This window comes from Amycolatopsis coloradensis (assembly GCF_001953865.1).
GTDB lineage: Bacteria > Actinomycetota > Actinomycetes > Mycobacteriales > Pseudonocardiaceae > Amycolatopsis > Amycolatopsis coloradensis.
Genome location: NZ_MQUQ01000021.1, coordinates 1 through 55,339 on the forward strand (window position 1 = coordinate 1; position 55,339 = coordinate 55,339).

Genomic DNA, 55,339 nt, shown 5'->3' on the forward strand with positions numbered 1-55,339 from the left:
GCCATCCCGGGTGTCGCGAAAGCCACTTTCGGGACGTCTGATGTCCTGAAAGTGGCTTTCGCGACACCCGGCCACCAGGCAGTCGCGAGGAGACCTTCACGGACCCAACCTGCGATCAAACGCACCGGGAATCCAGTAGGTGCCTAAGGCACCGTTGGCTCTAACCCGAATCGCCCCTCGCGATCCCCACGACCTGACGAGAGCCGCTGTTCCCAATGGCGCATTGGAGGCACTGGCCGCGGGGCATTTTCCGTATCCTGGGAGCTGGCGTGACGTCCGTCCCAAAGTCACCAAGGAACCACCGCGGCGGGTGTGAAGGACCCTTTCACTACCTTCAGGGTTGGCAGGAGGCCTTCACGGCCAAGTGAACGCGTGCACAGGGCGGCCCCTCGCTCAGTTCACACACGACGTCCTGAGTAGGTGAAGGCCCCCTTCACCGCGCTAGGCGCAATGAAGGGGGCCTTCATGTACTTGATGCGTGAGTGTCCGGGTCCTCAGCGCGACCTGGAACAGTCACGGCTCAGCCTCAGGCGGGGGTGTCGCCCCACCACTGGCTGCGGCCACCGGCGATGAAGCTCCACAGCTGGAGCCGCGTGCCGTTGGAGGCCGAGTTGCCCTCGGCGGTCAGGTACCGGCCGCTGCTCGGGTTCTGGAACCGGACGTAGCCCTCGGGGTTGACGGTGCCGCCCCACCACTGGTTCTTGGCACCGGCGATGAAGTCCCACAGCTGGACGATGGTGCCGTTCTTGTTAATGGTGTTGAGGTCCGCGTCCAGGTAGCGGCCGCTGGCCACGTTCTGGAAACGGGAGTAACCCTCGGGGTTGTCGGTGATGTAGAACGCCTGGTGGTCCGCGTCCAGGTTGCAGTCCCAAAGCTGCATCCTGGTGCCGTTGCGGTTGATGCTGTTGAGGTCCGCGTCCCAGCACTTGTTCGCGTCCAGCCCGGACGGGATCAGGTACATGTCCGCGTCGGCCACGCCGGCGGCCTGCGTGCGCGCGCCGGTCGAGGTGCGCTTGACCGGGATGAGCTTGATGCCGTGCACGGAGACCGTCTTGAACCCGTCGCCGGTGGGCTGCGGGGCCGCGGTGGCGGCGGGTGCGGTGACCAGGGTCAGCACACCGGCCGCGGCGGCGATGATTCCCGCCAGACGCTTCATTTTAGTCATTTCTTCCCCTTTTATGGAAAGCGTTTTCTCCCAGTGAGGTGAGGGAGAACGGCAGGAATCGTCAGACCACGACGAAGCGCGGCCCTTTGGGTCCTGCCGGTGAATCCCCCTCGTGGAAGGCTCCGCGTAAACCCCCGAGAAGCGGACCTTCTTCGAACATCATTCAGGTCTGAACCACGGCCGTCGAGGAGATTTCCGGGAGCGGCAATGAGGCAGCTCAGCCATGTAACGGAACGGCGTGGCTCGCGATCACACGGCGAAGACTCCGATCAAGGCGAGGACATCCGTGCGCATCGAGCTGACGTTGCAGGACCTGACGCGCGTCCGGCTCGCGCCCGAAGCCGATCCCTTGGCCGAGCTGGTTTCCAGCTTGCAGATCCTGCAACGGCGCGACGCGGGCTCGGCGTTGTTCAACCGGTGGCGGCACCGGGTCCGGCTGGGACTGACAGAGTCGGCCTCGGTGCTGCTGTGGCTGTGCCGCCCGTACACACCGATCCCGGCGTTTCTCGTGCCGGACGTCGACGAAAGCGGTTTGGAGGCGGGGCTCGCGGAGATCGCCCGGACCGACTCGGTGTGCTTGAAGGCGGCGTTGCGGGACGCCCCGGTCAACCGGGAACTGCCCGGTTGGGCGGCGGGACTGCCGGATGGGGACACCGCCGGGCTCCCGAGGCTCGTCCAGGCGATGCAGGACTACTTCGAACTGTCGTTGGCGCCGGGATGGGAACCGGCGCGGGCGCAGGTCGACGCGGATCGCGGGATGCGGGCGCAGCTTCTCCTGCACGACGGAGTGGGCGCGGTCCTGACGAGTCTGCGGCCGCTGGTGCGCTGGTCGTCTCCGGTGCTGGAGATCGCCGGTGGGATGATCGGTTCCCGCGGCGCGGGCGGGACCGGGCTCGTGCTCTCGCCGACCTACTTCGCGGTGTGCCCGGTAGTCGTCCCGGCGGCGGGTGAGGCGCCGGTCCGGCTGCTGTATCCGTCGGTGCGGCAAGCGGCCCCGTCGACCGGGTACGGCCGTGACGTGCGGAGGTCGCCGGACAACGCTCTGGCCGACCTGCTGGGACCGACGCGGGCGGCGGCGCTGGCGGTCCTCGCCGTCGGGTGCAGCACGTCCGAGCTGGCCGCCAGGCTGGGAGTGACGCCGTCGGCGATCAGCAAGCACACCACCGTGCTGCGGCGCGCGGGGCTGATCACCACCGAACGCGACCGCAACGCCGTGCTGCACTCGCTGACGCCGTTGGGCAGCGCCCTCCTGGGTGCTTAGGGCGTGTTTCATGAGCCTGTTCGATGGGCTTCGTGATCCTGCTGGGCGCGAAGACCACGAACTTGGCTTGTGAAACGCGCCCTAGTTCCGGTAGATGGTCAGCGCACTGGGCCGCGACCGGAAGCGGAAGTCGTTGCCGAGCGGCCCGACCTCGCCGTCGGTGGCGACGCGGCGGTTGCCGTTGAGTAGCCGGACATGCAGTTCCGGGACGTCGAGTTCCTGGTAGACGTGGCTCGCGTTGAGGCTGTTCGTGATCGTGGCCAGGATGAACCGCGCCCGGGAGTAGGGAAGGTCGGCTCGCAGGTAGCGGACGTCGAGGAGGCCGGTGTCGAGCGCCGGGCGGTGCGAGGGCGCGAACCCCTTCGGCGCGTAGGTGCCGTTGCCGACGAACAGCAGCCAGATGCTGGTCGTCTTCCCGTTGAGGGTCACTTCCAGCGGCTTGGCGCGCCGGAGCGCGCGGGCGAGCGCGATCGCCGCGGACGGCCATTTCGGGTGCCGCTTCTGCAGCCTTTCCCGCACCCGCACCATTTCCGGGTAGCCGCCGAGGCTGGCGGTGTTGACGAAGTAGCGGTGGTCATCGGCGTCGTTGATCTCGACCTCGCCGAGGTCGACGCCCACGGCGTTGCCCGCCTCGGTGGCGGCGTCCGCGTCGGGCATGGAGCGCATGCCGACGTCGCGGGCGAAGTGGTTGAGGGTGCCGGCCGGGATGAGCGCGAGCGGCAGGTCGTGGTCGGCCGCGACGGAGGCCACCGCGGCGACCGTCCCGTCCCCGCCGGCGACGCCGAGCGCACGCACGGTGCCGTCACGGGAGGTGATCTCGTCGACGAGCTGTTCGTGCAGGTTCCGCTTCGAGTCCGGGTACAGGATGGTCGCCTTGGGCCACGCGAAGCGGGCCTCCTCGGTCGGGTCCTGCCCGTCGATTCCGGAGCGCGGGTTGACCAGGACGAGCATGTCCTCGCCGTCGCGCATCTCGGGTGCTTCCGCGGTGTGCGCGGTGCGGCCGGGGATATCGGGGTTCAGCGGCCACCAGTGCCTGGTGAGCAGGCCGGCGCCGATGCCGATGCTGATCCCGACGCCGACGTCACTCGGCCAGTGGACGCCGGTGTGGACCCGGGAGTAGGCCACGGCGGCGGCCAGCGGCACGAGGGCCGCGCCTGCCCTTGGCGATTCCATCGCGACGGCCGTGACGAAGGCGGCCGCGGACGCCGAGTGCCCGGAGGGGAACGACGACGAGGTCGGACGCCGGACGAGGCGCCGGTGCATCGGCACCTCCTCGGCCGCGGGACGGCGGCGGGGGAACAGCGGTTTGCCGATGAGGTTCGCCGCGGCGCTCGCTCCGGCGATGGCCGCCACACCGCGGAGCGCGCCCCGGCGTGTCGGGCCCTTCTTCGCCGCGAGCAGGACCGCGACACACCACCAGAGCTTGGATTTGTCCGCACTTTTGGAGAGCGAGGTGATCACGTCGTCGGCCCGGGTCCTCGGCAGCGCCGCACTTCGTGCCATCAGCCGCCTGTCGGTCCGCCCGACCTTGCGGAAAGGGCGCTTGAGCTGCTTCAACACGGTTCCACCGCTTCCGGGTCGGGATGTCATGCGCGTGATACCCGATCGGGCCTTCCCGCACACCTTTCACCGAATGCAACGTACCGACCGCGTGTCGCCGCCCGAACGGCGCACCGTCAGTGGGTCCTCACCGCCTACTCTGGTGGGATGCAGCGGCGGATCTTTGGCATCGAGACCGAGTTCGGGGTCACGTGCACCTTTCACGGGCAACGCAGGCTCTCCCCGGACGAAGTGGCGCGTTACCTGTTTCGGCGTGTCGTGTCGTGGGGGCGTTCATCGAACGTCTTCCTGTCCAACGGCTCGCGGCTCTACCTCGACGTGGGCTCCCACCCGGAATACGCCACGGCCGAATGCGACGACCTCGTCCAGCTCGTCACGCACGACAAGGCGGGGGAGCGGATCCTCGAGGATCTGCTGGTCGACGCCGAGCGCCGGCTGGCGGACGAGGGCATCGGCGGCGACATCTTCCTGTTCAAGAACAACACCGACTCGGCGGGCAACTCCTACGGCTGTCACGAGAACTACCTGGTGACCCGAGCCGGTGAGTTCTCCCGGATCGCCGACGTGCTGCTGCCGTTCCTGGTGACCCGGCAGCTGATCTGCGGCGCGGGGAAGGTCCTGCAGACGCCGCGTGGCGCGGTGTACTGCCTGTCCCAGCGAGCGGAACACATCTGGGAAGGCGTCTCCAGCGCCACCACCCGTTCGCGGCCGATCATCAACACCCGCGACGAACCGCACGCCGACGCCGAGCGGTACCGGCGCCTGCACGTGATCGTCGGCGACTCGAACATGGCCGAACCGACCACGATGCTCAAGGTGGGGTCGGCGAACCTGGTGCTGGAGATGATCGAAGCGGGTGTCCAGTTCCGCGACTTCACCCTGGACAATCCGATAAGGGCGATCCGCGAGATCAGCCACGACCTCACCGGCCGCCGCCAGGTGCGGCTCGCCGGCGGCCGCGAGGCGTCCGCGCTGGACATCCAGCGCGAATACCACGCCCGCGCCGTCCAGCATGTCAAGGAGACCGGTTCGTCGCCGCAGTCCGAGCGCGTCGTCGAGCTGTGGGGCCGGGCGCTGGAGGCGGTGGAGCAGCAGGACTTCAGCAAGATCGACACCGAGATCGACTGGGCGATCAAGCACCGGCTGGTCGAGCGCTACCGCGCCAAGCACGACCTCGATCTGTCGAGCCCGCGGATCGCGCAGCTCGACCTCGCCTACCACGACATCCGGCGTGGCCGCGGCATCTTCGACTTGCTCCAGCGCAAGGGGCTCGTGCGCCGGGTCACCGACGACGGCGAGATCGAACTCGCCAAGGACACCCCGCCGCAAACCACGCGGGCGAAACTGCGCGGTGACTTCATCGCCGCCGCGCAAGCCGCCGGACGTGACTTCACCGTGGACTGGGTGCACCTGAAGCTGAACGACCAGGCGCAGCGGACCGTGCTGTGCAAGGACCCGTTCCGCTCGGTGGACGAACGCGTCGAGAGGCTGATCAGCTCACTTTGATTGGTCCGTGAAGGCCACCTTAGGGGACTCTGGGTCCCCTAAGGTGGCCTTCACGGTTCCTCGACCGAGAAGGGTGCGCCCATGCGTGCGTTGCTGGTCCTGCTGGGAGCGGTCGTCCCGCTGGCGTTCACCGGCGTCGCGCACGCCGCGCCGGAACGCCCCGATCCCGCGTGGACGGAGACCCCGACCGGCACGAGCGCGCAGTTGCGCGGGCTGTCCGCGGTGGACGCGAGGACGGCGTGGGTCAGCGGTAGCGGGGGCACCATCCTGCGTACCACCGACCGCGGCCGCACCTGGAAGCCCGTCGCCCCTCCCGAGACGGCGGCGCTCGACTTCCGTGACATCGAGGCCTTCGACGCCGACCACGCCGTCGCCCTGTCCATCGGACCCGGCGACGCGTCGCGGATCTACCGCACCGACAACGGCGGCAGGAGCTGGCGACTGTCCTTCCGGAACAGTGACCCGGCCGCCTTCTACGACTGCATCGCGTTCTTCGACGAGCGGCGGGGCCTCGCGATGAGCGATCCGGTGGACGGCAAGTTCCGATTGCGGTCCACTTCGGACGGCGGCCGCACCTGGAAACCCGTGCCCGCCGAAGGCATGGTGCCCGCGCTGGACGGCGAGTTCGGGTTCGCCGCCAGTGGCCAGTGCCTCACCACGTCGGGCCCGCGCGACGCCTGGATCGCCACCGGTGGCGGTGCCCGCGCCCGCGTCCTGCACTCCGGTGACGGCGGACGGACGTGGGAGGCCGCCGACACCCCGTTGCCCAGCGCCGCCTCGGCCGGGGTCTTCTCGGTGACGTTCCGGGACCCGCGGCACGGCGTGGCCATCGGCGGTGACTACGCGGCCCCGAACGCGCCCGGCCCCGCCGTCGCGTTGAGCGCCGACAAGGGGCGAACCTGGCGGACGCCGTCGGAGGCACCCGTCGGCTACCGATCCGGCCTGGCGTGGCTGGGGAACACGGTCATCGCCGTCGGCCCCGGCGGAAGCGATCTGAGTCCGGACGGCGGTCGGCATTGGAAGTCGTTCGACACCGGTTCGCTGGACTCCGTCGACTGCGCCCGCGGCGCGTGCTGGGCGAGCGGGGCGAAGGGGCGAGCCGCCCGGCTCGGCGGGGTTTAAGCTCGAAGGACCATGACCGCACACGCCGAACCCGTCCAGGACACCGCCGAGCACCTGGTCGAGGTGCTCAAGGCACTCGCCAACCCGGTCCGGCTCCAGGTGCTGGGGTGGCTGCGCGAGCCGGACCGGCATTTCCCGCCGGAGAAGGCGATAGCCGACCAGCACGAGGTCGGCGTCTGCGTGAGCCATCTCCAGGAGAAGCTGGGGCTGGCGCAATCCACGGTGTCGGCGTACATGGCGCTGCTGCAACGAGCCGGGCTCGTGAAGTCCACGCGCGTGGGGAAGTGGACCCACTACCGCCGTGACGAGCGGCGGATCGCACAGCTCGTCGACCTGCTCGGACGGTCCATCTGAACCTCGCCGGGAATAACATATCGAGAATCTGCGATAATTCGATATGTTAGGGACTCGAGCTGAGGAGAGACAGATGGAACTGGGGCGTTTCGGGATCTGGACGTTCGACTTCGAGGATCAACCCGCGAGCATGCTGCGGGATTCGGTGCGGGAACTGGACGAACTCGGCTGGCCCGCGATCTGGATCCCGGAACGGGACGGCCGTGAGGCGCTGACCCACGCCGGATTTCTGCTCTCGGCCAGTGAACGGATCGCCGTGGTCAACGGGATCGCGCGGATCGGATCCCGCGGGGCGCGCTGGGCCCACGGTGCGGCACTTCTGCTGGCCGACGCCTATCCGGGCAGGCACGTACTGGGGCTCGGCTTCGGCGGCGCGCGTCCCGGGGCCAAGCCGCTGGAGGCGATGAGCGAGTACCTCGACGAACTCGACACCGTCACCAGCGCGAACCCGCTGCCCGCGGCGCCGATCCGGCGACTGCTCGCCGCGTACGGGCCGAAGATGCTCGGGCTCGCCCGCGACCGGTCCGAGGGCGCGCACACCTATCACGTGACGGTGCCGCATACCGCCGAGGCGAGGGAAGTGCTGGGGGACAAGGTTTTTCTCGGCGTCGAGCACGCGGTCCTGTTCGAGACTGACCCCGGCAAGGCCCGTGAGATCGCCCGCGAGCACCTCCACCCGTATCTCACATCGGAGTACAACGTCGCCAAGTTCCTTCGGCTCGGCTACACCGAAGCCGACATCGACGGTGGCCGCGGCAGCGACAGGCTCGTCGACGACCTCGTGTTCTGGGGCGACCTCGACACCGTCGTCGCGAAGCTGCACGGACATCTCGACGCCGGTGCCGACCACGTCGGGATCCAGGTCATCGGTGCCGAACCCGGCGAATCGGCGATGCCGCACTGGCGGCGGCTGGCCGAGGCGCTGCTGCCGCGCTAGCGGACCTGGCCGGTCGGGCGCACCACGATCTCGTTGACGTCGACCGAGGGCGGCTGCTCCAGCGCGTAGAGCACCGCCCTCGCGATGTCGTCGGGTTCCAGTTTCGGCTTGGACTTCGAATCCTCGGGGATCATGGCGGTGTCGACCAGTCCGGGTTGCACCACGGTGACCCGGACGCCGGTGCCGACGGCCTCCTCGCGGATGGACCCGGCGAGCCCGGTCACCGCCCATTTCGTCGCCGAATAGAGGTTGCCGGGCCGGTGATAGCGGCCGGCGACCGAGCCGGTGAGTACGAGATGTCCCTTCGAATCCGCCAGCGACGGGAGGGTCGCCCGTGCCGTGAGGGCCGTTCCGTAGACATTGGTCAGCACCATGTCCCGCCATTGCTCGGGTTCGGCGCCGCCGTCACCGAAGAAGGAGACGACGACGCTCTGGCCCGCGTTGGCGAACACCGCGTCCAGTCGGCCGAAGGTCTTCTTCACCGTCTCCACGGCGGAGGACAGCGAGGTCCAGTCGGTGACGTCCACCGCGAGCGCGAGGGCGCGATCCTCGCCGAACTCGGCGACGAGGGGGAGCAGGGCCTCGCGGTCGCGGGAGAGCAGCGCCAGGCGGAACCCGGCCGCCGCGGCCCGGCGTGCGGTGGCCTCGCCGAGGCCGCGGGAGGCGCCGGTGATCAGCAGTACTCGATCGTTCATACGTCCAAACTAGGCGGCGTGTAGGTGTCCCACTCGGGCACCGGTTCGCCGACGAGCGAGGCGCCGAGCCGGTCGAGATAGAAGTGCCAGCCCTTGGCGATGTCGGAGGTGTCCCACTCGGGCTTGGGCATCCGGTGCACGAACTCGAGCACCGTTCCCGTGCCGTGCGAGGTCAACGTCAGCTCCACCCGCCAGGTCGGCTCCTCGGTGTTGTGCAGATCCACCACCAGCCGTTTCGGCGGATCGCATTCGCGGATGACGGCAGGCCCCGGTTCGGACCCCTCCTCCGCGGTCATCAGCAGCATGATCGTGTTGCCGACCCCGGCCTCGCCCGTCCAGGTGCCGATCCAGCGGGCCGTGCGCTCGGATTCCGTGAGTGCCGACCAGACGTCTTCGATCGTGTCCGGGTACTCGCGCCGGAGTTCGAGCCGGGTTTCATCCTTGTCCATGACGCGAAGATAACCATAGGCTTAATTAAGCGTCAACTTATTCGTTGGTCGGAATCCGTCGGCCGGGGAGTCCGCCCGGCAAGGCGCTCGTGCGCCGGCGCGGCGCCGTCCGCGCGGATCCAGACGTGCTCGACCTTGACGCCACGCGAGAGAATCGGCGCCACTCCGGCCGCGGTCGGTCACTGCGTCGAGGACCTCGAGTCCGAACAGGGCCGCGTCGACGCCACCGCGGATCTCCGTCCGCACACGGTCGGCCAGGAAGTCTCCACGAGGCACGAAAACCTCCGCCTCCGCGTGCGTGCCGGGCGCGGTCGCGGGCCGATCCCGCAAGCCGATCACGGCGCCGACCGGGTGACCCCGGCCGCCGCCACCTTCACCCGCACCTGGCCGGTTCCCGGGACGGGCACCGGGATCTCGGCGAACGTATGGGGAGTTACTCTCCATCGGGAAGTACGCACTTCGAGGTGCCCAACCCACGCGGAGGTACGCGAACCGTGGTCACGCGCACGGCACAGGAACGCCGGAACGAGGAGAAGCGGGCCTATGACGCCTACCTCGCGGCCTGCCCGGCCCGGAAGCTGCTCGACGAGGTCTCGGGCAAATGGGTCAGTCTCGTCCTCGTCGCCCTCGGCGACGGGCCCGAGCGCTACAGCGATCTCTCCCGCCGGATCGCCGGCGTCAGCCAGAAGATGCTCACGCAGACACTGCGGACCTTGGAGCGGGACGGCCTGCTGACCCGCACCGTCACGCCGTGCGTGCCGGTCCGCGTGGACTACGAACTGACCGAACTCGGCCGGAGCCTGCTGCGGCTGGTGGCCGGGCTCAAGGACTGGGCGGAGACACGGTTCGACGAGGTCGAGTCCGCCAGGGATCGTTACGACGCGCGATCGGCGGCTGTCACCATCGGGTCGGACGGCGCGGGCTAGGGTAGCCGGGTGTCCACCGCACGCGCCGAACGATTGGTCAACCTGGTTCTGGCCCTCCTGTCCACCCGGCAGTACCTCACCGCCGAGCGGATCCGGGGCATCGTGCCCGGGTACGCCGACGCGGCCAGCGACGAGGCCTACTTCCGCATGTTCGAGCGCGACAAGACGGAACTGCGTGAACTCGGCATCCCGCTGGAGACCGGCCGCAACTCCGCGTTCGACGCGATCGACGGCTACCGCATCGCGCGCCGCGACTACGAACTCGGCGAAATCGACCTCGCGCCCGACGAGGCGACCGCGGTGGGTCTCGCCGTCCGGCTGTGGGACTCGCCGGAACTGACCGGAGAAGCGCAGGGCGCGCTGGTGAAACTCCGCGCCGCCGGGGTCGAGGTCGACGACCACGCACCCACCGTCGTCGAACCCCGCGTCCGCGCGGAGCCCGCGTTCGGCCCGCTGCTCGCCGCCGTCCAGGCCGGGCAGGCGGTGCGCTTCGAGTACCGGCGCAGCGGTTCGGCCGAACGCAGGATCCGCACCCTCGAACCGTGGGGCGTGGTGTCCTGGCGAGGCCGCTGGTACGTCGTCGGACATGACAGGGACCGTGGCGCGTCCCGGTGTTTCCGGCTCTCCCGCGTGACCGGGAAGGTCGACGCCTTCGGGGAATTCGGCGTCGTCGAACGCCCGGAAGGGGTCAACCTGCTGCGGATGGTCTCGGCCAGCAGCAGCGAGGACCCGTCCGCGCCGACCACCGCCAGCGTGTGGGTCGCCGACGGCCGGGCCGCCGGTGTCCGCCGTCGTGGCCGGGTCGTCGGCCGCAGCGACGCCGGGGGAGAAGAAGGCGACCTCGTGGAGATCGAGCTGTACTACCCCGAATCCGCCGCCGACTGGCTCACCGCCCACGGCCCGGACGTCCTGGTCCTCGAACCCGAGGTGCTCGCGAAGTCGGTCTTCAGCCGCCTCGAAGCCATCGCTCACGCCGGTGGTGCCCGATGAGCACCACCGGACGGATGCCGCGCCTGCTCGCGCTCGTGCCGTATCTGCTCGCCCGGCCGGGTATCAAGATCACCGACGCCGCCCACGATTTCGACGTCACGCCCAAGCAGCTGCGCAAGGACCTCGAACTGCTCTGGATGTGCGGGCTGCCCGGCTACGGCCCCGGCGACCTGATCGACCTCTCCTTCGAGGGCGACACGATCGTCGTCACCCACGACGCCGGCATGAACCGCCCGCTGCGGCTCACCGGCGGCGAGGCGACCGCCATGCTCGTCGCGTTGCGGGCGCTGGCCGAGACGCCCGGCGTGCTCGACGCCGACGCCGTCCGCCGCGCCATCGCGAAGATCGAAGCCGCCGCGGGCCAGGCCCAGCCGTCGGGAATCGTCGTCGGTGGGGGAGTCCGCGAAGGCAAGAAGACCGCTAGTACCCGCGAAGCCGTCCGGGCCGCGCTCACCGCGAAGCGCGCGTTGCGGATCCGGTACTACACCGCGTCCAAGGATCAGATCACCGAACGCACCGTCGACCCGATGCGGCTGCTCATCGTCCAGGCGGTCGGCTACCTCGAAGCGTGGTGCCGCCGCGCGGAGGACGTCCGGCTGTTCCGGCTCGACCGCATCGACGAACTCACCGTGCTCGACGAACCCGCCGTCCCGCCAGCGCACGCGCGGCCGACCGACATCTCCGACGGAGTTTTCCGCCCTCGTCCCGATCAGCAGGAAGCCGTCATCCTCCTCGATCCCGACGCACGCTGGGTAGCCGAGTACTACCCTTGCGACGAACTCGACGAGCTCGACGGTGGACGCCTGCGGATCCGGATGCGGTACGCCGACGAGTCGTGGATGGTCCGGCTGATCCTCGGCTTGGGCGGAGACGCGCAGGTCGAGAGCCCGGTCACGCTCGGAGAGGCAGTTCGTCAGCGGGCGGCCGACGCGCTGGCGCGGGCTTGTCACCTTGCGTCAACCTACGAGCAGTAGGGTGACGCCGTGTCGTACCTGCCGAGCATCGCGCTCGCCGTCGCCGGGCTGCTCGCTCTCTTTGTTCTGCTCATCAAAGTACGCAGAGTCTTGCGCGTGCTCACCCATACGATGAGCATGGTGGCTACGAACACCCAAAAACGGACAGGGCTCCTTCGCGCCCGGTCGGCCGCGCTCCGCGTGGCGATCGCGCAACGACGTGGGCCCGAAGACCGGTAACATCTCACTCAGAGACTCGAGAAGGAGGCCGCAAACGATGAACGCGCTGCAGCCGTGGCACATCATCATCCTGGTGCTCGTCGTTGTTCTGCTGTTCGGCGCCAAGAGGCTTCCGGACGCCGCGCGGTCCATCGGCAAGTCCATGAAGATCTTCAAGGCCGAGACCAAGGACATGGCCGGAGACAAGGACAAGGCCGCCGAGACCGAAGAGGTCGAAACCAAGCAGCTACCGCAGGCCACCACGCCCGCGCCCGCCGCCTCGGCCGCGCAGGACAAGCAGGTCGCCGACCTCCAGCGCCAGCTCGACGAACTCAAGAAGCAGCAGGCCACCGCGCCCGCTCCGGCCGAGCAGGCGCAGAAGAACGTCAGCTGAGCGGTCTGGCAAGCAGCTTCTAACCAGCTCAGCGGAGCCTGTTCGCGGATGAGCGCGCCGAAGCCACGGCGCGCTCACGGTGGACCCTGACTAGAACGGACTGTCCAGTGGCGGATTCCGCCTCCGGTGAGGAACGTCGCGGGTCGAAGCGGCGTAAGCGCAGCCGTCGGACCAATCCCGACGGCACGATGACGCTCATCGAGCACATCTACGAATTCCGGCGCCGTCTGGGCTTCGCGCTGCTCGCCATCCTGGCGGGCGGGATCATCGGCTTCCTCTGGTTCCAGACCAGGGTGGGGGCGCTCCCGTCGTTGGGCGACATCATGACCGGCCCGTACTGCGGCATCCCGTGGGAGCGCAGGCTCGGAGCCAAACCGGACGGCCCCTGTCAGCTGCTCCAGACGGTCCCGTTCGAAGCCTTCATGATCCAGCTGAAAGTCGGTATCGCCGCGGGCGCGGTGCTGCTGGCGCCGCTGTGGCTCTACCAGGTCTGGGCGTTCATCGCGCCCGGTCTCTACTCGAAGGAGCGCAAGTACGCGCTCACCTTCGTCTTCTTCGCGTCGATCCTCTTCGCCACCGGCGCCGTGCTCGCGTACCTGCTCATCCCGCACGCTCTCGAACTGCTGATGAACTTCGGTGGCGACCAGTTCATCACCGCCCTCACCGGTGACAAGTACATCTCGTTCATCCTGTCACTGCTGCTGATCTTCGGCGTCAGCTTCGAACTCCCGCTGTTCGTGGTGATGCTGAACCGCGTCGGCGTCCTGAAGTACCAGACGCTGAAGAAGTGGCGCCGCGGCCTGATCATGGTCGTGTTTGTCTTCGCCGCGTTCGCCACACCCGGCTCCGACCCGTTCTCGATGATCGCGCTGGCCGGCGCACTCGTGGTGCTCCTGGAGCTGTCCATCCAGATCGCGCGCTTCCACGATCGCAAGCTCGACAAGGACCGCGGCACCGAGGGCTGGGACAAGCTCGACGACGACGAGGCCGCGCCGTTCGACTACACGCCGAGCACGATCGACGACGAGCCCTCGGCCACCACCGGTGGCAAGCGGACCAGCACCGACGACGTCACCTGAGCCCGGGATGCACGCGGCACTGGCCGTCCACCCCGCGTCCGGTAACGGGGCCGCGGGACGGCTGATGGAGTCGGTCGCGGCGCGGCTGCGGCCCGTCGTGGACCGGCTCGACGTCCTCGCCGCCAACACGGTCGAGGAATCCCGAGCACTGATGACCGACTCGCGCGCGGCCGGGCTGGACGTCCTCGTCGTCCTCGGCGGTGACGGCGCGGCACACCAAGGCGTCCAGTTCTGCGCCGAATCGGGGGTCGCCCTCGGCCTCGTCCCGGCGGGCACCGGCAACGACTTCGCCAGGGCTCTCGGCATTCCGGAGAGCCCGCACGCGGCCGTCGACCTCGTCGCCAGGCAGCTCGCGAAGGGGAAAAGGCGGAGGATCGACCTCGGCCGGGCCGGTGGCGAATGGTTCGCCACCGTTCTGTGCTCCGGCTTCGACGCCCTGGTCACCGAACGCGCCAACCGGCTGACTTGGCCTCGCGGACCGCGCCGCTACGACGTCGCGATCCTGGCCGAACTCGCCGCTTTCCGGCCCCGGCCGGTGGTGCTTCGCACCGACGTCGAGACGCTCGAACTCGACGCCACCATGATCGCCGTGGGCAACACCCCGTGCTACGGCGGCGGCATGCGGATCTGCCCGGGAGCCGACCCGGAAGACGGTTTGTTCGACGTCACCGTCGTGGGGAACGCGACCCGGCGTGACCTCCTCCGGATGCTGCCCGGCGTCCGCTCCGGCGGTCACCTCGCGCATCCGGCGGTGCGGACCCTCAAAGCCGCCCGGATCCACCTCGCGGGCAGCGACCTGCCCGTCTACGCCGACGGCGAACCGCTGGGCAGGCCGCCGGTCGACATCACCTGCGTCCCCGGAGCGCTCACCGTCCTCGGCTGAGCCCGGCGTAGCCGCCCGCGCGCCATACCTGGCCCCGGAACGTCGCGGCCGCCATCAAAGCGCCGCGCGGAAAGAAAGTGCCGTCGCGGCGATGACAGAACCAGCCCTGCCGCCAGTACGCGAGCGCGTCCGGGATGCCGCGGCGGATCCTGGCGTTGCGCCGCAACCGGAGCACGAACAACACGGCGAAGAGCGCGACCAGCGCGAACGCGCCGAACGGGAAGATCGCCGCCTCGGCGCACCCGCCCGCGGTCACCGACACGCCGCGATGCGCCGTCACGGCGTAGACCACGCCGTCACCCGCGGGGACGGCCGTCATCGACCGTTCCCGGGATCGTCACACCGAGTGCGAACTGTCGGTGGGGTATGGAACCCTGACGAAGTGGTCAACAGCCCTTCTCAGACCCCGGCCGAGGCGTACGCAGCCTCCCAGCGCCGCGCTCGCTACCCCCAGCTGACCCGGTTCGCCGCGGAATCGTCGTTCGAGTTCGACGACTTCCAGATCCGCGGCTGCGAGGCGCTCGAAGACGGCCACGGTGTGCTCGTCTGCGCGCCCACCGGCGCCGGGAAGACCGTGGTCGGCGAGTTCGCGGTGCACCTCGCCCTCGCCGAGGGCCGCAAATGCTTCTACACGACACCCATCAAGGCGCTGTCGAACCAGAAGTACGCAGACCTCGTCGCCCGCCACGGCGCCGACGCCGTCGGCCTGCTGACCGGTGACACCTCGATCAACGGCAACGCGCAGGTCGTGGTCATGACCACCGAGGTCCTGCGCAACATGCTCTACGCCGGGTCCTCGACCATCGGCGAGCTCGCGTACGTGGTGATGGACGAGGTCCATTACCTCGCCGACCGGTTCCGCGGCGCCGTCTGGGAAGAGGTCATCCTCCATCTGCCGGAGCACGTCCGGGTCGTCGGCCTGTCGGCCACGGTGAGCAACGCCGAGGAGTTCGGTGAATGGCTGGTCGAGGTCCGCGGCGACACCACCGTCGTCGTCGACGAGCACCGTCCCGTCCCGCTGTGGCAGCACATGCTCGTCGGCAACCGGTTGCTGGATCTGTTCGCCGGCCAGGAGGAGCACGCGCCAGGCGCCGAACTGCGGATCAACCCCGGCCTGCTGCGCCGCACCGAGGAGATCGGCGGACGTTTCGCCCCGGCCGGATTGCGCGGGCCGAGAGGACGGCGGGGGGTGCCCTCGCGGATGCCGAGGTACCGGCCGCCGTCCCGCACCGACACCGTCGAGCGGCTGGACAGCGCCGGTCTGCTCCCGGCCATCGTGTTCATCTTCTCCCGCGCCGGCTGCGACGCCGCCGTCGGTCAGTGTGTCCGGTCCGGCCTGCGGCTCAACGGCCCCGAAGAGGTCGAGAAGGTCCGGCGCATCGTCGCCGAGCGCACCAAGGACCTGCCCGAAGGCGACCTCGGCGTCCTCGGTTACTGGGAATGGCGTGAGGCGCTCGAACGCGGGATCGCCGGGCACCACGCCGGGTTGCTCCCGGCGTTCAAGGAGACCGTCGAGGAATTGTTCGTCCAGGGCCTGGTGAAGGTCGTCTTCGCCACCGAGACGCTCGCGCTGGGCATCAACATGCCCGCGCGCACCGTCGTCCTGGAACGGCTGGTGAAGTACAACGGCGAGGCACACGTCGACCTGACACCGGGGGAGTACACGCAGCTCACCGGGCGGGCCGGGCGGCGCGGGATCGACGTCGAAGGTCACGCCGTCGTCGCCTGGCAGCCGGGGATCGATCCGAAGCAGGTCGGCGGTCTCGCCTCGACCCGGACGTACCCGCTGCGGTCGTCGTTCCGGCCCGGCTACAACATGGCGGTGAACCTGGTTGCCCAGGTCGGCGCCGAGGCGGCCCGCGATCTGCTGGAGCAGTCCTTCGCCCAGTTCCAGGCCGACCGGTCGGTGGTCGGGACGGCGCGGCGGATCGAGCGGAACAAGGAGGCCCTGCGGGGTTACACCGCCGCCATCACCGGCGAGTTCGACGAGATGCTCGAGTACGTCGAGCTGCGCGCGAAGATCTCGGCCAGGGAGAAGGCGCTCTCGCGGCAGAACACCTCCGCGCGCCGGGCGGGCACGGCCGAGTCGCTGGAGAAGCTCCGCAAGGGCGACGTCATCGCCGTGCCCGCGGGCAGGCGCGCGGGGCTCGCGGTCGTCGTCGACCCGGGCCTCGACCCGATCCGCGAACCGCGCCCCGTCGTGGTCACCGAGGACCGCTGGTCCGGCCCGCTCTCGGTCTCCGACTTCCCGGCGCCGGTGGAGGCGCTGGGGAACATCAAGCTGCCGAAGCACATCGAGTTGCGTTCACCCAAGACTCGTCGTGACATCGCGTCGAGCCTGCGCAACGCGGGAATCTCCTTGCCTGGCAGGCAAAAACGCCGCGCCGGGGCGAATGAGGACGGTGAACTGGCCGCACTGCGGCGAGCCTTGCGAGCGCACCCTTGCCACGGGCTCGCCGAGCGCGAGGCGAACCTGCGCTGGGTCGAGCGGCACCAGCGTCTCTCGGCGGAGACCGAGCAACTGGAACGCAAGGTCGCCGCGACCACGCATTCGCTCGCGCGTGCCTTCGACCGCATCCTGCGGCTGCTCGGCGAGCGCGGCTACCTGGGCCCCGAGTCCAAAGGCGACGGTGAGGACCGCGTCACCGAACACGGCCAGCGCCTCACCCGCCTCTACAGCGAGTCCGACCTGCTCGCCGCCGAATGCATCCGGCACGACGTCTGGAAGGGCCTGGCCCCCGCCGAACTCGCGGCCGTCGTCTCGACGCTGGTCTTCGAGGCACGCCGCGACACCGCGGGCGAGCCGCGCCTGCCCGCGGGCAAGGTGCCGGACGCCTGGCAGGCGACCACACGTCTGTGGATGGAACTCACCGAAGACGAGCGCCGGCACAAACTGGACCGCACCCGCGAGCCCGACGCCGGCTTCGCCTGGCCCATCTACCGCTGGGCGCGCGGCGAATCACTGGAGAAGGTCCTCACCGCCGCCGAGGCTAACGGGCAGGAGCTGTCCGCCGGTGACTTCGTGCGGTGGTCACGGCAGGTCATCGACCTACTGGACCAGATCCGCGACGTCCTCGGGCGGGCCGATCCGGTGGGCGCGGCGGCCTCGGACGCGGTGAAGGCCTTGCGGCGCGGCGTCGTGGCGGCGGGCGGCGCGTAACGGTCTCGTCCTCTGGCGCCTTGGCCTACGAAGTCACTTCAAGCGACCACGGCGCCGGGCCTGGAGGGTCGGGGTGGTCGTGAGTGGTGTTTCGGGTTAGGGCCAAGAGTGTTCTTGGTACCTGCGGCAGGCGACTTGGAGCACTCGCGGGGAGCCTCACTAGCCCCACTGGTCACGATGAGGGCGCGTGAAGGCCCCCTTCCCTCGGCTGAGCCGAAGAAACGCGACCTTCACACCTTCCTGTACTCCAAGCGACCAGGGTGCCGGTACCGGGAGGCTCCGGGTGGTCGTGAGTGGCGATTCGAGTTGGAACACGAATCGCCATTCACGAGGGACCGGTCGCGGTGCCTGTCGCAGGCGTCCTGAAGGCCACCTTCGAGACGTTGAGCGTCCTGAAGGTGGCCTTCAGAGCACCGGCCGGGTAGCCGTGAGGACAATGCGGAACACTCACCGCCCGGTCTGAAGACCGTCAGCCGCTACGGAACGTGCCTGAGTCGCGCTTCGGCCGGAATGCTCGTGGATGGCGACGACGGTCAGAACCGCCTCACCACTCACGAGACGTTGGGCTGACCGGCGGATTCGACGCCCCGCCGGTGTGAGCACGGTCGCGTCGAGTTGCCCCGACACCACCCGGGAACAGTGGGCAGGGGCGCCGACCTGTGGTTGGATCGCCCACGACGGCCAGGTGACACCGGCCGGTGACGATGGCGGAACAGGCGGAGGCGAACGATGAGCACGCCGTATGGCGGCAACGACCCGCAGCAGCAGCCCCCATGGGGGCAGCAGCCGGGCTACGGGCAACAGCCGGGAGGCGCTCAACCGCCGAGCGGGCCGCAACAGCAACCGCAATGGGGGCAGCAGCCGCAGCACGACCCGTCGCAGACGCAGCAACAGCCCCAGTGGGGCCAGCAGCCCGCGCCCTACGATCCGTCCCAGCAGCAGCCCGGGTATCCGCAGACCGGTCAGCAGCCCGGCTACGACCCCTCTCAGACGCAGCAACAGCAGCCGCAGTGGGGCCAGCAGCCGCCGCAGTACGGCCAGCAGCCGGGCTACCCGCAGAGCGGACCCCAGCAGCAGCCCGGTTACCCGCAGAGCGGCCCGCAGCAGCAGCCGCAGTACGGGCAGCCGCAGCAGCAGGGCCAGTTCGCGGGCGCCCAGGGCGAGGCGCAGGACAAGCCGAAGTCCAAGAAGGGCCTGTTCATCGGGATCGGCGCGCTCGTGGTGATCATCGCCGCGGTCGGCATTCTCGGGTTCGTCACGCCGGGCTGGTTCAACACCCAGGTCTTCAACAACACCCAGATGCAGACCGACGTGCAGAAGCTGCTCACCGAGACCTACGGGATCAAGGAGATCAGCGCGGTCACCTGCCCCGCGGGCCAGGAGGTCAAGGACGGTGTGAAGTTCACGTGCACCGCCACGATCGAGGGCAAGCCGCAGGAGGTGCCGATCACCGTGAAGGGTGACACCGGCAACTACGAGGTCTCGCCGCCGGCCACCACCAAGTAAACGGCGGGCGTCCGGGGCGGTCGATCCTGCATGATCGTCTCATGAGCGACTTCTCAGTACGGCCGCTCCGGTCCGACGAAGACCGGGCGGCGTTGGATCTGTTCAGGCGGGCCTTGCACGTCAAGGAGATGACCGACGAGGAATGGTCGGCCGCCGCCATGTCGTTCCAGCCGGACCGGGGTTTGGGCGCGTTCGATCCGGAACTGATCGGTACAGTGCGGTCGTTCGACTCGGAAGTGACGCTGCCCGGTGGCGGCACCACCCCGCTCGCCGCGGTCAGCCTCGTCGGCGTCCGAGCCGACCGCATCCGCCGCGGTGTGCTGACGGCGTTGATGCGTGCCCAGTTCGAGGATTTCGCCGCCCGCGGCTTTCCCGCGGCGATGCTGCACGCGTCCGAAGGCGCGATCTACGGCCGGTTCGGCTACGGCGTCGCCGCGCGGGGCAAGTCGATCGAGGTCGACAGGCACCGTGCCCGGTTCCGTCCCGAGGTCCCGTCCGGTGGGCAGATCTCCTTGCTGGATCTGGAAGGCACCATCGAGCAGTGGCCGTCGCTCTTCGACGCCCTCCCGCGGACCCGCCCCGGCATGATCGCGCGGAGCCCGAATCTGTGGCCGGGCTACGTCCGGGAGGTGCGCCGGTCGACCACCCCGATCGCGACCGCTGTGCATCAGGGCCCGGACGGGACCGACGGCTATGTCACCTACACCGTCGAGAGGTCCCATTTCGGCGCACCGGCGCAGCTGAAGATCCAGTCCTTCCATTACGCGAGCCCTGACGCGTTCGCCGGGCTGTGGCGGTACTTGCTGTCCGTGGACCTGGTCGACCGCATCACCGCCGAGAAACGGCCGCTCGACGAACCTGTCGAGTTGCTGTTCACCGACCCGCGCCACGCGGCGGTGCAGAAGACCCTGGACGAAGGCTGGCTCCGGTTGGTCGATGTCCCCGCGATGCTCGACGCCCGGACGTACCACGGTGAACCGGTCGTCATCGAGGTGAACGATCCCTTCCTGGAGCACAACTCCGGCCGCTATCGCCTTTCCGAGGAAGGCGCGGCCCGCACGACGGACCCGGCGGACCTCGGACTGGACGCCGACACGCTGTCGATGCTGTACCTGGGTGGCTGGCGCGCGTCGGATCTCGCGACCGCGGGACGGGTCCGCGCGACCGGTGAGTCCGCGTTGGAGCGAGCGGACCTGCTGTTCGGCACGCGGGTGAACCCCTGGTGCGGTACCTTCTTCTGACGTGGGGAGATCACGTTTCCGGGGGTGGAGAAGCTTGAGCAGGCGAGCCGTCGCGACGGTCGGTCTGTGCTGTGCCGCTTTCGTGGTGCTGGCGGCGTGTTCGGACACGCCGCCAGCACCGCCGGCGACGAAGACCGTCACAGTTCCGCCGTCGACGAGCACGCAGGTCACCGCCAGCACGTCGGGCGGCTCGTCCTCCTCCAGCGCTCCGGGCAGGGTCTTCGACCCCAGGACCATGCAAGCGGACGTGAAGAAGGTCCTCACCGAGACCTACCAGCTCCGCAACGTCGGTGACGTGCTTTGCCCGGCGAACCAGGCGGTCAAGGACGGCAGCACGTTCAGCTGCACCGTCCAGGTCGGCGGGGAGGGCAAGACCGTCACGATCACCGTCACCGGTGAGGACGGCCGCTACGAAGTCGGCGCACCCGGCTGAAAACCGGTTGGGATTCTCCGGTTTCGGGCGGCAGGATCGCTGCCATGAGCGAATTCCACGTACGTGCCGTGGCCGAAGGTGAACAGCGAGCCTGTCTCGAACTGCTCGAACAGGCCTTGCACGCCAAGCCGATCTCGGACGAAGCCTGGGCCAAGATGGCCCGGACCTGGCCCGCGGCCGGGAAGTTCGCCGCGTTCGACGACCATGGCACCCCGGTGGGGATCGCCAGTTCCTTCGGCACCGAACTCACCGTCCCAGGTGGACGGAAGCTCGCGACCGCCGCCGTCGACGGGATCGCCGTCCGCGCCGACTGGACCCGCCGCGGAATCCTCACCGCGATGATGGCCACCCAGCTGGAGGACATCGCCGCGCGCGGCGTCCCGCTCGCCGCGTTGCACGCCTCGGAAGGCGTCATTTACGGCCGCTTCGGCTACGGCGTGGCCACCTATGGCAAGGGCGTTCTCGTCGAGCGTCCCCGGGCCAGGCTCCGTGACGGCCTGGGACGGGACGGCGTGGTCCGCTTCCTCACCCCGGCCGAGGCGGTCGAGCGGGTTCCCGCCCTGTATCGCCGATTCACCGGCGAACGGCCGGGTTTCGCCGCCCGCCCGGAAATGTGGTGGCCGGGCTTCTTCGAGCGGGTCGTCACCGGGAACGACGGCTACCGTGTCGCCGTCCACAGTGGACCGGACGGCGAGGACGGTTTCGTCGTCTACCAGACCGTCGACATGCGCGACCGGCAGGCGCCGGAGCGCGGTGCGCTGCTCGACATCCGTGAACTGCATGCCGCGACACCGCGGGCGTGGGCGGGACTGTGGCGTTTCCTGCTGTCGATCGACCTGGTCTCGGCCGTCGCCGGACGAGGCCGCCCGATGGACGAGCCGATCGCCGAAATGCTCACCGACCCGCGTGCGGTCACCACCACCGAGGTCATCGACGATCTGTGGCTGCGACTCGTCGACGTACTCGCCGCGCTTCAGGCGCGCACCTACGGAACCGCCGAAGCCGTGGTGCTGGAAGTGTTCGACAGGCAGCTTCCGGACAACAACGGCCGCTATGCCGTCGGCCAGGACGGCGTGGATCGCACCACCGCCGAAGCCGACCTGAGGTTGGACGTCGACACCTTGGCGTCGCTGTACCTCGGCCACGGCCTTTTCAGCGACCTGGTGACGGCAGGCCGCGTCGAGGTACTGAACGAGGCGGCGGTCGCCCGTGCCGACGCGTTGTTCCACACCGTGCGCGCCCCGTGGTGCGGGACGTTCTTCTAGGCCGGGTTGTGACGCGGTTTGATCCGCACCCGCGGCAGCGTGGGTGCGGGCAACCACGCCGTGGCACCCTGATAGCCCTCCACTCGGCCGAATCGATCCGCTTGTGCTTGCCACGCCTCGCGGTACTCGGCGATCTCGTCGTGGCTGCGGCCGACGAAGTTCCACCACAGGACGAGTTCCTCGGTGAACGGGGTCCCGCCGAGGAGGAGCACACGGGCCGCTTCGCCGCCGTGGTTGGCCAGGTCCAGCCGCCCGGGGCCGGGGGCGAGGTAGGCGAGTTCCCCGTTGCCCAGCGCGGTTCCGGCGACGGTGACGGAGCCGATGTCCTGAAGGACACCATGTTCGAAGGCCGGGTCGACGTCGAGACGCACTGTCGACTCAGGCTCCACGGTGAGTTCGGCGCCCAGCAGGGGAGTGAACGCCGGGACCGGTGACGTGGTCCCGGCGAGGCTGCCGAGGAAGACCCGTGCGGTGGCGCCGTCCAGCCGGAGCAGCGGCGGCGCGTAGTGCCGGAAATCCCGTAAGGTGTCGCGGTGTTCGTCCGGCAGCGCGATCCACAGCTGGACGCCGTGCAGCGTCGAAGTGTCCGGTGTGGACACTTCCGAATGCGCTATGCCGTGCCCCGCGGTCATCAGGTTGAGTTCACCGGGCCGGACCATGGCACGCGTGCCGATGCTGTCGCGGTGCTCGATCTCGCCGCTGAACAGCCAGCTCGCGGTCTGGAGCCCGGTGTGCGGATGCGGCGCGACGTCCATCCCGCCGGATTCCGACACGTCTTGCGGCCCGTAGTGGTCGGCGAAACACCACGCGCCGATCAGGGACCGCTGCCGTTGCGGAAGCGTCCGGCGGACGCGGATGGCCCTCGGCCCGCCGAGTGGGACCTCGCGCGGGGTCAGCACGGTGACGCCGTCACCCGGCCGGTCCCGGCACAGCAGTTCGGCCGGGTCGGTCTCGGTGTTGCTCACGACTGGGGGAGCGCTGCCAGCAGACGCTCCACCGAACGGCCGAGATTCCAGCGTTCCGCCAGTTCCGCGACCTTGTCCGGGTCGGCTGGCTCGGACGGCACGGTGTCCGGCCGGGACTGCTCTACCGGCGCGTCGGCGGCGACCCGGACGACGGTCGGCGCGACCGCGAGATAGTCGGCGGCGTCGGTCAAGCGAAGCCTGGTCTTGAGCGGCACGCGCGAGTCGCCGGCATTGGACGCCTCGATGAGTTCCTGCAGTGAGCCGAACTGCGTGATCAGTTTCGCCGCGGTCTTCTCGCCGATCCCGGCCACGCCGGGCAACCCGTCCGACGGGTCCCCGCGCAGCGCGGCCATGTCGGCGTACCCGGGGCCGGCGTTCCCCGCCGGGATCCCGTACTTCTCGGCGAGCTCGTCCGGGCCGAGGATCTCGGCCTTGTTCCAGCCCTTGCCGACGTAGATGACGACCGTGGACGTCGGCTCGTGACGGACCAGCTGGAACAGGTCACGGTCGCCGGTGATGACCTCGACCGGTGCCTTCTCCTCGCGGATCGCGAGCGCACCGATGACGTCGTCGGCCTCGTATCCGGCCGCCTCGGCCGTCGCGAGCCCGAAGGCCTCCAGCAGTTCCAGGATGATCGGGACCTGCGGGGTGAGCGTGTCCGGTACTTCTTCGACGTCGCCGCCCTCCGGAACCTCTTCGGCCACGCGGTGCGCTTTGTAGCTGGGCAGCAGATCGGTGCGGAACTTCGGCCGCCAGTCCGCGTCCAGGCACGCCACGAGCCGGGCGGGCCGCCGGTCGACGAGGATCCGTGCGACGGTGTCGGTGAACCCGCGTACGGCGTTGACCGGCGTCCCGTCCGGGGCGGTCATCGACTCGGGCAGTGCGTAGAACGAGCGGAAGTAGAGGCTCGCGGAATCAAGGAGGGCGAGAGGTCCGGTCACGCGGACAGCCTGCCATGTTCCGGCCCGGATGTCCGTGGAGGACCCGACCCCCAGCCGAGTCCTCCACGGACACCTGTCAGGCGGCCGGTGCCGGGCCCCGCGCCTGACGGACTCAGATCTCGACCATGGACTCCTGGACCCGGTTCAGGTCGTCCTCGCTCAGCGGGATCCCCGCTACCAGCGTGAACCGCAGGCCGTCGGCGTTCCAGGTGTAAACGTGGCCCGATCCTTCCCCGGGCTGGAAGGGAGCACCGTCTTCCGGACGCTGGTCCACGACGACCTGGTACCGGCCGGCGGGGACCATGAGCGAGGTTTGGTAGGCGCCGGTGATCCAGTTGCCACTGCTGGACCTCGTCCCCACGCCACCCGGCCAGTAACGCGGGATCCGCGCCTGCCGCGCCGCGGCGGCCCGGACCGAATAGGGCTGCTCCAGGAGTTCCCGAGACCGTGCGGTGCTCGGGATCGGGCGCTCCGGCCCGTCCCAGGTGAACAACTCGTCGCCGAGATCCATGTCCGTCGTGAACTCGGTGAACTCCACGACGTGCGTGAACTCCGGCGAGCCGATACGCCGGAAGAGCCGGACCCCGGTGGCGGCGTCGACCGCCACCAGTTCGCCGTCTTCCGTCTCGTACTCCCACGTCGGGCGGCCGAGCCGGGTGCCGGCGGAGATCCCGGACGGCGTGGTTTCCCACCAGTGGTCGTCCAGCACTACGCGACCGACGAGGTGGTGGCAGACCGCGGTGATCGAGTGATGTGTCGAAGAGACGGCCCGCCGACGGGGACCACTTCGTAGGACGGCGGCTCACCCGGCTGATCGAAGATCCAGTGCGCCCGCTCGTCGCTGATGTAGAGCGGTTCGCCGTCCGCGTCGGCGAACCGGCGTTCGTCGACGGAGCGGTGCCACAGCTTGATCGTGCGTGGCTCCGCTCCCGGGCTGGTCACCCTTATGGTGCCCGCCACGGCGACCCGGTACGCGGCGGCCAGCAGGCCGCTCAGTTCGGGCCAGCTCGGCACGCGCGAAGCCGCGTGAACATCCCCGGTCATTTCTCCTCCTTGGTACTCGAGGGGAAGCTAGCGGTGGGCACCGACAGTTCCGTCGTCCCCTCGTCAGGCGGAGTAAGGCCGGGCCTGACGCGCGTCACGCAGGGCGTGAGCCCACCAGCCCAGCTGGTTCAGCTGGGTGGTGGCCGCGAGATCGGCGCCGTCGGCGTCCAGGTGTTCACCGTCGGACCCGAAGTTGTTCCAGGCGTAGGGGAAGCTCACGGTCTCGCGGATCGTCATGGCGTGGAGTTCGGCGAAGACCGGGCGCAGGTGCTCGACCGCGCGCAGGCCGCCGGAGATCCCACCATAGGAGACGAAGGCGACTGGCTTCCCGTGCCATTCGCTGCCGGTGTTGTCGAGAGCGGTCTTGAACGGGCCGGGGTAGCTGTGGTTGTACTCGGGGACGATCACGACGACGGCGTCCGCGGCGGCGACGCCGGAGGAGAGTCCGTCGGGGGATTCGGCCAGGTCGATGACGGACAGGTTGACGTCTTCGCGTTGTTTGGCGCGGTCTAGGAACCAGTTCGCGACTACCGGAGCGAAGCGTCCTTCACGGACGCTTCCGATCACGACGGCGAGGTTGTAAGGCGTCTCAGTTGTCATGTCGCAAACCGTAAAACCTGAACCTTGCTAGAGGTCAAACTCCGGATTCGCCAATGCCTGAACCGATAACCGCAGAGAACTCTTTGCAGAGAAGTCTCTGCGGTTGTAGGGTCGGCGGCGTGGGGAAGAGCGAGAGGTATCTCGCGCGGATCGACGGCCGCCTTCTGCGAGCGTTGTCGCATCCGCTGCGAGTCCGGATCCTGGAACTGCTGCGAGAGGACGGCCCGGCGACGGCGTCCGGGCTGGCGAAGCGGGTGGGGGAGAGTTCGGGGACCACGAGCTGGCATCTGCGGCAGCTGGCCGAGTGCGGCCTGATCACGGACGACGCCGAACGCGGCAGCAGGCGCGACCGGTGGTGGAAGGCCGTGCACGAGGGCGACCGAATGCAGGCAAGGGACTTCATCGACGATCCCGACCTCGCCGGTCCTTTCAACGCGTACGCCCACACGATGATCGAGCGGCGCCACGCCGCCGAAGCGCAGTTCGTCGCCGAGGTGCGGGACTGGGCCGACGAGTGGATCGACAAGGTCAACTTTCACGACTCGCCGCTCCCGCTGACACCCGACGAGGCAGCCGCGCTGAGCGACGAGATCCTCGACGTGATCGACCGTTACCGCCGTCCGGAGCGGGACGGCGACACCCAGGTCCGCGTCCACTGGGCGGCCTTCCCGAGACGATCGCGGCCGGAACGGTCATGAGCAGGCTGCCGCTGGGGGCCCTGGTCGCGGCTTCGGGGATCTCCTCGGCCGGGGTGATGATGACGCTGATCGCGATTCCCTGGTATGTCCTGCAAAGCACCGGCAGCGGGACGAAGACCGGCCTCGTGACCGCGGCCGAAGTGCTCGGCCTGACGGTCGCCGCGCTGCTGGGCGGGCCGATCGTGGACCGGGTCGGCACGCGCCGGGCCAGCGTCGGCGCGGACCTGCTGACCACCGTCACGGTCCTGCTGGTCCCGCTCGCCGTGAGCACGACGGGGCTCAGTCTGCCGGGGCTGATCGTGCTGTCGTTCGTTATGGGCGTGTCGCGAGGCCCCGCCGACACCGCGAAACAGGTCCTGCTCGCGGGCGTCGTCGAACTCGGCGGAATCCGGCCCAGCCGGGGCGCCAGCGCCGTCGAGGCCGCGATGAGGACCGGCCGGATGGTGGGCGGCCCCGCGGCGGGCGCGCTCATCGCCCTGATCGGGCCCGTGACGGTGCTGTTCGTCGACGCCGGCGCGCTCCTGGTGTCCGCCGCGCTGGTGTCCAGCCTGATCCCCGCCGCGGCCGGTCCGCCGCGGGCGTCCTCGGACGGTTATCTCGACCAACTGCGCGAGGGGCTCGGGTACGTCAAACGCGATCGGGTACTGCGGGCGATGGTCGGCATGTTGATGCTCACCAACAGCCTCGATTTCGGCCTGCTCGGTGTCCTGTACCCGGCATATGGCGATCAGGTCCTGCACAGCACCGCCCTCATCGGCGCGATGATCACCGCCGTCGCCGTCGGGGGCCTGATGGGGTCGGCGCTCTACGGCTGGATCGGTCACCGGTTCTCGCGCCGCTCGGCGCTCCTGGCCGCCGTCGCCATCGAAGGCGCGCCGAGGTTCGCCCTGCTGGCGCTGGAACCCACGCCGGTCGTCCTGCTCGCGGGACTGGTGGTCGCCGGGATCGGGGCGGGCGCGCTCAACCCGATCGTGCTGCCGGTGGTCTACGAACGGGTACCCGAAGCCGTCCGCGGCCGCGTGTTCAGTCTCCTCGTCGGCGGAGTGCTGGCCGCGATGCCGCTCGGCTCGATGGCGGCAGGGCTGTTGCTGGACGGAGCCGGACTCGTCGGCGCGCTCGCGACGTTCGGTGGCCTGTACCTGATCGCCACCACCTTCCCGGCGATCTTCCCGGTCTGGCGGGGGCTCGACGACCCTGCCCCGATCGGGGGTGACCGGCTGGTGAGCCAAGGGGCGCGGACCGACTAGGCTCGGCGTCATGTCGCGCCGTTCCCTTCACCACCCAGCTCCCGATGTCGCCAGCCTCCGCGCCCGCCTCGACCGGGCCCGTGCCGCGGCGGCCGCCGCGGACACCGACGCCCTGCTGATCGCGCCCGGCTCGGACCTGCGCTACCTGATCGGACAGGCCGGGGGCTCCTTCGAGCGGCTGACCACTCTCGTGATCCCGGCCGACGGCGTCCCGGCGCTGGTGCTGCCGAAGCTCGAGGCTCCCGGCTACGCCGACGTCCCGGCCGAGGAACTCGGCATCGAGGTCGTCACCTGGGTCGACGGGGACAACGCCTACGAACTGGTCGCCGGCAGGCTGGGCAAACCAGGCCGGGTCGCGGTCAGCGACTTCACCCCGGCACTGCACGTGCTCGCCTTCCGCGGCGCGCTCGGCGACGCCGACCAGACGCTCGCCGGTCCGATCGTGCGCGAACTGCGGATGCGCAAGGACGCGGCCGAAATCCAGGCGCTGCGCGACGCGGGGGCGGCCATCGACCGCGTCCACGCCCGGGTCCACGAGTGGCTGCGGCCGGGCCGGACCGAGGCCGAGGTCGGCGCGGACATCACCGCCGCGATCGTCGAAGAGGGCCACACCCACGCGGACTTCGTGATCGTCGGCTCGGGCCCCAACGGCGCCAGCCCGCACCACGACGTCTCCGAGCGGGTCATCGAACGCGGCGACGTCGTCGTGGTCGACATCGGCGGCCCGATCGCCGAGGGCTACAACTCCGACTCCACCCGCACCTACGCGGTCGGCGAACCGCGTGACGCCGACGTCGCCGAGACGTACGCGGTCCTGCAGCGCGCCCAGCGCGCCGCGGTCGAGGCCGTCCGCCCCGGCGTCACCGCCGAGCAGATCGACGCCGCCGCGCGCGACATCATCGACGGCGCGGGCTACGGCGAGTTCTTCATCCACCGCACCGGCCACGGCATCGGCCTCGACGTGCACGAGGAGCCCTACATCATCAAGGGCAACGCGCTGCCGCTGGAGCCGGGCATGGCCTTCAGCGTCGAACCCGGCATCTACCAGCCGGGTCGCTGGGGCGCCCGCATCGAGGACATCGTCGTGGTCACCGAGGACGGCGTCGAATCGGTCAACCAGCGTCCGCACGACCTGATCGTGCTCGACGCATGACCGGTTCTCTGGAGCCGCTGGACCAGGCGATCGTGGGTGAACTGGCGGCTGACGGGCGGCGTAGTTTCACCGATCTCGCCGAGCGGGTCGGACTCTCGGTGTCGGCGGTGCACCAGCGGGTGCGGCGGCTGGAGCAGCGCGGCGTGATCCTCGGGTACACCGCGCGGCTCGACGGCGAGCAGATCGGCCTCCCGCTCACGGCGCTGATCTCGCTGACCCCGAACGACCCCGCCGCCCCGGACGACTATCCGCAGCGTCTCGAGCACATCAAGGAGATCGAGTCCTGCTACTCGGTCGCCGGGGACGAGTCGTACATCCTCCTGGTCCGGGTGGCTTCGCCGCTCGGACTGGAGGATCTGCTCCGCCGGATCCGCGAGTCCGCCAAGGTCTCGACCCGGACCACGGTGGTGCTGTCGACGCCGTTCGAAGGGCGCTCGCCGACGCTGTGACCGGGCCCTTCCCGGTAAATGGGTGGACTTGCGCGACGCTGGTACGATAAAAGGTATGGCAACACGTAAGGTCACTCTTTCACTCGACAGCGGTGCGCTCGAGTTCGCCGAGCGGGCCGCCAAGGCACACGGGATCTCGGTCTCGTCGTGGTTGTCCAAGGCAGCCCGCAGGGAAGCCGTCCGCACCGGGTACACCCCGCAGCGCGCTCCGGTCGCACCGTCCGCCGAATCGGACGAGGCCGAGCTGACCGCCGCGGAGAAGGATCTGCGTGCACAGGGGTGAAGTCTGGACGTACCACCCCCCGACCGAACCGGCACGGCAGCGCACCGTCGTGCTGCTGTCCTCGGACGGGGTGAACGAATCCGAGCGGCCGTGGCTGCTCGGCACCGAACTGCTCGACCGTGATCCACAGGACATCCTCGGTGTCGCCGTCGACGCGCGCTACTGGGTCTCCACGCTGAACCTCACACGTCTGTACCGGCCGTGGTTCGACGAAAAGATCGCGGAGATCGACCAAGAGGTCCAGGAGCGCATCGACATCGCGCTACGCGCCGCACTCGACCTTTAGCGGGCGATCACTTCGGGCGCGGCGTGCAGTTTGCGGTCGGGCCCGGCGAGGCACGACGCGTTACCGCCGCGTGCGGCGAGGAACTCGTTGAGGCAGTTCGCGATCTGAGCGTGCCCGTTCGCGTTGGGGTGGAACGACTCCTGGAGCGCGTGGCTCGCACGGTCCACCTGGCCGAGGTCGCGCAGTTGCAGCGTCAGCCTGCTGAACCACTCGTTCGCCGGGTCGCTGCTGCACGCCTCGCGGCCGGCGCCCGCCCGCGAAAGGTCGAGGAACCGCGCGCTGGTCGCCCTCGACGCCTGCTTGAGCCCGTCCGACAGGACGGAGACGCCGTCGCGCCGCATCCACTCCAGATCCTCGGTGCGGAACGGGCAGCCGTTGAGGCTGCGCAGCGCTTCCGGGATCTGAGGGCCGACAGGCGAGGCGTACGACATCAGCACGAGCTGGTAGTCCGCCGGGACGTAACCGGCCTGTGCCAGCACCTTCTTGACGTCAGCGACGGCGTTGGTCACCTTCGGCACCATCGCGTCCACTTTGGACTTCCAGGTGGTGCGAAGTGCTTCGCTGCACGGCGGATTCTGGGGCGAGAACCACGCCTTGAAACACTCGTTGACCTGGGCGGAAAACTTCGGCTCGTCGTTCGCGCCGATCGCGATCACCACCGCCGCGACCCGGTGATCCTTGACCAGGTTCGCGAGCTGCTGAGCCTGCGAGGGCTCGGTCCACTGCTTCGCCTCGCCAAGCGCGACCTGCTCCGAAGGCGCCCCGGAACACGCGAGGTTCACGCGCGCGGTGACGCCGGGGATCTTGATCTGCTCCACGAAGGCGTTGGGGGAGCGGTGGCACCAGTTGCCGCCCTGCCCGTTGGTCGTGGGCGTGTAGTCGCCCGCGCCTTCACCGGAAACGGTGCTGTCGCCGATGGAGACGACCGTCAGCGGCCCCGTCCCCGGTGGGCCCTGGCGCGGGGACGGCTGCCCTGGGCGGCTTTCCGACCCGCTAAAGGCAATGAACCCGACGAGAACCACCACGAACGTGAGCGCGAGAGCACCCCACCACCACCGGAAACGTCGCATCGTCATCGGAGTCTACGGACACCTGACCCGACCGGGTGATCATGGCGGATGTGACGGTGGCGATGCCGGGTCCCGACGCAGGTCTGGAGGGGGTCTTGAGTGGCGTTCGGGTTGGAGCCGAGGGTGGCTTAGGTACCTATCGCGGTGCGCCGGTGGCGGTTTCGCGTGATCAGCCGGACGACACACGTGACGGGATGGACGACACACGTGACGGGATGGACGACACACGTGATCGGATGGACGACGCGCGTGTCCAGCCGGACGACACGCGACGGGACCGGCTGCGTCCGTGTGTCGTCCGTCCGATCACACGTGTCGTCCGTCGGGTCACACGTGTCGTCCATCCGATCACGCGTGCCGTCCCATCAGCCACGCGAAACCGGCCCGGTCCGATCACGACCTGAGGAACCTCAGGCGCCTACCCAACGCCGGACCGCGGTATCGAGCAACTTCCGCGCGTTCTCGTCGGACGCCTCTTCGGCGTCGGCCCAGACGATGGTCCCGTCCGGGCGCACGAACAGGCTCGGCAGCGAGGCGACCGCGGCGATCGCCATCAGGAGTGCCTCGCCGGGAGCGTGGACCTCCAGCCCGGATCCGGCCGACCAGTCGAGGTCCGTCGCGACGAGCCGGAGCCCGCGCGGGCTCGAGACCGGAAGCGGCCGACGAGGTCGGCGCCGGGGGTGTCACGGTCTGGGCCGGGGGAGCGGAGTACGACGTGGGCGGAGGGTCGGCTTGCGGTATCGGGAGGCTGCCTCGGCACGCCGACACTGCCGTGCCGAGGCCGATCAAGAGCACGCCCGCCCGGGCACGCGAAGTCAGAGGTCTCACGTGGCCGACGCCAAGGCGCTTTCATGAAATTTGGATGAAACGGCCTAGCGCCTTGCCCAGTGGTACCGGAGCAGGCTCTCCAGCGGACGGAAACGCTTCCCCCGTACAGCCACCACTCGCTCAGCAGTTCGCCAGGAAGTGCCGCAACACCCGCGTGCCGAACCGCAGGCCCTCGACCGGGACGCGTTCGTCGACACCGTGCGCCATCGCGCGGTAGGGAAAGCCTTCCGGCAACCACAGCGGCGCGAAGCCGTAGCAGTCGATCCCGAGCGGACTGAACGCCTTCGCGTCCGTGCCGCCACCCATGCAGTAGGGCACCACGACGGCTTCGGGGTCTTCCGAGCGCAGCGCGCCCGCCATCGCGTCGAACCACGGCGAATCCACCGGAGCCTGGACCGGCGGCTGGTGCGCGACGAACTCGCGGGTGACGCCTTCGCCGAGCATCGCGTCGAGCTCCGCGAACAGGTCCGGCTCGGTACCGGGGAGGACGCGGACGTCCACCTGGGCCTCCGCCGAACTGGGGATCACGTTCACCTTGTACCCGGCGTCGAGCATGGTCGGTGTCGTGCTGTTGCGGACGGTGGGCACCACCAGTGCCCCGGCGGGGCCCAGCCGCGCGATCGTCCCGTCCACATCGGACAGATCGACCGGGACGCCGAGCGCCTCCCCGGTGCGCTCGAGGAAAGCCTGGACGGTCGGGGTCAGCTGGATCGGCCAGCGGTGCGCGGAGATCTTGCCGAGCGCGGTGACCAGCCGGGTGACCGCGTTCTCGTCGTTGGGCCGCGACCCGTGCCCGGCGCGGCCGTTGGCGGTTAGCCGCAGGTGGGCGGTGCCGCGTTCGGCGGTCGCCACCGGGTAGAGCCGCACGGTCCGGCCGTCGGCGTCGGGCACGTGGTAGCTGTAGGCGCCCGACTCGCTGATCGCGGCCGCGCACCCCTCGAACAGGTGCCGGTGCTCCGCGGCGAGCCAGTGCGCGCCGAACTCACCCTTGTCCTCCTCGTCGGCCACGAACGCCAGGACGATGTCCCGCCGCGGCCGGACGCCGGTGGCGAGGGCGGCGAGGACCATCGCGATGAAGTCCTTCATGTCGACCGCGCCGCGGCCCCACAGGAACCCGTCACGGACCTCGCCCGAGAACGGGTCCACCGACCAGTCGGCGGCGTCGGCCGGGACAACGTCGAGATGCCCCTGCACCAGCAGCGCGGGCAGGCTCGGGTCGGTGCCGGGGACACGCGCGATCACGTTCGCGCGGCGGTGCGCGGACTCGATGATCTTCGCGCCGATCCCGAGCCCGGACAGCAGCGACGCGACGTACTCGGCCGCTTCGCGCTCGCCTTCGGAATCCCCGTTGCCCCGGTTCGTGGTGTCGAACCGGATCAACCGCGAACAAACGTCGACGACATCCATCTCAGCGTTGTTTCGGGGACCCGCGCCCGCGATCGCGTCGCCGGGGCGTACCTTTTCGCCGCCTGACATGCCCTCGCTCAGGGCGCCCTGCCGCCGCGATAGCGGGGACTGCGGCCGAGCGGGTTCCGTGTCGGTGGCCCGGTCGGGAAGCTCGCCCTGTGTTTCCATTTCAGCCATAGATACCTTGCACCGCCCCAGCCGCGATCGCCGTGACGATCTTGAACGCCTTCATCGCTTCGGTCATGTCCGGCGCGTCGAAGCCGACCCGCCGCACGCCGATCTGTTCCACCGTCGGGATCACCGCCGCGGCCTGCGCGAGATGACTCGCGTCGAACTCGACCTCGATCCGGTGCGGGGTGGTGAACCGCTCGACCCGGCCCGCCCGGTTCATCGAGTCCGCCGCGGCCGAGGACAGCAGTTCGGCGGTCCTGGCGGGCGGCAGGCAGATCGCGGCGTAGCGGCTGACGCACTCCTTCACCGTGACCAATTCGGCCTCCGGCGCGTAGTCCTGGGCGTCGTCACAAGCCTTGTCGTCACCGGAGACGACCAGCACCGGGACGCCGTATTCGGCGGCCATCGCGGCGTTGAGCCTGCCTTCGCTGGCGGGGACGTCGTCGAGCCACACCCCGGTGATCTGGTTCTCCAGGTACGTGTGGGACAGGACGCCGTCGAACCCGGCGCCGGCGTGATAGCCGAGGAAGACGACGCCGTCGACGCCGGTGTCGATGCCCTGCATCATCGAGAGTGGCTTGTGTCTGCCGGTGAGCATGCGTGCCCGGCCGTCGAGGTCTTCGAGCAGGAGGTTCCGCTGGGACGAATGCGCCTCGTTGACCAATACGTCGGTGGCGCCGGAGTCGAACAGGCCGGCGATGGTGGCGTTGACGTCGCCGGTGAACAGGCGCCGGAATCGCTGCCACTGCTCGGTGCCGGGGATGACGTCTTCGGTCCAGGTGACGCCGGTGGCGCCCTCCATGTCCGCCGAGATCATGATGCGCATCCGGGCACCCTAACCGAGGCGCTTTGCCCTCGCCGCCGGATTCAGGGCCACGAACCGGAACGGGGGTAGACCGCCCAAGCGCGCTCCCAGGCCGCGGCCCGGTGCCGGTCCAGCACCAGCCGGACGATCCGGTGGAGCAGGACGAGCCCGGCGACCACCGCGAACCACAGCCAGAGGCCGACGAGCACGGAATCGAAGACGGCCGTGGACGTGGTCCTCGGGGCGGCGGCCAGCTCACCGCGGGCGTCGATCCAGATCGGCACGGGCGATCCGGCGGGGCTGCCGGGCGTCGCGAGCACACCGCCGGTGTGCCGGGCGCCGCGTGAGTCGGTCCACGTCGCCTCGGTGGTGGAGTTTTCGGTCCCGACGCTCTCGCTGTCGACGATGCGGACGGGCGCGGACTTCAGCAGGTACGCGGTGGTGGCCTGACGTCCGATCGCGTCGGCGGCGGCCGCGGCGACCTGCCTGCCGTGGTTGGCCGAGCCCGCGGCGGCCGCGACCGGGACGGCGAGGAGCGCGGCGAGGATGACGAGCTTCAGGAGGAGGGCTTCGAAGCGGTCCGAGCCGCGCGCGAGCGAGTTGTGACCGGGAAAGAGCCGTCGCCGGAACCGGGCGATCGGACCGCTGGACCCGTGCACGAGGAACCCCATTCCCTCAGACCGCGAAAAACCTCCGGCTTTGATTCTCGGTCACCGGGGCGCCCCTGTCGCGATAGGGGGACAGAGACCACTCTGTGAACCCGTACACAACCTTTAATTCGTTTTGCCCGCCCGCGTTCTCCCGCTACCGTCTTCGTCATGGGGATTTTCTACTTCTACCTGTGATTCTCGTCTTCGACGCGGCCCTGGCGTAGAGCCTTCGCTCCGCCGGGCCGCGTCCTTCCGCGTGCGCTCTTCTTCCTTCGCCGTGCGCGGAACCTCCCCTGCCCGATCGCGATCGGCCGTGCCGAGAATCAGGAGGACGCCCCTATGCGTACCCCGCATCGGAATCCCGGAACACAACTCGTGCTCTCCGGTGTCACCAAACGTTTCGACGACCACGTTGTGTTCGACCAGGTCGGCTTCACCGTCAAACCGGGGGAGCGGGCGGGTGTCATCGGCGACAACGGCTCAGGCAAGTCCACCCTGCTGAGGCTGATCGCCGGCCGCGAAGAGGCGGACAACGGCACGGTGACCGTCACCGCGCCCGGCGGCGTCGGCTATCTCCCGCAGACGCTGGAGTTGCCCGAAACCGCCACGGTCGGCGATGCGATCGACTTCGCGCTCGCCGACATCCGGGAACTGGAATCCCGGCTGCGGGCGGCCGAGGCGGCGTTGGAATCCGCCGAAGAGCTGGCCGTGTACGGCGACCTCACGGCCGCCTACGAAGCCCGCGGCGGTTACGAGGCCGACGCCAGGGTGGAGGTCGCCCTGCACGGGCTTGGTCAGCCGGGTCTCGACCGCGCGCGAGCGCTGGGCAGTCTGTCCGGCGGGCAGCGGTCCCGGCTCGCCCTCGCCGCCACCTTGGCCGCGTCGCCGGAATTGCTGTTGCTGGACGAGCCGACCAACGATCTGGACGACGAAGCCGTCGCCTGGCTGGAGAACCACCTTCGCGGGCATCGCGGAAGGCTCGTCGCGATCACCCACGACCGGACGTTCCTCAGCCGAGTGACCACCACGATCCTCGAGGTCGACGCGGACCGCCGGACCGTGCATCGGCATGGCAACGGCTACGCGGGCTACCTCGCGGCGAAGGAGGCCGCCCGGGCCCGGCGGGTCCGGGAGTACGAGGAATGGAAACAGCAGAAGGCCCGGAACGAAGCACTGGCGGACGTCAATATCGACCGGTTCTCGGCGATCCCGCGCAAGGCCCCGGCGGCTTTCAGCGGGGCAGGCGCGTTCCGGGCCCGGTCTCGGGCGCACGGGGCGATGAGCCGCATCCGGTCGGCTCGTGAGCGGATCCAGCGGCTGGAGGCCGACCCGGTTCCGCCGCCGCCTGAGCCACTCCGGTTCTCCGCGCGGATCGCCGCCGGTGAGGCGGGAGCCGATCAGCACGTGGTGAAGGTGGACAACGTGTCGGTGGCCGGACGACTGCTGCCGACGTCGCTCAGTGTGCTGCCGGGGGAGCGAGTACTCGTGACCGGTCCCAATGGAGCGGGCAAGACGACCCTCATGCGGGTGCTCGCCGGTGAACTGGCCCCGTCGGCGGGTTCGGCGGACCGGTCGGGCCGGATCGGGTTCCTGCACCAGAACGGCGGCCTCGTCGGCGACGCTCGAAGCGTCTTGGCGGTGTTCGCGGGGGAAGGTGATCAGGAGGAGGCCGCCGGGAAGCTGTTGTCGCTGGGCCTGTTCCGCGCCGCTGATCTGCGCAAACCGGTCCGGGAGTTGTCCGTCGGACAGCGCCGCAGGCTGGAGCTGGCCAGGCTCGTGACCGCCAGGACCGACCTGTTGCTGCTCGACGAGCCGACGAACCATCTCGCCCCCGATCTGGTGGAGGAGATGGAGCAGGCACTCGCGGAGTACCCCGGCGCGCTGGTGGTCGTCACCCACGACCGGCGGATGCGGCGGACGTTCGAGGGCAGGCGCCTCGAACTGGCGCCCGAACCGGTCGCCGTCTGACGTGTCTCTTGTGGACGGTCAGGTCAAGGGTGCGAGCGGTCCGTCCACGAGTGAAGTCCCGGGACCAGTCGTCATCCTGCGATGCGGACGCGTGCACAGCCGAAAGTGTCGCGCATAGTGAGACGGCGACCGCCAAAGCCACCGCCCGGCGTAACCTTTCCCGATGCTCCGGCCACTTCGTCGATCGTTCACCGCTGCCCGCCATCTTCCGGACGCCAACGCGGGTGAACGGCGTAAACAAGCGGCCGTCCGGGGACCACGACGATGACGTTGGGGAGATGATCGACTTGACCGGCAGCACGGTCCGGCACGCTGTCTATCTGCCGCCTTTCGGCCCGTTCGGTGAGCCCGCTGTGCTCGTCGACCTCGCCGTACGGGCCGAAGCGGCGGGCTGGGACGGGTTTTTCCTGTGGGACCACGTCGTCGCGGACACGATGCCCATCGCCGATCCGTGGACGACGCTCGGCGCCATCGCGCACGCCACCAGCGGCCTGCTGTTCGGGCCGATGATCACGCCGCCCGCCCGGCGCCGTCCCTGGGTGGTCGCGCGGCACGCGTCGACGGTCAGCCGGCTCTCCGGTGGGCGGCTGATCCTCGGCACCGGCCTCGGTTCGGACGAATCCGGTGACTTCAGCCGGTTCGGTGAACAGACCGACTTGCTGACCCGGTCGGCGATGTTCGACGAAGGCCTCGACGTCATCCGCGCGATCTGGTCCGGGCGGCGGTTCGACCACGACGGCGCGCACTATCAGGTCGCGCTGGCCGAGGCGCCGCCCGAGCCGTTCCGGATCCCGATCTGGGTGGCGAGCTCCACCGACAACCCGCGCGTGGTCCGGCGAGCGGCGTTGTGCGACGGGATCTTCCCGAATCCGGAGGACCACACGCCGACCGCCGAAGAGATCGCCGACACCCACCGCGCGCTCGGCCTCGCCGGACTGGAACCGGGGCGCTCCTTCGACGTCGCGGTCGCCGGGAACGCCAGCCCCGCGTGGGAGGAGCCGATCAAGGTGGACCTGCCCGCGCTGGGGGAGGCCGGGATGACGTGGTGGATGGAGTCGCTGATGCACCACGATCCGCTGGAGCTTTCGCAGAAGATCGTGGACGACGGGCCGCCGCGGTGGTGAGGCGGTCACGGGGTAGTGAGCGCCGTTTCAGGTTCTGACTGTCGCCACTCGCTGGTGGGACCAGTGGGCTGGCCGTGTCGCGTGAGTGGTTGGACGGCACATGTGATCAGATGGACGACACGCGTGAGGGAATGGACGACACACGCGCGGCGGCGGCTGCACGCGAGACCGCCACTCGCGCACCGCAGTAGGCACCTAAGACACCCCGGACCCCGCCCGGCGCCGCGGTGCGATCAGGTCCACCTCGACGCGAGCCCGCGCGCTCGGGTTCAGGGCCGTGGGCGGGATGGTGTCGCGTCGATGTACCACTCACGGTTGAACACGAGGCCGAAGAGTGGCGCGGGAAGCCGGGTCAGGACGCGCATCAGCGGCGCGAGCCTGCCGTTTCCCCTCACCTGCGAGGAATGGGCGGCGATCGCGGCCTGCTTCTGACGCGCGAAGCGCCGGACGGCGAAGGTGTGCGTGATTTCGGACCGGGCACTGTAGGCGCGGAGCAGCGCGTCGACGTCGTAGCGGAACGGGATCCGCGCGAGCCGCACCAGCCGTACCAGGCGTGCGACGGCGTCGCGGGGAATGGTCGCTTCCAGCAGCCGGACGTTGACGGCGAGCTCCGCCGCCCGTCTGCCGACCTCATGCACTTTGACGTGGTCGGGGTGGCCGTAGCCACCGTTCCGGTCGTAGCTCAGCAGGACGGACGCCTTCTCTTCACGCAGGATCGCCACGAGACGCGCTGCCGCGTCCTCAGTGCTCGCGCGGACGAACCGGACCCAACCCGGCGGATCCGGGTGGAGGATCGGGCCATGGCCGCTACCGGCGTATCCGAGGTGGACGACCCGTTCGACGCCCAGCACCTTCGCGCTCGCCTCGAGTTCTGACAGCCGTGCCGGGTCCTCGCCTCGCATGCCGATGGTGGCGACCACCAGGACGACGCGATGCCCGTCCGCCGCGGCGCGGGCGAGGGTGCCCCCGGTCAGCAGCGCTTCGTCATCTGGGTGCGCGTGGAAGGCCACGATGGTCGTCACGCTCCGAGCATGCCCGAGGACGCCGAAACAGTCGGTGGTCAAGTCTTGACCGTCCGTCGAGCCCGTGGGTAATCTCTCCTTTACTTTCCGATAGTAAGGAAAGTTTCCTTTTTAACTCCGCCGCCCTGACCGTCGGCCCACCAACGCCGGTGCCGCCGACGCGAGAGGAGAAGCCGAATGCGCTGGGACAAGATCCGTCTCCGGGTGACGGCCGCACTGGCCGCCGGACTGCTGGCCCCGATCGCCACCGCGAGCACCTCGACGGCGGCCGAGACCGCGACAGAACCCGCGACGCAGGCCGCCGCCGCGCTGCCGCCCGGCACCCCGGCCGCGGTCAACGGGCAGCTGAAGGTCTGCGGCCTCCAGCTCTGCAACTCCGCGGGCAAGCCGATCCAGCTCCGTGGCATGAGCACCCACGGAATCCAGTGGTACAGCCAATGTGTCAAGACCGCTTCGCTCGACGCGCTGGCCAACGACTGGAAGGCCGACGTCCTCCGGATCTCGATGTACATCCAGGAAGGCGGCTACGAGACCAACCCGCGCAAGTTCACCGACATGGTGCACGGGTACATCGAAGAAGCCACCAAACGCGGCCTGTACGCCCTGGTCGACTGGCATCAGCTCACCCCAGGCGACCCGAACGCGAACCTCAGCCGCGCCAAGACGTTCTTCACCGAGATCGCCCAGCGGCACAAGGACAAGACCAACATCATCTACGACATCGCCAACGAGCCCAACAACGTCGGCTGGGACCGTGTCCGCAGCTACGCGGAGCAGATGATCCCGGTCATCCGCGCCCAGGACTCCGACGGTGTCGTGCTCGTCGGCACCCACGGATGGGGCTCGCTCGGCATCTCCGACGGTCGCGACGAGACCGACATCGTCAACAACCCGGTGCGCGCCACCAACTTCATGTACACGTTCCACTTCTACGCGGCGTCGCACAAAACCGAGTACTTCAACGCCCTGACCAGGGCCGCGAGCAAGATCCCGCTGTTCGTGACCGAGTTCGGCACCCAGACCGCCAGCGGTGACGGCGGGAACGATTTCACCAACTCCCAGAAGTACCTCGACTTCCTGGCATCGAAGAAGATCAGCTGGACCAACTGGAACTTCTCCGACGACAGCCGTTCGGGCGCGGTGTTCAAGCCGGGCACCTGCTCGGGCAGTTCCTTCACCGGCACGGCTCCGCTGAAGCCCGCCGGTGTCTGGATCCGGGACCGGATCCGCACCGCGGACAACTTCCCGACCTCCTGATCCGGGGAGCGCGCACGTCATAAAAGGGTCTTTCCTGACGAGATTCGCCGGGAAAGACCCTTTCATGACATTTGCTCAGCCCAGCGTCTCGAAGTCGAGCGCGGCGAGGCGGTCCGGGTCGGCGAGGATGTCGATCGCCGCGATCTTGCCGTCCACGACGGTGAAAGCGAAGACCGTCTGCGGCACGCCGTCCTTGGTGACGACCATCCCGGCCGCGCCGTTGACCAGCGCGGGGAGCAGCTCTCCGCCCGCGCCTGCCTGCCGGAACACGAGCGCCTGACCGGCGACCGTCGCCGCCCCCCGCACGGAGCGCGAGGTTCCCGCCGGAGCCGCGCCGCCCTCGGCACGGAGCACCACGTCCGGGTCGAGCACCGAAACCAGCGCGTCGAAGTCGCCGCCCCGTGCGGCGGCGAAGAAGGCGTCGACGACTTCCCGCTGACGGCCCAGGTCCGCGTCGGGCACGATCGGCGAGCCTTGAAGGCGGCGGCGGGCGCGGCTGGCGAGCTGCCTGGTCGCCCCCGGCGTCCGGCCCACGATCGGCGCGATCTCGTCGAACGGCAGGGCGAACATGTCGTGCAGCACGAACGCGAGCCGCTCGGCGGGGTCCAAGGTGCCGAGTACGACCAGGAGCGCGAGCCCGACCGAATCCGCCAGCAGGACCTCGTGTTCCGGATCGATCCCGCCCTCCCGGCCGATGATCGGGTCGGGAAGCTGCGCGCCGACCGGGTCCTCGTGCCGTGACTTGCGCGAACGCAGCATGTCGAGACAGATCCGGCCGACGACGGTGGTCAGCCAGCCGCCGAGGTTGTCCACGTCCTCGGAGCCTGCCCGGCTGAGCCGCAGCCAGGACTCCTGTACGGCGTCGTCCGCTTCGCTCAGCGAACCGAGCATCCGGTAGGCCACCGCCCTCAGGTGTGTCCGGTGCCCCTCGAAGCGCCGCGCCAGCCAATCGTGTTCGTCCACGGTCCCCATCCTTCATCACTGTCCGTCGCAACCCTGACGGATGGCGGACGGCAGATGTGACAGCGAGGCCCCCTTCGCGCGCCCACCGTGTCGGAAACCGGGTACGCCGTTCGACGTGTAGGCAGAACCGACCGAAGGCGCGAACCCATGTCCTCGACCGTGCTGTACATGTCGATGTCCCTCGACGGCTTCATCGCCGGACGCGGGACCTTCGAACCGGCCGAAGGTGCGCTACTCGAACGACGTCGAGGCCGCGGTGCGCGCCACCAAACGGGCCGCCGGTGACAAGGATGTGCTGATGCACGGCGCGAGTACAGCTCAGCGGATGCTGCGCGGGCCTGCTCGACGAACTCGGAATCCACCTGATCCCCGTGTTGCTGGGGGACGGGGTCCGGCTGTTCGAGCACCTCGGCATCGCACACCGAGAGCTGGAGCGAGTGCGGGTTCTCGAAGGCGAAGACGGCGTCATCCACCTCCACTACCGCGTTGTCGGATAGCCGCCGTCGACCTCCTTCACCGGCTTGTGCGGAAACCGGCGTTCGGCGTGGTCCTTCGCCGCCGAACCCGGTTGCACGTAGAGCGTCTCCACCTTGTCCTGCAAGGGTTTCACCACGGTTCCGAGAAAGCCGCGGCGGTCGTCGAGGTAGGGCCCGAGCACGTCCTCGCCCGCTGGGCAGACGGCCATGCAATACGCGGCCTTGTAGTTCGGCTTGAACGCGAGGCTCTGCCACATCGACACGTTCTCCGAGTCGGTCACCCTTGACCGGAAGTCGGCGGCGTCCTCGCTGTCGGCCACGGTCTGCGCCCATTCGGTGAAGCCGCTCATGAACTCGCGGTAGTTGTGCGTCGAGCAGGCGAGGAAGTCGAACTCGCCGGTCTTCGAGATCGCCCCGATCGGACAGGCCGCGACGCACAACTTGCACTCCAGACACAGGTTGTAGTCGAGGGGCTCGCCGTGGGCGGAGACCTCGGCGTCGACCAGAAGCGTCGCCAGGAGCACGAAGTTGCCGAACTTCGGGTGGATCACGTTGCGGTGCAGCCCCATGGCGCCGAGTCCGGCCGCGACGGCGACCGTCTTGTGCGCGACCACCCAGATCCGGCCGGGGTAGTTCTCCATCTCCATCGGAAACGTCGCCGACGGGTTGATCGCGCGGTACCCGGCGTCCTGCAACGCCCGGACGATCGTGTGCCCCGCCTCGTTGATGATCTCCCCGCTGCGGTGGAACTCCTGGTTGGCGACGCTCCGGGCGGGGGAGCGGACGTCGTCGCGGTTCATCCGCACCACGAGCGAGACCAGGGTTTTGGTGCCGGGCAGCGCCCGCAGGACGTGTGCACGTTCGCCGGCCAGATCCGGGTGGTCGAGCGAGACAGCCGCCGCGTCGTCGGCGCCCGCGGCGAGGCAGATCTCCTTGAGCCAGGCGGCGTCGATCACCGGTGCCGGGGTGCCGCGCGGTTTGGCGAGTACCGCTTGGACTGACGGATGTCCGGCGAGTTTCTTGGGGAGCCTGCCGGTCACAGGGCCTCCACGATGGTCGCGTTCGCCTGGCCGCCGCCCTCGCACATGGCTTGCAGGCCGTAGCGGGCGCCGTGGTGGTGCAGCGCGTTGACCAGGGTGCCCATCAGCCGGGTCCCGCTCGCGCCGAGGGGATGGCCGAGCGCGATCGCGCCGCCGTGGACGTTCACCTTGGCCGGATCGGCGCCGGTCTCCTGCTGCCACGCCAGTACGACACTGGCGAAAGCCTCGTTGATCTCGAACAGGTCGATGTCCCCCAGCCGCAGGCCCGCGCGTCGCAGCACCTTCTCCGTCGCCGGGATGACGCCGGTGAGCATGAGCAGCGGGTCGGATCCGGTGACGGCGAAACTGTGCAGGCGGGCGCGAGGCCGGAGGCCCAGCCGGGCCGCGGTCGCGCTGGAGGTGATGAGGACGGCGGAGGCCCCGTCGTTGATCGGGCTGCTGTTGCCCGCGGTCACCGACCAATCGATCTGGGGGAAACGCCTGGAGATCGCCGGATCCTGGAACGCCGGACGGAGTTTAGCCAGCGTCTCGAGGTTCGTGCCGGGGCGCACTGATTCGTCGGTGGACACCAGACCGGACGGCGTTTCGATCGGTACGATCTGGCTCGCGAACCGCCCGAGTTCGTGCGCCCGCGCCGCCTTCCGGTGCGACGACACCGCGAACTCGTCCATCGCCTCGCGGCTGAGCGACCACTTCGCGGCGATGAGTTCGGCGCTGATCCCCTGCGGTATCAGGCCTTCCGGATAGCGCTCGGCCACGCCTGGGCCGAGGGGATCGGTACCGGGCAGCACGTTCGACCACATCGGGACGCGGCTCATGGACTCGACGCCACAGGCGATGACGACGTCGTAGGCGCCGGCCAGCACGCCTTGCGCGGCGAAGTGCACGGCCTGCTGACTGCTTCCGCACTGCCGGTCGACGGTGGTCGCGGGCACGCTTTCCGGCAGTCCCGCCGCGAGCGCCGCCCACCGCGTGACGTTCTGGGCCTGCTCACCGACCTGGTCGACCGCGCCGCCGATGACGTCGTCGATCAGCGCCGGGTCGAGGCCGTTGCGTTCGACGAGTGACCGCAGAGTGTGGGCCAGCAACTGGACCGGGTGAATCTCGTGCAGGGCGCCGCCGGGCTTCCCCTTGCCGATCGGTGTACGGACGGCGTCCACGATGACCGCGTCGAGCACGGCTGCCTCCAGCAGAGTGAGTTGGGATCTCCAACTCACTGTGGCATCGAGTGGGTTGGAAATCAAGACTCAGTGGGTTTACGCTGGTCGTATGACCGAAGGACCGAGGGACTGCTCGATCGCCAACGCGATGGAGGTGATCGGGGAGCGCTGGAGCCTCCTCGCGCTGCGCGAGGTGTTCTTCGGGGCGCGGCGGTTCGACCAGATCGTCCGGAACACCGGGGCGAGCCGGGACATCCTGACCGCGCGGCTACGCAAACTCGTGGAGACGGGGATCCTCGAAAAGCGGCTTTACGAGGAGCATCCGCCCCGGTACGAATACGTGCTCACCGCGGCGGGGCACGCACTCAACCACGTGCTGCTGAACTTGATGGCGTGGGGCGACAAGTACGTCACCGAGGGGCCGCCGCCGACGGTCTGGCGGCACTCCTGCGGGCAGGATCTCGCGCCGGAGACGGTGTGCGCGCACTGCCACGAACCAGTGCGGGAGAAGGACATGACGTTGGTGCGGAGCACGCGCCGCGTGGTCGGATCGTGAGTGGTGAGACCTTCGCGCGAAGTACATGAAGGCCCCCTTCATGTACATAGGCGCAATGAAGGGGGCCTTCATGTACATAGGCGCAAGGGTCGAGCGGGGAGGATTTCGGACGGTGAACGTCCGAAATCCTCCCCGCTCGGGGGTTCCGCACCGGTATGTCCCCATACCTCCATCGCCAGCCTCACACAGCGACAAATAGCAGCCTGAACTGCAAGATCCCGACGGTGGCCGGGCGAAGGCCTCAGGAACCGGCAGCCCACTTCCGCTCGATCAGCCGCATCAGCGCCGGATAGACGAACAGGTACCGGAACGGCTTGATGAACCCCATGTACGCCCGTCCGAACCGGCCGTTGGGCCGGACCAGCACCGCCATCTGGCCGCGATAGTGCCCAGGCTCATCTTCGACCCACGCGAGATGCAGGATCCCGTGCATGGTGCTGTTCGCCATCTCCGCGGCGAATTCCTCGTCCAGCCGGTAGATCGGCGTGAACGGCAGCCAGTCCTCGTCCGGGCCGGTGAGAGTTTCGCGGAGGTCGTCCGGCAGCCTGTCCCGGACTGATTCGACCCGTGAGTCGAGGCCGGAATCCCGTCCGTCCAGCCGGAACAGCGCGCCGAGTTTCCAGCGCAGCGCCCACAGTGCGCGGACGATCAGGGGCGCGCCCGCCGGGAAGTCGCCCGACGAGAACTGCTTGACCAGTCTGGCGAAGTCGTCCGGCCCGCCCGGTGTTTCCAGCGCCCAGACGTCTTCGACGTCGAAGTCTCCGGCGATCTCGTGGATCCGCCAGGACCGCGTGGTGTGCGCGGTGTTCGCGAGTTTCATGTCGACACCAGCCGCACGATCTCGCGAGGCCGGACTTCGCAGTCGTCGAAGGCGACGTCCACGTCCGCCGATCCCAGTGCCCGCATCGAGGCGGCCTGCGCGGTTTCCGATTCCCAGCGCACGATCGAGACGACCGCGTCGCCCGCCGCGGTGACCCAGCATTCGGCGGCGAGGCAACCCGGAGTGGCTCGCAAGGCGTCGGCGACTCGCTGGACTCGCGTGACGAAGTCGTCGTGGTGGTCGGGACGAGGATAGTGCGTCGCCACGAATCCGACAGTCATGTTTGGTGCCTCCCAGTGTGTTCCGCCATCTATACGGTAGCGTATATATCGCCGTCGTGGTGGCGGGGTGACGCGAGATACGGTGATCGTCATGGCCGCGGGAATCCGGACACCGCCGAGTGCGTGGATCGACGCCGGGCTGCGCGCGCTGTCGACAGGCGGTCCCGACGCGGTCCGCGTCGAGGCGCTCGCGAAGACGTTGGGCGTCACCAAAGGCGGGTTCTACGGGCATTTCGCCGATCGTGGCGCGCTGATCGAGGAAATGCTCGCCACCTGGGAGCGGATGAGCACCGGGGAGCTGTTCGAAAGCGTCGAGCGCGGAGGTGGGGACGCCAGGGCGAAGATCCGGCGCGCCGGAATGCTCGCGGGCGACCGTCTCCTGCCGATCGACCTCGCGATTCGCGACTGGTCGCGGCGCGATCCGGCGGTCGCCGAGCGGCTCCGGCGGGTGGACAACCAGCGGATGGACTACCTGCGGTCCCTCATGCGCGAGATCTTCACCGACGAGGACGAGATCGAGGCCCGGTGCCTGCTCGCGTTCTCACTGCTCGTCGGGAAGCACTTCATGGCCGCCGATCACGGTGGCCGCAGCCGCGACGAAGTCACCGAACTGGCCGGGAAACTGCTGCTCGGCGGTGGTCAGGCCGAGTCGTCATCCTCTTCGGGCGTCGTCGGGACCTGCTTGCGCGCGACGTAGATGAGCAGCCCGATGATGACCACGGGACCGACGAAGATGAGGATCTCGTCCCAGCCGCCCTGGTGCATCATCATCACCCGCGCCGCGATGGTCATGAGCCGGAGACCAGCGCGATCCCGAGTGCGGTGTAGCCGATCATCAGCGCCAGCATGGGGTACTGGCCCACCTTGACGTAGTTCGCGCGCAGCACGCCGACGGAGCGATCGTGGGCGGAGGTCACGGCCAGCACGTGCCCGGCGACGATCCCGGCGATCTGCACCAGCGCGATCACCCCGGCCGAGACCACCGTGTAGTCGATCGCGCGACCGAAGCCCTGCTGCCCGGAGAACACGGCGAACGAGAAGTAATGCGCGACGGTGTAGCCGACCATGATCGGGATCAGGGACGGCGCGAACGCGGGATACGGGTCGAACCCGCGGCGCAGATACGGCCTGGTCAGGCTGATGGCACCCGCGTAGGCGCCGTAGGTGAGCGCGATACAGACCGCGAGCCCCGCGGTGCCGCCGAGGACACCGGCGTCCAGCGACCTCCAGAACGGAAGGCGGGTCAGGCCGTCGAACGCCGTCGAGCCGAGCACCACCAGCACCAGCGCGGTCAGCCACGGCGCTGGGGAGAGGGTGAGCAGTCCGTCGAGCGGATTCCTGACCACGAGACGCCCGTCGCCGCGCCTGCCGAAAGGGGAGAGGGCCGCGATCAGGCGCGCGTAGACCTCGAAAGCGTCGCCGCGGTCGAACCAGCGCGGACCGAAGACCACACCGAAAGCAATGTGTATAACGGCATACATGGCGCAGAAAAGAGCGATCGCGCGTGGTGAGTCCGAATGCGGGAAGACCAGTTCCAGCCAAAGAAACGCGAGGAGGCCGATGATCGCGGGCAGGTAGCCCAGCCGGTCCGGGAGTTCGCGGTGCCGGGCGGGAATCAGCGACGCGACCGTCCTCAGTGGATTCAGCCGTCGCCAGACCGGGCCGAACAGCAGCGAAAGCGGGACCAGGCCGACCCAGAACCAGGCGTAGAACCACGCCGGAGCCGGGTTGCCTGCCGAACTGTCGGGACCGGCCGTCGCCATCACGAGGAACCCCGCGAACAACGCCACGCCGAGCACGCGCAAAGCGATCCGGGTGAAGGCGCTGTCGACGAACCGTTGCAGTGGCAGGGGAAGCTCGCGGCCGGCTTCAGCGCCGCGGAGCTTCGGTTCCTTCCAGAAGATCGTGAGCGCGAAGAAGGAGACCACCACGGCCGCCGCTCCCGCGTAGAGCGCGAGCCACAACGGGACCGGCAGATCGGACCGGCCGCCGAGACCGTGCGCCAGGATCATCCGCCCACCCGGAGCTTGGTCACCGCCGCGCCGCTCTTGTGCAGTTCCACCTCGAAGATGCCGTCGATGTTCGCGGTGAAGGAGACGGTCCCCGGCACGCCGGGCGCCAGCCGGGCGGCCTTGTCGTAGCCGTGGACGTGCAGTTCGTCCGCCTGGTCGGAAGTGACCTCCAGTGCGACGTTCTCGCCGGTGCGCACCGCGACTTCTTCCGGGCCCGCCGTGCGCTTGCCCTCGGCGATCGAGAACTTCACGGTGCGGGTTCCGGTGTCCGGCGGCTGTGCGGAACCGGTCGATCCCGAACAGCCGGTCACGGCCAGCAGCGCGGCCACGGTGATTCCGCCGATCCTCCGCATCGAGGTTCCTCCAAGTCGTCCCCCCGGCTTGCCTGGCCGGGACCATGCCCCTATCGTGTTACCCCAAGGTAACAGTTACTTAGGTTAGCAGGAAGGCGAGATCGGTGTTCTTGGCTCAGGAGAGCCCGCCTGCCGGCGGCGCGCAATTCGGGCAGATCGTCATCGCGGGCCTGATGTTCACCGCGGTCTTCCTGCCCTTGGCTGTTTTCGTCCTTCGCGAGCGCGCGGGGAAGCGGACCGTCTTCGGTCGCGTAGCCGATTGGATGGGCGACTTCAGTGGCCTGCCCCGCTGGGCGGCGCTGCCGATGTTCGTCGCCTTCCTCTCCGGGATGTCGGCACTGATCGGCGTCTACTGGGACGTGCCGATCCACATGGAACTCGGCCGTGACGAAGGACCGCTCGCGAACCCGTCGCACTATCCGATCTACTTCGGACTGATGGGCATCTTCGCCAGCGGCGTGCTCAGCGCGACACTGGCGACCAAGGACCTGCCGAAGCGCACGTTCAAGATCGGCCCGCACTGGCGGGCGCCGATGGGCTCCATCCAGATGATGGCCACCGGTCTCGTCGGCATCGCCGGATTCCCGCTCGACGACGTCTGGCATCGGCTGTTCGGTCAGGACGTCACCGAATGGGGACCGACGCACGTCCTGATGATCGGCGGCGGCGTATGTGTCGTGCTCGGTTTGCAGCTGCTGCTCGGCGAGGCACGCCAGGTCGGCGCGACCGGGCCGATCGTGCGCCTGCTCGGCCCGGTGCTCGCCGGTGCCTGGATGATGGGGGCTTCGGCGTTCCTCATGGAGTTCGACCTCGGCGTCCCGCAGTTCCCGATGCTGTCCCAGGTCGTGCTCGTCGGCCTGATCGGTGCCTGGACGCTGACCTACGGGCGGCTGTCCTGGGGTCCCGGCGGCGCGTTGATCGTCGTCGCGGTCTTCCTCGCCACCCGTGCTTCTTTCACGATCATCCCGCTGTTCGCGGACCTGCACGTCGCGTCGCTGCTGCCCTATGTCGCCGAAGCGGTGATCATCGAGGTCGTCGCGCTGGCGATGCGCAACCGTCAGGGTTACTCGTTCGCCGCTGTCGCCGGTCTGCTCGTGGGGACGGCCGGGATGCTCGCCGAGGCCGCGCTCACCCACTGGCTGATGCCGAACCCCTGGCCGGCGGCGCATCTGCCGTTGTTCGTCCTGTTCGGGACCGGCGCGGCACTCACGGGCGCGTTCATCGGCGTCTGGCAGTTCCACCGGGTCGAGGAGACGGCGACGCTGGAGCCCGCGGCCGGTCCCCGGCACCGGGTCGGGCTGGTCGGCGCGCTGGGCGCGGTCGCCCTGATGTCGGCGGTCGCCGTCCCGCAGGACCCGGAGGCGGGGTTCGCCGCCGACATCCGGCTGACCGAGGCCGCCGCCGGGCTGCCGATCTCGAACCCGCACGGCGGTGGCACTCCCCGATGGGTCGATGCGACCGTCACGATCTCCCGGCCCGATCTCGCGGACGACGCCGTATGGCTGACCGGCTTCGCTTGGCAGGGTGGCGACTTCTTCACCGCTCCGCTGGAGAAGATCGGCGAAGGCATCTATCGCACGGCGCAGCCCCTGCCGGTGTTCGGGCAGTGGAAGACCGGGATCCGCGTGCACGTCCCGAACCGGATGATGGGGCTCGCCCCGATCTACGCGCCCGCCGACCCGGCCGCGAACGCCCCGGCGATCGACGCGGCATCGGGTTCGCGCGCGTTCATGTCCGAGATCGAGTTCCTGCAACGGGAGCGGAAGTCGGAGACGCCCGCCGTGCTGTGGACGATCGCGTACGCCACCGTCGGGATCATCTTCGCCGGCATGTGGGCGCTGTTCGCGTGGCTCTACGCCGCCGCCGCCACCGCGCGGCGTCGTGAGGTCCCCGTCGGCTGACTCCTCACGTTTCGTCCTCTGGTTGCGGTACTTGCGTGCGCAACGACCGCAACCAGAGGACGAAACGCTTTGCTCGCCCTTTGTCGTACGTATCGATTGAGCATCATCACGCGCAAGCCTTTTGCAAGCTCGCTTCCCTTGAATACCCAGGACAGTGCACGTGTTCCCAGCTCGCGCGCCGGAAGGGTGACTTAAAGCTACTGCCGTCGAACATAAAGTAGCTGTCGACCACGCGACGGCATCCGTCGTGCACGATCGGTATTGGCGAGTCATTGCGCGGTTACCGCGACATGTGGTTACTTTTCCGCTTCGGGGGTTGGGCACAGCGAGTTTCGATGGGGTGGTCTTCGTGCGCACAGAGCGTTTTCCCAGGCGACGGCGCGGTCTTCGCGTGGTCGCGGTCCTCGCCGCTTCGGCGGTCGCGACGGTACCTTTCGTACCGGCCGCGACGGCGCAGCAGCAGGGGAAGGTGCTGCGGGTGGCGCTCACGACCGGCATCGACCACCTGAACCCCTTCACCGCCCAGCTGGCGGCGTCGACACAGGTCGGCCGGTTCACCTATGAGTTTTTGACCCTGCCCTCGGCCGAAGACACCCAGCCCACCGGCGGTGTCGCGGAATCGTGGAAGGCCTCGGACGACAAGCTCACCTGGACCTTCACCATCCGCCAGGGGATGAAGTGGTCGGACGGCAAGCCGGTGACCGCGCAGGACCCCGCGTACACCTTCCAGCGGATGCTCGACGACGAGAACGCCCGCACCGCGAACGGCAGCTACGTCACCAACTTCGCTTCGGTGTCGGCGACGGACGACAAGACGCTCGTCATCAAGACCAAGACGCCGCAGGCGAGTATGACCGCGCTCGACGTCCCGATCGTGCCCAAGCACATCTGGGAGCCGATCAAGGATCTCAACGCCCCCTCGACCGACGAGATGGCCGTCGTCGGCGTCGGCAGCGGGCCGTACCTGCTGACCGAGTACAAGAAGAACGAGTTCGTGAAGTTCAAGGCGAACAAGGACTACTGGCGCGGCGCCCCCAAGGTCGACGAACTGCAGCTGCTGCAGTTCAAGGACGCCGAGGCGGCGGTGAACGCGCTCAAACAGGGCGAGGTCGACGTCATCAACCGGCTCACGCCGACGCAGTTCGACGCGCTCAAGGGCGAGAAGAACATCACCACGAACAAGGCTCCCGGGCGCCGGTACAACGAGCTCATCATCAACTTCGGCGTGAAGAACGTGGCGGACCAGCCGATCGGTGACGGCAACCCGCTGCTGAAGGACATCCGCGTCCGCAAGGCGATCGCGCAGGCCATCGACACCAAGTCGATCGTCGAAAAGGTGATGAGCGGCTACGGCCAGCCCGGGACCGGTGTCGTCCCGGCTATCTACAAGGCCTACACCTGGACCCCGTCCGACGCGGAGAAGACCAAGTTCGACATCGGCGCCGCGAACGCCACGCTCGACCAGGCAGGCTTCGCCAAGGGGCCCGACGGCATCCGCGTCGGCCCTGGCGGCGCGAAGCTGGAGTTCCGGCTCACCGGCCACGCGAACCGTCCGTTCGACCAGCGCACCGCGCAGTTCGTCAGCGGCTGGCTCAAGGACGTCGGCATCGGCATCAAGCAGGATCTCGTCTCCGACGACGAAATGGACGACCGCACCACCGCGGGCAACTACGATCTCGCGATCTCCGGTTACGGCACTTCGCCCGACCCGGATTACGCGCTGTCGCTCAACACCTGCGCCGCCCGCCCGAACGCCGAGGGCAACGGCGGCAGCAGCGCGACCTTCTTCTGCGACCCGCAGTTCGAAGAGCTGTACAAGAAGCAGCTGACCGAGTTCGACCCGGCCAAGCGCGCCGAAATCGTCAAGCAGGCCCAGGCCGTGCTCGCGAACCAGTACGTCGACGTCGTCCTGGACTACGACAACGTGCTCGAGGCCTACCGTTCGGACAAGTTCGCCTCGTTCACCAAGCAGCCCCAGCCCGACGGCGCGATCCTCGAGCAGTCCGGCTACTGGGGCGTGTACGGCGCCACCCCGGCCGACGCGGCCGCGGCGAACGCTGAGGACAGTGGCGGTAACACCGGACTGTGGATCGGCATCGGCGCGGTCGTGCTCGTGGTGCTCGTCGGCGGCGGCGTGCTGCTCGGGCGACGCGGCAAGTCGGCCGACGACCGGGAGTAAGGACCGCGTTGACCGAAGCACTCAGTTCCCTCGACAAGACCCCGGCGCTCATAGACCCCGACGAGCGCCGGGGCGGGATCGGTACCACCCGGTTCGTCCTCTCCAAGATCGGTGGCGCGCTGGCGAGTCTCGCGCTCGTCATCGTGCTCGGGTTCTTCCTGTTCCGGACACTGCCCGGCGATCCCGTGCGGTTCATGGTCCGCGACCGGCCGACGGATCCGAAGATGATGGCGGAGCTGCGAGAGCAGATGGGCGTGGACAAGCCGCTGTTGCAGCAGTTCTGGGATTACGTCGTCGGTCTGTTCCAAGGCACCATGGGCGACTCGTATCTGCAGAAGCGTCCGGTCTTCGACATGATCGGCGAGAGGTTGTGGCCGACCATCCTGCTCGTCGGCAGCGCGACCGTACTCGCGATCGCGCTCGGCCTGTGGCTCGGCATCCGCGCGGGCTGGCACCGGGGGAGCAGGTTCGACAAGGTCCAAACAGGACTGGCGCTGACCCTCTGGTCGGTGCCGCAGTTCTGGCTCGGACTCATGCTGCTGGTGGCGAGCAACGGGCTCTTCCCCAGCCGGGGCATGCATTCCCCGGATGCCGCGCCGGGCTTCTTCAGCGAAGGTCTCGACGTCCTCCACCATCTCGTGCTGCCGTGCGTGACCCTTCTGGTGGTGTTCTACGCCCAGTACATGCTGGTCATGCGATCTTCGCTGATCGGTGAGATGAACGCGGACTACCTCACCACCGCGCGGGCCAAGGGGCTGCGGGACGACCTCGTGCGCAAGCGGCACGCCGTGCCCAACGCCCTGCTCCCGACGGTGACGCTGGTCTTCATGCAGTTCGGCATGGTGGTCTCGGGTGCGGTCTCCGTCGAGGCCGTGTTCAGCTGGCCGGGTCTCGGGCAGTTGCTCTACGAAGCGCTCCGCGGCCCTGATCTGCCTGTGCTGCAAGGCGTCTTCGTCACGCTCGCCGGCGCGGTGGTGCTGATGAACCTGCTCGCGGAGTTGCTCTACCGCGTGCTCGACCCCAGGGTGCGGACGGCATGACCACAGCGGAGAAACCCGGTTCGATCGTCTGGCGGCGCCGTCGCGCGGCCGTGGCGAAACACTGGCACGAGTTCACCACGAACAAGGCGGGTGTCTTCGGGCTCGCGTTCCTCGGCGTCATCACGGTGCTGGCGATTCTCGCACCGGTGATCTCGGACGAGTCCGGCCTCGACGTCACCAAGGCCACCGGCGGTTCGCTGAACCCGCCCAGCGGGGAGTTCTGGCTGGGCACCGAAATCGACGGCCGCTCGGTGCTGCTCATGACGTTCTGGGGCGCGCGTATCTCCCTGCTCGTCGGCTTCTCGGCGGCGTTCCTGTCGGTGCTGATCGGTACGATCGTCGGGATCGCGGCCGCGCATTTCGGTGGCTGGTTGTCCGGGCTGTTGCTGCGGTTCACGGACTTCTTCCTGGTGCTGCCGTCGCTCGTGCTCGCCGTGGCGCTGGCCTCGGTGCTGGAGCAGGGCACGATGACGGTGATCGTCGCGATCGGCGTCACCGCCTGGCCGAGCACCGCGCGCCTGGTCCGGGCGCAGACACTGACGATCGAGGGCCGCCCGTACATCGAGCGCGCGAAAGCGCTCGGAGGCGGCCACCTGCACGTCATCGGCAAGCACGTCCTGCCCGGTGTCATGCCGCTCGTGCTGGCCAACACCACCCTCGTCGTCGGCAACGCGGTCATCGCGGACGCGACGCTGGCTTTCCTCGGCGTCGGCAACCCGAACAGCATCTCGTGGGGCGCCATGCTGCAAGCCGCGCTGAACAACGGCGCGATCAGCAAGGGCGCCTGGTGGAACCTGCTGCCGCCGGGCCTGGCGATCGTCGTGGTCGTCCTCGCCTTCACCCTCGTCGGTCGCGCGCTGGAAACCGTGCTGAACCCGCGCCTGAAGGGACAGCACTCATGAGCCTCTTGCTGGAACTGAAGAATCTCGGCGTCACCTACACCACGGGAAGCGGTGAAATCGCCGCCGTCCGTGGTGTCGACCTGGTCCTCGAACCCGGCGACACCCTCGGGGTGGCGGGGGAGTCGGGCTCGGGGAAGTCGACCGTCGCGATGAGCGTCCTGCGGCTGCTCCCGCGTTCGGCGTCGGTCAGCGGAGAGATCCTGCTGGACGGTGAAGACGTCACGGCCATGAAATGGGGACGGCTGCGCGCGGTGCGCTGGGCCGAAGCCTCGGTCGTGTTCCAGGGCGCGATGCACGCGCTCAACCCGGTCCGGAAGATCGGCGAACAGATCGCCGAGCCGATCCGCCTGCACCCGCCCGAGGGCAAGGCCCTGTCGGACGCCGCCGTCCAGGCCAAGGTCGCGGAACTGCTCGAACAGGTCGACCTGCCGCCCGGTCGGGCCGGGGCGTATCCGCATGAACTGTCCGGCGGCCAGAAGCAGCGCGTCATGATCGCGATGGCGCTGGCCTGCTCGCCGCGGCTGATCATCGCGGACGAGCCGACCACCGCGCTCGACGTCGTCGTCCAGGCGCAGGTACTGGACCTGCTGGGCAGGCTGGTCGCCGAGCAGGGGATCGGGCTGATCATGATCAGTCACGACCTGTCGGTGCTCGCCGCGACCTGCCGCCGGATCGCGGTGATGTACGACGGCGAGATCGTCGAGGAGCGGCCCAGCGCGGAGCTGATGAGCGCGCCGCACCACGAGCACAGCAAGGCGCTGGCGGCCGCGTTCCCGACCGTCGGCGATCCGGTGTCCCGGTTCGCGCCCGCCACCAGCACTCCGTTGCCGCCGGAACCGGAACGCGTCGGCGAACAGCCCGCGTTGCTGGAGGCCGAAGACCTGCGCGTGAGTTTCCGTGACCGCATCGGAAAACGGATCAACGCCGTCGCCGGGGTGAACCTCCAGGTGCGGAAGGACGAGATCGTCGCACTCGTCGGCCAGTCCGGCTCCGGCAAGACGACGTTGGCCAGGACACTGCTCGGGCTGCAGAAACCCGACTCCGGCGCGGTGCGCTACGACGGCAAATCCGTTCCGCTCGGTGGCGCCGGGCTCAAGGCGTACCGGCGGCAGGTCCAGCTGGTCCTGCAAGACCCGACCAGCGCGCTGAACCCGAACCACACCGTCTACGAGGCCGTCGCGGAGGGCCCCCGCATCCACGGCATGGGCGCGAACGAGCACGAGATCGTCACCAAGGCACTCGAAGCGGCCGAACTGCGGCCCGCCGAGAAGTTCCTCGACCGGCTCCCGCATGAGCTGTCCGGGGGACAGCGGCAGCGGGTGGTCATCGCCGGTGCGCTCGCGCTGCACCCCAGCGTGATCGTGGCCGACGAACCGGTGGCGTCGCTCGACGCGTCCGTGCGAGGGGAGATCCTCGCGCTGCTGCTGCGCCTGCGGCGTGAACTGGGTCTCGCCGGGCTGGTGATCACCCACGACCTCGGGCTGGCGTGGAACATCGCCGACCGCGTCGCGGTGATGTACCGCGGCGAACTGGTGGAGGTCGGTACCGTGGAAGAGGTCCTGCTGGACCCGAAACACGACTACACGAAAT

58 protein-coding genes (1 of these 58 cut by a window edge) are annotated in these 55,339 nt (G+C 69.0%); 34 read left to right on the plus strand and 24 right to left on the minus strand.

The window, feature by feature from the left end:
- Positions 1-526: 526 nt before the first annotated feature.
- A complete protein-coding gene (locus BS329_RS34390; protein WP_076166697.1) occupies positions 527-1,165 on the minus strand; it encodes an RICIN domain-containing protein in 639 nt (212 codons plus the stop codon).
- A gap of 286 nt (positions 1,166-1,451) precedes the next feature.
- Between BS329_RS34390 and BS329_RS34395 the strand changes: the two genes are divergently transcribed.
- Positions 1,452-2,426 carry an ArsR/SmtB family transcription factor gene (locus BS329_RS34395; RefSeq protein WP_076166699.1) on the plus strand — a complete coding sequence of 325 codons (975 nt, stop codon included), beginning with the start codon at positions 1,452-1,454 and terminating at the stop codon, positions 2,424-2,426.
- 81 nt (positions 2,427-2,507) lie between these two features.
- Here the strand turns inward: BS329_RS34395 and BS329_RS34400 are convergent, their stop codons facing one another.
- The gene (locus tag BS329_RS34400) at positions 2,508-3,986 is read right to left on the minus strand and encodes a bifunctional phosphatase PAP2/diacylglycerol kinase family protein (protein WP_076166702.1); all 1,479 of its coding nucleotides are present in this window, start codon (positions 3,984-3,986) and stop codon (positions 2,508-2,510) included.
- Between the two features lie 147 nt (positions 3,987-4,133).
- Between BS329_RS34400 and pafA the strand changes: the two genes are divergently transcribed.
- The 4 genes from pafA to BS329_RS34420 all read left to right on the plus strand — a co-directional run bounded on the left by pafA (position 4,134) and on the right by BS329_RS34420 (position 7,905).
- Positions 4,134-5,492: a Pup--protein ligase gene (gene pafA / locus BS329_RS34405; protein ID WP_005150872.1), complete on the plus strand. Its 1,359-nt coding sequence runs from the start codon at positions 4,134-4,136 to the stop codon at positions 5,490-5,492.
- Between the two features lie 81 nt (positions 5,493-5,573).
- A complete protein-coding gene (locus BS329_RS34410) occupies positions 5,574-6,614 on the plus strand; it encodes a WD40/YVTN/BNR-like repeat-containing protein (RefSeq protein WP_076166704.1) in 1,041 nt (346 codons plus the stop codon).
- 12 nt (positions 6,615-6,626) lie between these two features.
- A complete protein-coding gene (locus BS329_RS34415; protein WP_076166707.1) occupies positions 6,627-6,968 on the plus strand; it encodes an ArsR/SmtB family transcription factor in 342 nt (113 codons plus the stop codon).
- A gap of 73 nt (positions 6,969-7,041) precedes the next feature.
- Positions 7,042-7,905, plus strand: a complete 864-nt coding sequence (locus BS329_RS34420; protein WP_076166710.1) for a TIGR03620 family F420-dependent LLM class oxidoreductase — start codon at positions 7,042-7,044, stop codon at positions 7,903-7,905.
- Here BS329_RS34420 and BS329_RS34425 read toward each other — a convergent pair.
- Both BS329_RS34425 and BS329_RS34430 read right to left on the minus strand, forming a co-directional pair.
- On the minus strand, positions 7,902-8,600 hold the full coding sequence (locus BS329_RS34425; RefSeq protein ID WP_076166712.1) for an SDR family oxidoreductase: 699 nt from the start codon (positions 8,598-8,600) through the stop codon (positions 7,902-7,904). The two genes, BS329_RS34420 and BS329_RS34425, sit on opposite strands and share 4 nt — an antisense overlap.
- Positions 8,597-9,049 carry an SRPBCC family protein gene (locus BS329_RS34430; RefSeq protein ID WP_076166715.1) on the minus strand — a complete coding sequence of 151 codons (453 nt, stop codon included), beginning with the start codon at positions 9,047-9,049 and terminating at the stop codon, positions 8,597-8,599. The genes BS329_RS34425 and BS329_RS34430 overlap by 4 nt, the downstream gene beginning before the upstream one ends.
- A gap of 494 nt (positions 9,050-9,543) precedes the next feature.
- Here BS329_RS34430 and BS329_RS34435 point away from each other — a divergent pair, with 494 nt between their 5' ends.
- The 7 genes from BS329_RS34435 to BS329_RS34465 all read left to right on the plus strand — a co-directional run bounded on the left by BS329_RS34435 (position 9,544) and on the right by BS329_RS34465 (position 14,493).
- Positions 9,544-9,975: a winged helix-turn-helix transcriptional regulator gene (locus BS329_RS34435; RefSeq protein WP_076166718.1), complete on the plus strand. Its 432-nt coding sequence runs from the start codon at positions 9,544-9,546 to the stop codon at positions 9,973-9,975.
- 9 nt (positions 9,976-9,984) lie between these two features.
- Positions 9,985-10,965 carry a helix-turn-helix transcriptional regulator gene (locus BS329_RS34440; RefSeq protein ID WP_076166720.1) on the plus strand — a complete coding sequence of 327 codons (981 nt, stop codon included), beginning with the start codon at positions 9,985-9,987 and terminating at the stop codon, positions 10,963-10,965.
- Complete coding sequence (locus BS329_RS34445) at positions 10,962-11,939, plus strand: helix-turn-helix transcriptional regulator (RefSeq protein ID WP_076166723.1); 978 nt, start codon at positions 10,962-10,964, stop codon at positions 11,937-11,939. Before BS329_RS34440 ends, BS329_RS34445 begins: the two co-directional genes overlap by 4 nt.
- A gap of 9 nt (positions 11,940-11,948) precedes the next feature.
- A complete protein-coding gene (locus BS329_RS34450; protein ID WP_076166725.1) occupies positions 11,949-12,158 on the plus strand; it encodes a bacteriophage holin in 210 nt (69 codons plus the stop codon).
- Positions 12,159-12,195: 37 nt separating this feature from the next.
- Entirely contained in the window at positions 12,196-12,531 is a 336-nt protein-coding gene (gene tatA, locus BS329_RS34455) for a Sec-independent protein translocase subunit TatA (protein ID WP_076166727.1), read from the plus strand.
- Positions 12,532-12,638: 107 nt separating this feature from the next.
- The gene (gene tatC, locus BS329_RS34460) at positions 12,639-13,610 is read left to right on the plus strand and encodes a twin-arginine translocase subunit TatC (RefSeq protein ID WP_076166729.1); all 972 of its coding nucleotides are present in this window, start codon (positions 12,639-12,641) and stop codon (positions 13,608-13,610) included.
- A gap of 7 nt (positions 13,611-13,617) precedes the next feature.
- Positions 13,618-14,493, plus strand: a complete 876-nt coding sequence (locus tag BS329_RS34465; protein ID WP_076166733.1) for a diacylglycerol/lipid kinase family protein — start codon at positions 13,618-13,620, stop codon at positions 14,491-14,493.
- Here BS329_RS34465 and BS329_RS34470 read toward each other — a convergent pair.
- Positions 14,477-14,812, minus strand: coding sequence for a hypothetical protein (locus BS329_RS34470; protein ID WP_076166736.1), 336 nt, complete (start codon positions 14,810-14,812; stop codon positions 14,477-14,479). The genes BS329_RS34465 and BS329_RS34470 overlap by 17 nt on opposite strands.
- A 63-nt stretch (positions 14,813-14,875) precedes the next feature.
- Between BS329_RS34470 and BS329_RS34475 the strand changes: the two genes are divergently transcribed.
- The 5 genes from BS329_RS34475 (at position 14,876) to BS329_RS34495 (ending at position 22,098) form a co-directional block, all read left to right on the plus strand.
- The gene (locus BS329_RS34475; RefSeq protein WP_076166738.1) at positions 14,876-17,653 is read left to right on the plus strand and encodes a DEAD/DEAH box helicase; all 2,778 of its coding nucleotides are present in this window, start codon (positions 14,876-14,878) and stop codon (positions 17,651-17,653) included.
- A 729-nt stretch (positions 17,654-18,382) separates the two neighbouring features.
- Positions 18,383-19,159, plus strand: a complete 777-nt coding sequence (locus tag BS329_RS34480) for a DUF4333 domain-containing protein (protein WP_076166741.1) — start codon at positions 18,383-18,385, stop codon at positions 19,157-19,159.
- A gap of 41 nt (positions 19,160-19,200) precedes the next feature.
- Positions 19,201-20,400 (plus strand): GNAT family N-acetyltransferase, encoded by a 1,200-nt coding sequence (locus tag BS329_RS34485; RefSeq protein WP_076166744.1) that lies wholly within the window; start codon positions 19,201-19,203, stop codon positions 20,398-20,400.
- 34 nt (positions 20,401-20,434) lie between these two features.
- On the plus strand, positions 20,435-20,833 hold the full coding sequence (locus BS329_RS34490) for a DUF4333 domain-containing protein (RefSeq protein ID WP_076166746.1): 399 nt from the start codon (positions 20,435-20,437) through the stop codon (positions 20,831-20,833).
- A 44-nt stretch (positions 20,834-20,877) separates the two neighbouring features.
- Positions 20,878-22,098 carry a GNAT family N-acetyltransferase gene (locus tag BS329_RS34495; protein WP_076166749.1) on the plus strand — a complete coding sequence of 407 codons (1,221 nt, stop codon included), beginning with the start codon at positions 20,878-20,880 and terminating at the stop codon, positions 22,096-22,098.
- Here the strand turns inward: BS329_RS34495 and BS329_RS34500 are convergent.
- The 5 genes from BS329_RS34500 to BS329_RS34520 all read right to left on the minus strand — a co-directional run bounded on the left by BS329_RS34500 (position 22,095) and on the right by BS329_RS34520 (position 25,648).
- On the minus strand, positions 22,095-23,063 hold the full coding sequence (locus BS329_RS34500) for a pirin family protein (RefSeq protein ID WP_076166752.1): 969 nt from the start codon (positions 23,061-23,063) through the stop codon (positions 22,095-22,097). The genes BS329_RS34495 and BS329_RS34500 overlap by 4 nt on opposite strands.
- Positions 23,060-24,004, minus strand: coding sequence for a 5'-3' exonuclease (locus BS329_RS34505; RefSeq protein ID WP_076166754.1), 945 nt, complete (start codon positions 24,002-24,004; stop codon positions 23,060-23,062). Before BS329_RS34505 ends, BS329_RS34500 begins: the two co-directional genes overlap by 4 nt.
- Before the next feature lie 112 nt (positions 24,005-24,116).
- Positions 24,117-24,713: a hypothetical protein gene (locus tag BS329_RS34510; protein ID WP_076166757.1), complete on the minus strand. Its 597-nt coding sequence runs from the start codon at positions 24,711-24,713 to the stop codon at positions 24,117-24,119.
- Positions 24,713-25,048 (minus strand): hypothetical protein, encoded by a 336-nt coding sequence (locus BS329_RS34515; RefSeq protein ID WP_076166760.1) that lies wholly within the window; start codon positions 25,046-25,048, stop codon positions 24,713-24,715. The genes BS329_RS34510 and BS329_RS34515 overlap by 1 nt, the downstream gene beginning before the upstream one ends.
- A gap of 63 nt (positions 25,049-25,111) precedes the next feature.
- The gene (locus BS329_RS34520; RefSeq protein WP_076166762.1) at positions 25,112-25,648 is read right to left on the minus strand and encodes an NADPH-dependent FMN reductase; all 537 of its coding nucleotides are present in this window, start codon (positions 25,646-25,648) and stop codon (positions 25,112-25,114) included.
- A 119-nt stretch (positions 25,649-25,767) separates the two neighbouring features.
- Here BS329_RS34520 and BS329_RS34525 point away from each other — a divergent pair, with 119 nt between their 5' ends.
- From BS329_RS34525 to BS329_RS34550, 6 genes are read left to right on the plus strand one after another with little or no spacing between them, the layout of a single operon-like run.
- Positions 25,768-26,346: an ArsR/SmtB family transcription factor gene (locus BS329_RS34525; protein WP_076166765.1), complete on the plus strand. Its 579-nt coding sequence runs from the start codon at positions 25,768-25,770 to the stop codon at positions 26,344-26,346.
- Positions 26,343-27,593 carry an MFS transporter gene (locus BS329_RS34530; protein ID WP_076166768.1) on the plus strand — a complete coding sequence of 417 codons (1,251 nt, stop codon included), beginning with the start codon at positions 26,343-26,345 and terminating at the stop codon, positions 27,591-27,593. Before BS329_RS34525 ends, BS329_RS34530 begins: the two co-directional genes overlap by 4 nt.
- Positions 27,594-27,603: 10 nt before the next feature.
- A complete protein-coding gene (locus tag BS329_RS34535; protein ID WP_076166770.1) occupies positions 27,604-28,746 on the plus strand; it encodes a M24 family metallopeptidase in 1,143 nt (380 codons plus the stop codon).
- Positions 28,743-29,195, plus strand: a complete 453-nt coding sequence (locus BS329_RS34540) for an Lrp/AsnC family transcriptional regulator (protein ID WP_007035424.1) — start codon at positions 28,743-28,745, stop codon at positions 29,193-29,195. Before BS329_RS34535 ends, BS329_RS34540 begins: the two co-directional genes overlap by 4 nt.
- 55 nt (positions 29,196-29,250) lie before the next feature.
- On the plus strand, positions 29,251-29,478 hold the full coding sequence (locus BS329_RS34545) for a hypothetical protein (RefSeq protein ID WP_076166772.1): 228 nt from the start codon (positions 29,251-29,253) through the stop codon (positions 29,476-29,478).
- Positions 29,465-29,764: a hypothetical protein gene (locus tag BS329_RS34550; RefSeq protein WP_005150941.1), complete on the plus strand. Its 300-nt coding sequence runs from the start codon at positions 29,465-29,467 to the stop codon at positions 29,762-29,764. The genes BS329_RS34545 and BS329_RS34550 overlap by 14 nt, the downstream gene beginning before the upstream one ends.
- Here the strand turns inward: BS329_RS34550 and BS329_RS34555 are convergent.
- The 5 genes from BS329_RS34555 to BS329_RS34580 all read right to left on the minus strand — a co-directional run bounded on the left by BS329_RS34555 (position 29,761) and on the right by BS329_RS34580 (position 34,716).
- On the minus strand, positions 29,761-30,834 hold the full coding sequence (locus BS329_RS34555; RefSeq protein WP_208619328.1) for a GDSL-type esterase/lipase family protein: 1,074 nt from the start codon (positions 30,832-30,834) through the stop codon (positions 29,761-29,763). The genes BS329_RS34550 and BS329_RS34555 overlap by 4 nt on opposite strands.
- Before the next feature lie 410 nt (positions 30,835-31,244).
- A complete protein-coding gene (locus tag BS329_RS44220; RefSeq protein WP_208619321.1) occupies positions 31,245-31,388 on the minus strand; it encodes an aromatic-ring hydroxylase C-terminal domain-containing protein in 144 nt (47 codons plus the stop codon).
- 394 nt (positions 31,389-31,782) lie between these two features.
- Complete coding sequence (locus BS329_RS34570) at positions 31,783-33,138, minus strand: M20/M25/M40 family metallo-hydrolase (RefSeq protein ID WP_425266392.1); 1,356 nt, start codon at positions 33,136-33,138, stop codon at positions 31,783-31,785.
- A 100-nt stretch (positions 33,139-33,238) separates the two neighbouring features.
- Positions 33,239-34,066, minus strand: coding sequence for a M55 family metallopeptidase (locus BS329_RS34575; RefSeq protein WP_034306700.1), 828 nt, complete (start codon positions 34,064-34,066; stop codon positions 33,239-33,241).
- Between the two features lie 41 nt (positions 34,067-34,107).
- On the minus strand, positions 34,108-34,716 hold the full coding sequence (locus tag BS329_RS34580) for an Rv1733c family protein (RefSeq protein WP_076166775.1): 609 nt from the start codon (positions 34,714-34,716) through the stop codon (positions 34,108-34,110).
- A gap of 318 nt (positions 34,717-35,034) precedes the next feature.
- Between BS329_RS34580 and abc-f the strand changes: the two genes are divergently transcribed.
- Both abc-f and BS329_RS34590 read left to right on the plus strand, forming a co-directional pair.
- On the plus strand, positions 35,035-36,663 hold the full coding sequence (gene abc-f, locus BS329_RS34585) for a ribosomal protection-like ABC-F family protein (protein ID WP_076166776.1): 1,629 nt from the start codon (positions 35,035-35,037) through the stop codon (positions 36,661-36,663).
- A 278-nt stretch (positions 36,664-36,941) separates the two neighbouring features.
- The gene (locus tag BS329_RS34590; protein WP_076166778.1) at positions 36,942-37,787 is read left to right on the plus strand and encodes an LLM class flavin-dependent oxidoreductase; all 846 of its coding nucleotides are present in this window, start codon (positions 36,942-36,944) and stop codon (positions 37,785-37,787) included.
- A gap of 269 nt (positions 37,788-38,056) precedes the next feature.
- On the opposite strand, the gene BS329_RS34595 is transcribed toward BS329_RS34590, so the two are convergent.
- Positions 38,057-38,809, minus strand: a complete 753-nt coding sequence (locus BS329_RS34595; protein WP_076167159.1) for a PIG-L deacetylase family protein — start codon at positions 38,807-38,809, stop codon at positions 38,057-38,059.
- Positions 38,810-38,986: 177 nt separating this feature from the next.
- Here BS329_RS34595 and BS329_RS34600 point away from each other — a divergent pair, with 177 nt between their 5' ends.
- Complete coding sequence (locus BS329_RS34600) at positions 38,987-40,066, plus strand: glycoside hydrolase family 5 protein (protein ID WP_076166779.1); 1,080 nt, start codon at positions 38,987-38,989, stop codon at positions 40,064-40,066.
- A 75-nt stretch (positions 40,067-40,141) separates the two neighbouring features.
- Here BS329_RS34600 and BS329_RS34605 read toward each other — a convergent pair whose 3' ends face one another.
- On the minus strand, positions 40,142-41,029 hold the full coding sequence (locus BS329_RS34605; RefSeq protein ID WP_076167161.1) for a sigma-70 family RNA polymerase sigma factor: 888 nt from the start codon (positions 41,027-41,029) through the stop codon (positions 40,142-40,144).
- Between the two features lie 371 nt (positions 41,030-41,400).
- Here BS329_RS34605 and BS329_RS45265 point away from each other — a divergent pair, with 371 nt between their 5' ends.
- On the plus strand, positions 41,401-41,526 hold the full coding sequence (locus BS329_RS45265) for a hypothetical protein (protein ID WP_279628238.1): 126 nt from the start codon (positions 41,401-41,403) through the stop codon (positions 41,524-41,526).
- On the opposite strand, the gene BS329_RS34610 is transcribed toward BS329_RS45265, so the two are convergent.
- Both BS329_RS34610 and BS329_RS34615 read right to left on the minus strand, forming a co-directional pair.
- Complete coding sequence (locus BS329_RS34610; RefSeq protein WP_076166781.1) at positions 41,508-42,545, minus strand: 4Fe-4S binding protein; 1,038 nt, start codon at positions 42,543-42,545, stop codon at positions 41,508-41,510. The two genes, BS329_RS45265 and BS329_RS34610, sit on opposite strands and share 19 nt — an antisense overlap.
- Positions 42,542-43,723, minus strand: a complete 1,182-nt coding sequence (locus BS329_RS34615) for a thiolase family protein (RefSeq protein WP_076166784.1) — start codon at positions 43,721-43,723, stop codon at positions 42,542-42,544. Before BS329_RS34615 ends, BS329_RS34610 begins: the two co-directional genes overlap by 4 nt.
- 91 nt (positions 43,724-43,814) lie before the next feature.
- On the opposite strand from BS329_RS34615, the gene BS329_RS34620 reads away from it, so the two are divergent.
- On the plus strand, positions 43,815-44,261 hold the full coding sequence (locus BS329_RS34620; protein ID WP_076166786.1) for a winged helix-turn-helix transcriptional regulator: 447 nt from the start codon (positions 43,815-43,817) through the stop codon (positions 44,259-44,261).
- Positions 44,262-44,502: 241 nt separating this feature from the next.
- On the opposite strand, the gene BS329_RS34625 is transcribed toward BS329_RS34620, so the two are convergent.
- Positions 44,503-45,081, minus strand: coding sequence for a DUF2867 domain-containing protein (locus tag BS329_RS34625; protein ID WP_076166789.1), 579 nt, complete (start codon positions 45,079-45,081; stop codon positions 44,503-44,505).
- Positions 45,078-45,362, minus strand: coding sequence for an antibiotic biosynthesis monooxygenase (locus BS329_RS34630; RefSeq protein ID WP_076166792.1), 285 nt, complete (start codon positions 45,360-45,362; stop codon positions 45,078-45,080). Before BS329_RS34630 ends, BS329_RS34625 begins: the two co-directional genes overlap by 4 nt.
- Positions 45,363-45,453: 91 nt before the next feature.
- On the opposite strand from BS329_RS34630, the gene BS329_RS34635 reads away from it, so the two are divergent.
- Positions 45,454-46,059 carry a TetR/AcrR family transcriptional regulator gene (locus BS329_RS34635; RefSeq protein WP_076167162.1) on the plus strand — a complete coding sequence of 202 codons (606 nt, stop codon included), beginning with the start codon at positions 45,454-45,456 and terminating at the stop codon, positions 46,057-46,059.
- Here the strand turns inward: BS329_RS34635 and BS329_RS44025 are convergent.
- From BS329_RS44025 to BS329_RS34645, 3 genes are read right to left on the minus strand one after another with little or no spacing between them, the layout of a single operon-like run.
- Positions 46,002-46,154, minus strand: coding sequence for a hypothetical protein (locus BS329_RS44025; protein WP_167480053.1), 153 nt, complete (start codon positions 46,152-46,154; stop codon positions 46,002-46,004). The two genes, BS329_RS34635 and BS329_RS44025, sit on opposite strands and share 58 nt — an antisense overlap.
- A complete protein-coding gene (locus tag BS329_RS34640; RefSeq protein WP_076166794.1) occupies positions 46,151-47,374 on the minus strand; it encodes a hypothetical protein in 1,224 nt (407 codons plus the stop codon). The genes BS329_RS44025 and BS329_RS34640 overlap by 4 nt, the downstream gene beginning before the upstream one ends.
- Entirely contained in the window at positions 47,371-47,727 is a 357-nt protein-coding gene (locus BS329_RS34645) for a cupredoxin domain-containing protein (protein ID WP_076166797.1), read from the minus strand. The genes BS329_RS34640 and BS329_RS34645 overlap by 4 nt, the downstream gene beginning before the upstream one ends.
- Before the next feature lie 104 nt (positions 47,728-47,831).
- Here BS329_RS34645 and BS329_RS34650 point away from each other — a divergent pair, with 104 nt between their 5' ends.
- The 5 genes from BS329_RS34650 to nikE all read left to right on the plus strand — a co-directional run.
- Positions 47,832-49,628, plus strand: coding sequence for a hypothetical protein (locus BS329_RS34650; protein WP_076166799.1), 1,797 nt, complete (start codon positions 47,832-47,834; stop codon positions 49,626-49,628).
- A 391-nt stretch (positions 49,629-50,019) separates the two neighbouring features.
- Entirely contained in the window at positions 50,020-51,807 is a 1,788-nt protein-coding gene (locus tag BS329_RS34655) for an ABC transporter substrate-binding protein (protein WP_076166802.1), read from the plus strand.
- An 8-nt stretch (positions 51,808-51,815) separates the two neighbouring features.
- Complete coding sequence (locus tag BS329_RS34660; protein WP_076166804.1) at positions 51,816-52,847, plus strand: ABC transporter permease; 1,032 nt, start codon at positions 51,816-51,818, stop codon at positions 52,845-52,847.
- Positions 52,844-53,749 (plus strand): ABC transporter permease, encoded by a 906-nt coding sequence (locus BS329_RS34665; RefSeq protein ID WP_076166806.1) that lies wholly within the window; start codon positions 52,844-52,846, stop codon positions 53,747-53,749. Before BS329_RS34660 ends, BS329_RS34665 begins: the two co-directional genes overlap by 4 nt.
- Positions 53,746-55,339, plus strand: partial view of a nickel ABC transporter ATP-binding protein NikE gene (gene nikE / locus BS329_RS34670; protein ID WP_076166807.1) — the 5' portion only. Its footprint extends 56 nt past the window's final position; only the first 1,594 of its 1,650 coding nucleotides appear in the window; the start codon lies at positions 53,746-53,748; the stop codon falls past the right edge of the window. The genes BS329_RS34665 and nikE overlap by 4 nt, the downstream gene beginning before the upstream one ends.

Excerpts from the sequence above, each read along its gene's own strand:
- BS329_RS34465 (WP_076166733.1), top strand. The coding sequence starts at position 13,618 with ATGCACGCGGCACTGGCCGTCCACCCCGCGTCCGGTAACGGGGCCGCG.
- BS329_RS34555 (WP_208619328.1), bottom strand. The coding sequence starts at position 30,834 with ATGCGACGTTTCCGGTGGTGGTGGGGTGCTCTCGCGCTCACGTTCGTG.
- BS329_RS34645 (WP_076166797.1), bottom strand. The coding sequence starts at position 47,727 with ATGCGGAGGATCGGCGGAATCACCGTGGCCGCGCTGCTGGCCGTGACC.
- BS329_RS34635 (WP_076167162.1), top strand. The coding sequence starts at position 45,454 with ATGGCCGCGGGAATCCGGACACCGCCGAGTGCGTGGATCGACGCCGGG.
- BS329_RS34515 (WP_076166760.1), bottom strand. The coding sequence starts at position 25,048 with ATGACCGGGGATGTTCACGCGGCTTCGCGCGTGCCGAGCTGGCCCGAA.
- BS329_RS34420 (WP_076166710.1), top strand. The coding sequence starts at position 7,042 with ATGGAACTGGGGCGTTTCGGGATCTGGACGTTCGACTTCGAGGATCAA.
- BS329_RS34480 (WP_076166741.1), top strand. The coding sequence starts at position 18,383 with ATGAGCACGCCGTATGGCGGCAACGACCCGCAGCAGCAGCCCCCATGG.
- BS329_RS44220 (WP_208619321.1), bottom strand. The coding sequence starts at position 31,388 with ATGGCGATCGCCGCGGTCGCCTCGCTGCCGAGCCTGTTCGTGCGCCCG.
- BS329_RS34575 (WP_034306700.1), bottom strand. The coding sequence starts at position 34,066 with ATGCGCATCATGATCTCGGCGGACATGGAGGGCGCCACCGGCGTCACC.
- BS329_RS34640 (WP_076166794.1), bottom strand. The coding sequence starts at position 47,374 with ATGATCCTGGCGCACGGTCTCGGCGGCCGGTCCGATCTGCCGGTCCCG.
- abc-f (WP_076166776.1), top strand. The coding sequence starts at position 35,035 with ATGCGTACCCCGCATCGGAATCCCGGAACACAACTCGTGCTCTCCGGT.
- pafA (WP_005150872.1), top strand. The coding sequence starts at position 4,134 with ATGCAGCGGCGGATCTTTGGCATCGAGACCGAGTTCGGGGTCACGTGC.
- BS329_RS34600 (WP_076166779.1), top strand. The coding sequence starts at position 38,987 with ATGCGCTGGGACAAGATCCGTCTCCGGGTGACGGCCGCACTGGCCGCC.
- BS329_RS34390 (WP_076166697.1), bottom strand. The coding sequence starts at position 1,165 with ATGACTAAAATGAAGCGTCTGGCGGGAATCATCGCCGCCGCGGCCGGT.
- BS329_RS34415 (WP_076166707.1), top strand. The coding sequence starts at position 6,627 with ATGACCGCACACGCCGAACCCGTCCAGGACACCGCCGAGCACCTGGTC.
- BS329_RS34410 (WP_076166704.1), top strand. The coding sequence starts at position 5,574 with ATGCGTGCGTTGCTGGTCCTGCTGGGAGCGGTCGTCCCGCTGGCGTTC.
- BS329_RS34590 (WP_076166778.1), top strand. The coding sequence starts at position 36,942 with ATGATCGACTTGACCGGCAGCACGGTCCGGCACGCTGTCTATCTGCCG.
- BS329_RS34545 (WP_076166772.1), top strand. The coding sequence starts at position 29,251 with ATGGCAACACGTAAGGTCACTCTTTCACTCGACAGCGGTGCGCTCGAG.
- BS329_RS34425 (WP_076166712.1), bottom strand. The coding sequence starts at position 8,600 with ATGAACGATCGAGTACTGCTGATCACCGGCGCCTCCCGCGGCCTCGGC.
- BS329_RS34530 (WP_076166768.1), top strand. The coding sequence starts at position 26,343 with ATGAGCAGGCTGCCGCTGGGGGCCCTGGTCGCGGCTTCGGGGATCTCC.
- BS329_RS34485 (WP_076166744.1), top strand. The coding sequence starts at position 19,201 with ATGAGCGACTTCTCAGTACGGCCGCTCCGGTCCGACGAAGACCGGGCG.
- BS329_RS34540 (WP_007035424.1), top strand. The coding sequence starts at position 28,743 with ATGACCGGTTCTCTGGAGCCGCTGGACCAGGCGATCGTGGGTGAACTG.
- BS329_RS34430 (WP_076166715.1), bottom strand. The coding sequence starts at position 9,049 with ATGGACAAGGATGAAACCCGGCTCGAACTCCGGCGCGAGTACCCGGAC.
- BS329_RS34570 (WP_425266392.1), bottom strand. The coding sequence starts at position 33,138 with ATGTCAGGCGGCGAAAAGGTACGCCCCGGCGACGCGATCGCGGGCGCG.
- BS329_RS34665 (WP_076166806.1), top strand. The coding sequence starts at position 52,844 with ATGACCACAGCGGAGAAACCCGGTTCGATCGTCTGGCGGCGCCGTCGC.
- BS329_RS34445 (WP_076166723.1), top strand. The coding sequence starts at position 10,962 with ATGAGCACCACCGGACGGATGCCGCGCCTGCTCGCGCTCGTGCCGTAT.
- tatA (WP_076166727.1), top strand. The coding sequence starts at position 12,196 with ATGAACGCGCTGCAGCCGTGGCACATCATCATCCTGGTGCTCGTCGTT.
- BS329_RS34495 (WP_076166749.1), top strand. The coding sequence starts at position 20,878 with ATGAGCGAATTCCACGTACGTGCCGTGGCCGAAGGTGAACAGCGAGCC.
- BS329_RS34520 (WP_076166762.1), bottom strand. The coding sequence starts at position 25,648 with ATGACAACTGAGACGCCTTACAACCTCGCCGTCGTGATCGGAAGCGTC.
- BS329_RS34630 (WP_076166792.1), bottom strand. The coding sequence starts at position 45,362 with ATGACTGTCGGATTCGTGGCGACGCACTATCCTCGTCCCGACCACCAC.
- BS329_RS44025 (WP_167480053.1), bottom strand. The coding sequence starts at position 46,154 with ATGACCATCGCGGCGCGGGTGATGATGATGCACCAGGGCGGCTGGGAC.
- BS329_RS34625 (WP_076166789.1), bottom strand. The coding sequence starts at position 45,081 with ATGAAACTCGCGAACACCGCGCACACCACGCGGTCCTGGCGGATCCAC.
- BS329_RS34620 (WP_076166786.1), top strand. The coding sequence starts at position 43,815 with ATGACCGAAGGACCGAGGGACTGCTCGATCGCCAACGCGATGGAGGTG.
- BS329_RS34535 (WP_076166770.1), top strand. The coding sequence starts at position 27,604 with ATGTCGCGCCGTTCCCTTCACCACCCAGCTCCCGATGTCGCCAGCCTC.
- BS329_RS34580 (WP_076166775.1), bottom strand. The coding sequence starts at position 34,716 with ATGGGGTTCCTCGTGCACGGGTCCAGCGGTCCGATCGCCCGGTTCCGG.
- BS329_RS34470 (WP_076166736.1), bottom strand. The coding sequence starts at position 14,812 with ATGACGGCCGTCCCCGCGGGTGACGGCGTGGTCTACGCCGTGACGGCG.